55 protein-coding genes and 2 pseudogenes (2 of these 57 only partly in view) are annotated in these 55,355 nt (G+C 68.1%); 31 read left to right on the top strand and 26 right to left on the bottom strand.

The features are described 5' to 3' along the window. On the top strand, window positions 1-266 hold the 3' portion of the coding sequence (locus AC5Y5B_RS17900) for a molybdopterin-dependent oxidoreductase (protein WP_112634294.1). 1,477 nt of this gene lie to the left of the window's left edge; 266 of the gene's 1,743 nt are visible here — the last part of the coding sequence; its start codon lies off the left edge, out of view; the stop codon is at window positions 264-266. Window positions 267-368: 102 nt separating this feature from the next. Next, on the top strand, window positions 369-638 hold the full coding sequence (locus tag AC5Y5B_RS17895; RefSeq protein ID WP_112634295.1) for a LapA family protein: 270 nt from the start codon (window positions 369-371) through the stop codon (window positions 636-638). 33 nt (window positions 639-671) lie between these two features. Here the strand turns inward: AC5Y5B_RS17895 and AC5Y5B_RS17890 are convergent, their stop codons facing one another. Together AC5Y5B_RS17890 and AC5Y5B_RS17885 are read right to left on the bottom strand one after the other, a co-directional pair. Next, window positions 672-1,100, bottom strand: a complete 429-nt coding sequence (locus AC5Y5B_RS17890) for a type II toxin-antitoxin system Rv0910 family toxin (RefSeq protein ID WP_205869164.1) — start codon at window positions 1,098-1,100, stop codon at window positions 672-674. A 107-nt stretch (window positions 1,101-1,207) separates the two neighbouring features. After that, window positions 1,208-1,765: a hypothetical protein gene (locus AC5Y5B_RS17885; protein WP_112634297.1), complete on the bottom strand. Its 558-nt coding sequence runs from the start codon at window positions 1,763-1,765 to the stop codon at window positions 1,208-1,210. Between the two features lie 227 nt (window positions 1,766-1,992). On the opposite strand from AC5Y5B_RS17885, the gene AC5Y5B_RS17880 reads away from it, so the two are divergent. Continuing rightward, window positions 1,993-3,813, top strand: coding sequence for a DUF4407 domain-containing protein (locus tag AC5Y5B_RS17880; protein WP_500006045.1), 1,821 nt, complete (start codon window positions 1,993-1,995; stop codon window positions 3,811-3,813). A 38-nt stretch (window positions 3,814-3,851) separates the two neighbouring features. On the opposite strand, the pseudogene AC5Y5B_RS17875 reads toward AC5Y5B_RS17880, so the two are convergent. From AC5Y5B_RS17875 to AC5Y5B_RS17855, 5 genes and pseudogenes are all read right to left on the bottom strand, one after another. Continuing rightward, a pseudogene (locus AC5Y5B_RS17875) lies at window positions 3,852-4,675 on the bottom strand (SAM-dependent methyltransferase). Between the two features lie 7 nt (window positions 4,676-4,682). Continuing rightward, complete coding sequence (locus AC5Y5B_RS17870) at window positions 4,683-5,537, bottom strand: helix-turn-helix domain-containing protein (RefSeq protein ID WP_112634299.1); 855 nt, start codon at window positions 5,535-5,537, stop codon at window positions 4,683-4,685. Between the two features lie 57 nt (window positions 5,538-5,594). Continuing rightward, on the bottom strand, window positions 5,595-5,816 hold the full coding sequence (locus AC5Y5B_RS17865) for a hypothetical protein (RefSeq protein ID WP_133259269.1): 222 nt from the start codon (window positions 5,814-5,816) through the stop codon (window positions 5,595-5,597). Then, window positions 5,813-6,100, bottom strand: coding sequence for an ANTAR domain-containing protein (locus tag AC5Y5B_RS17860; RefSeq protein WP_112634300.1), 288 nt, complete (start codon window positions 6,098-6,100; stop codon window positions 5,813-5,815). Before AC5Y5B_RS17860 ends, AC5Y5B_RS17865 begins: the two co-directional genes overlap by 4 nt. 269 nt (window positions 6,101-6,369) lie before the next feature. Continuing rightward, window positions 6,370-7,626 (bottom strand): CaiB/BaiF CoA transferase family protein, encoded by a 1,257-nt coding sequence (locus tag AC5Y5B_RS17855; protein ID WP_240631812.1) that lies wholly within the window; start codon window positions 7,624-7,626, stop codon window positions 6,370-6,372. A gap of 258 nt (window positions 7,627-7,884) precedes the next feature. Between AC5Y5B_RS17855 and AC5Y5B_RS17850 the strand changes: the two genes are divergently transcribed. From AC5Y5B_RS17850 to AC5Y5B_RS17815, 8 genes are read left to right on the top strand one after another with little or no spacing between them, the layout of a single operon-like run. Beyond that, window positions 7,885-8,748: a mycofactocin-coupled SDR family oxidoreductase gene (locus tag AC5Y5B_RS17850; protein WP_112634302.1), complete on the top strand. Its 864-nt coding sequence runs from the start codon at window positions 7,885-7,887 to the stop codon at window positions 8,746-8,748. Between the two features lie 43 nt (window positions 8,749-8,791). Further along, window positions 8,792-9,772 carry a thiamine pyrophosphate-dependent dehydrogenase E1 component subunit alpha gene (locus AC5Y5B_RS17845; protein ID WP_112634303.1) on the top strand — a complete coding sequence of 327 codons (981 nt, stop codon included), beginning with the start codon at window positions 8,792-8,794 and terminating at the stop codon, window positions 9,770-9,772. 3 nt (window positions 9,773-9,775) lie between these two features. Then, window positions 9,776-10,774: an alpha-ketoacid dehydrogenase subunit beta gene (locus AC5Y5B_RS17840; RefSeq protein ID WP_112634304.1), complete on the top strand. Its 999-nt coding sequence runs from the start codon at window positions 9,776-9,778 to the stop codon at window positions 10,772-10,774. Further along, on the top strand, window positions 10,767-11,003 hold the full coding sequence (locus tag AC5Y5B_RS17835) for a lipoyl domain-containing protein (protein ID WP_064950017.1): 237 nt from the start codon (window positions 10,767-10,769) through the stop codon (window positions 11,001-11,003). Before AC5Y5B_RS17840 ends, AC5Y5B_RS17835 begins: the two co-directional genes overlap by 8 nt. Window positions 11,004-11,036: 33 nt before the next feature. After that, the gene (locus AC5Y5B_RS17830) at window positions 11,037-11,909 is read left to right on the top strand and encodes an enoyl-CoA hydratase-related protein (RefSeq protein WP_112634305.1); all 873 of its coding nucleotides are present in this window, start codon (window positions 11,037-11,039) and stop codon (window positions 11,907-11,909) included. Between the two features lie 9 nt (window positions 11,910-11,918). Continuing rightward, the gene (locus AC5Y5B_RS17825; RefSeq protein ID WP_112634306.1) at window positions 11,919-13,448 is read left to right on the top strand and encodes an acyl-CoA synthetase; all 1,530 of its coding nucleotides are present in this window, start codon (window positions 11,919-11,921) and stop codon (window positions 13,446-13,448) included. A gap of 33 nt (window positions 13,449-13,481) precedes the next feature. Next, the gene (locus tag AC5Y5B_RS17820; protein ID WP_112634307.1) at window positions 13,482-14,876 is read left to right on the top strand and encodes an aromatic ring-hydroxylating oxygenase subunit alpha; all 1,395 of its coding nucleotides are present in this window, start codon (window positions 13,482-13,484) and stop codon (window positions 14,874-14,876) included. Continuing rightward, window positions 14,873-16,582, top strand: coding sequence for an FAD-binding protein (locus AC5Y5B_RS17815; RefSeq protein ID WP_500006044.1), 1,710 nt, complete (start codon window positions 14,873-14,875; stop codon window positions 16,580-16,582). The genes AC5Y5B_RS17820 and AC5Y5B_RS17815 overlap by 4 nt, the downstream gene beginning before the upstream one ends. A gap of 61 nt (window positions 16,583-16,643) precedes the next feature. Here AC5Y5B_RS17815 and AC5Y5B_RS17810 read toward each other — a convergent pair whose 3' ends face one another. Continuing rightward, window positions 16,644-17,537: an enoyl-CoA hydratase-related protein gene (locus tag AC5Y5B_RS17810; RefSeq protein WP_240631813.1), complete on the bottom strand. Its 894-nt coding sequence runs from the start codon at window positions 17,535-17,537 to the stop codon at window positions 16,644-16,646. Between the two features lie 110 nt (window positions 17,538-17,647). Between AC5Y5B_RS17810 and AC5Y5B_RS17805 the strand changes: the two genes are divergently transcribed. The 4 genes from AC5Y5B_RS17805 (at window position 17,648) to AC5Y5B_RS17790 (ending at window position 21,248) form a co-directional block, all read left to right on the top strand. Then, the gene (locus tag AC5Y5B_RS17805) at window positions 17,648-18,487 is read left to right on the top strand and encodes a nitrile hydratase subunit beta (protein ID WP_112634309.1); all 840 of its coding nucleotides are present in this window, start codon (window positions 17,648-17,650) and stop codon (window positions 18,485-18,487) included. A 20-nt stretch (window positions 18,488-18,507) separates the two neighbouring features. After that, window positions 18,508-19,218: a thiocyanate hydrolase subunit gamma gene (gene scnC, locus AC5Y5B_RS17800; protein WP_112634310.1), complete on the top strand. Its 711-nt coding sequence runs from the start codon at window positions 18,508-18,510 to the stop codon at window positions 19,216-19,218. Between the two features lie 8 nt (window positions 19,219-19,226). Beyond that, entirely contained in the window at window positions 19,227-19,598 is a 372-nt protein-coding gene (locus AC5Y5B_RS17795; protein WP_112634311.1) for a thiocyanate hydrolase, read from the top strand. Between the two features lie 276 nt (window positions 19,599-19,874). Next, entirely contained in the window at window positions 19,875-21,248 is a 1,374-nt protein-coding gene (locus AC5Y5B_RS17790; RefSeq protein ID WP_289176552.1) for a DEAD/DEAH box helicase, read from the top strand. Between the two features lie 16 nt (window positions 21,249-21,264). On the opposite strand, the gene AC5Y5B_RS17785 is transcribed toward AC5Y5B_RS17790, so the two are convergent. Continuing rightward, window positions 21,265-21,810: a class I SAM-dependent methyltransferase gene (locus AC5Y5B_RS17785; protein ID WP_289176553.1), complete on the bottom strand. Its 546-nt coding sequence runs from the start codon at window positions 21,808-21,810 to the stop codon at window positions 21,265-21,267. Window positions 21,811-21,928: 118 nt separating this feature from the next. Here AC5Y5B_RS17785 and AC5Y5B_RS17780 point away from each other — a divergent pair, with 118 nt between their 5' ends. Beyond that, window positions 21,929-22,528 carry a TetR/AcrR family transcriptional regulator gene (locus AC5Y5B_RS17780; protein WP_112634459.1) on the top strand — a complete coding sequence of 200 codons (600 nt, stop codon included), beginning with the start codon at window positions 21,929-21,931 and terminating at the stop codon, window positions 22,526-22,528. Window positions 22,529-22,559: 31 nt separating this feature from the next. Here AC5Y5B_RS17780 and AC5Y5B_RS17775 read toward each other — a convergent pair whose 3' ends face one another. Beyond that, a complete protein-coding gene (locus AC5Y5B_RS17775) occupies window positions 22,560-24,326 on the bottom strand; it encodes an N-acyl-D-amino-acid deacylase family protein (RefSeq protein WP_500006043.1) in 1,767 nt (588 codons plus the stop codon). Between the two features lie 206 nt (window positions 24,327-24,532). Here AC5Y5B_RS17775 and AC5Y5B_RS17770 point away from each other — a divergent pair, with 206 nt between their 5' ends. Next, on the top strand, window positions 24,533-25,204 hold the full coding sequence (locus AC5Y5B_RS17770; protein WP_112634461.1) for a TetR/AcrR family transcriptional regulator: 672 nt from the start codon (window positions 24,533-24,535) through the stop codon (window positions 25,202-25,204). A gap of 219 nt (window positions 25,205-25,423) precedes the next feature. Next, window positions 25,424-26,059 (top strand): cutinase family protein, encoded by a 636-nt coding sequence (locus AC5Y5B_RS17765; RefSeq protein ID WP_205869183.1) that lies wholly within the window; start codon window positions 25,424-25,426, stop codon window positions 26,057-26,059. A 32-nt stretch (window positions 26,060-26,091) separates the two neighbouring features. Here AC5Y5B_RS17765 and AC5Y5B_RS17760 read toward each other — a convergent pair whose 3' ends face one another. Further along, complete coding sequence (locus tag AC5Y5B_RS17760) at window positions 26,092-27,012, bottom strand: SDR family NAD(P)-dependent oxidoreductase (RefSeq protein ID WP_500006042.1); 921 nt, start codon at window positions 27,010-27,012, stop codon at window positions 26,092-26,094. Between the two features lie 855 nt (window positions 27,013-27,867). On the opposite strand from AC5Y5B_RS17760, the gene AC5Y5B_RS17755 reads away from it, so the two are divergent. The 3 genes from AC5Y5B_RS17755 (at window position 27,868) to AC5Y5B_RS17745 (ending at window position 29,933) form a co-directional block, all read left to right on the top strand. Then, window positions 27,868-28,680, top strand: coding sequence for a SigB/SigF/SigG family RNA polymerase sigma factor (locus tag AC5Y5B_RS17755; protein ID WP_500006041.1), 813 nt, complete (start codon window positions 27,868-27,870; stop codon window positions 28,678-28,680). 115 nt (window positions 28,681-28,795) lie between these two features. Then, window positions 28,796-29,413 carry a hypothetical protein gene (locus tag AC5Y5B_RS17750; RefSeq protein ID WP_500006040.1) on the top strand — a complete coding sequence of 206 codons (618 nt, stop codon included), beginning with the start codon at window positions 28,796-28,798 and terminating at the stop codon, window positions 29,411-29,413. A gap of 28 nt (window positions 29,414-29,441) precedes the next feature. Continuing rightward, window positions 29,442-29,933 carry a hypothetical protein gene (locus tag AC5Y5B_RS17745; protein ID WP_500006039.1) on the top strand — a complete coding sequence of 164 codons (492 nt, stop codon included), beginning with the start codon at window positions 29,442-29,444 and terminating at the stop codon, window positions 29,931-29,933. Between the two features lie 41 nt (window positions 29,934-29,974). Here the strand turns inward: AC5Y5B_RS17745 and AC5Y5B_RS17740 are convergent, their stop codons facing one another. Next, window positions 29,975-30,451, bottom strand: coding sequence for a nitroreductase family deazaflavin-dependent oxidoreductase (locus AC5Y5B_RS17740; protein ID WP_500006038.1), 477 nt, complete (start codon window positions 30,449-30,451; stop codon window positions 29,975-29,977). Window positions 30,452-30,586: 135 nt separating this feature from the next. Between AC5Y5B_RS17740 and AC5Y5B_RS17735 the strand changes: the two genes are divergently transcribed. The 6 genes and pseudogenes from AC5Y5B_RS17735 (at window position 30,587) to AC5Y5B_RS17710 (ending at window position 36,728) form a co-directional block, all read left to right on the top strand. After that, window positions 30,587-31,309, top strand: coding sequence for a TetR/AcrR family transcriptional regulator (locus AC5Y5B_RS17735; protein ID WP_500006037.1), 723 nt, complete (start codon window positions 30,587-30,589; stop codon window positions 31,307-31,309). Further along, window positions 31,306-32,529 carry a cytochrome P450 gene (locus AC5Y5B_RS17730; RefSeq protein ID WP_112634468.1) on the top strand — a complete coding sequence of 408 codons (1,224 nt, stop codon included), beginning with the start codon at window positions 31,306-31,308 and terminating at the stop codon, window positions 32,527-32,529. Before AC5Y5B_RS17735 ends, AC5Y5B_RS17730 begins: the two co-directional genes overlap by 4 nt. Window positions 32,530-32,543: 14 nt before the next feature. Beyond that, window positions 32,544-32,948: pseudogene (locus tag AC5Y5B_RS17725) on the top strand (amidohydrolase family protein); the annotation flags it as partial. After that, a complete protein-coding gene (locus AC5Y5B_RS17720; RefSeq protein WP_500006036.1) occupies window positions 32,945-34,180 on the top strand; it encodes a M24 family metallopeptidase in 1,236 nt (411 codons plus the stop codon). The pseudogene AC5Y5B_RS17725 and the gene AC5Y5B_RS17720, both read left to right, overlap by 4 nt. Then, the gene (locus AC5Y5B_RS17715) at window positions 34,170-35,288 is read left to right on the top strand and encodes a M24 family metallopeptidase (RefSeq protein ID WP_500006035.1); all 1,119 of its coding nucleotides are present in this window, start codon (window positions 34,170-34,172) and stop codon (window positions 35,286-35,288) included. Before AC5Y5B_RS17720 ends, AC5Y5B_RS17715 begins: the two co-directional genes overlap by 11 nt. Before the next feature lie 78 nt (window positions 35,289-35,366). Further along, on the top strand, window positions 35,367-36,728 hold the full coding sequence (locus AC5Y5B_RS17710; protein WP_500006034.1) for an HNH endonuclease signature motif containing protein: 1,362 nt from the start codon (window positions 35,367-35,369) through the stop codon (window positions 36,726-36,728). On the opposite strand, the gene AC5Y5B_RS17705 is transcribed toward AC5Y5B_RS17710, so the two are convergent. The 7 genes from AC5Y5B_RS17705 to AC5Y5B_RS17675 all read right to left on the bottom strand — a co-directional run bounded on the left by AC5Y5B_RS17705 (window position 36,725) and on the right by AC5Y5B_RS17675 (window position 45,115). After that, the gene (locus AC5Y5B_RS17705) at window positions 36,725-38,002 is read right to left on the bottom strand and encodes a hypothetical protein (RefSeq protein ID WP_500006052.1); all 1,278 of its coding nucleotides are present in this window, start codon (window positions 38,000-38,002) and stop codon (window positions 36,725-36,727) included. The two genes, AC5Y5B_RS17710 and AC5Y5B_RS17705, sit on opposite strands and share 4 nt — an antisense overlap. Window positions 38,003-38,021: 19 nt before the next feature. Continuing rightward, window positions 38,022-38,783: an SDR family NAD(P)-dependent oxidoreductase gene (locus AC5Y5B_RS17700; protein ID WP_112634472.1), complete on the bottom strand. Its 762-nt coding sequence runs from the start codon at window positions 38,781-38,783 to the stop codon at window positions 38,022-38,024. Continuing rightward, the gene (locus AC5Y5B_RS17695; protein ID WP_500006033.1) at window positions 38,780-41,131 is read right to left on the bottom strand and encodes a CaiB/BaiF CoA transferase family protein; all 2,352 of its coding nucleotides are present in this window, start codon (window positions 41,129-41,131) and stop codon (window positions 38,780-38,782) included. The genes AC5Y5B_RS17700 and AC5Y5B_RS17695 overlap by 4 nt, the downstream gene beginning before the upstream one ends. A gap of 19 nt (window positions 41,132-41,150) precedes the next feature. Continuing rightward, complete coding sequence (locus AC5Y5B_RS17690) at window positions 41,151-42,119, bottom strand: enoyl-CoA hydratase/isomerase family protein (RefSeq protein ID WP_066866519.1); 969 nt, start codon at window positions 42,117-42,119, stop codon at window positions 41,151-41,153. Between the two features lie 30 nt (window positions 42,120-42,149). Continuing rightward, window positions 42,150-42,986, bottom strand: a complete 837-nt coding sequence (locus AC5Y5B_RS17685; RefSeq protein WP_500006032.1) for a mycofactocin-coupled SDR family oxidoreductase — start codon at window positions 42,984-42,986, stop codon at window positions 42,150-42,152. After that, window positions 42,986-44,188 (bottom strand): cytochrome P450, encoded by a 1,203-nt coding sequence (locus AC5Y5B_RS17680; protein ID WP_112634476.1) that lies wholly within the window; start codon window positions 44,186-44,188, stop codon window positions 42,986-42,988. The genes AC5Y5B_RS17685 and AC5Y5B_RS17680 overlap by 1 nt, the downstream gene beginning before the upstream one ends. A gap of 249 nt (window positions 44,189-44,437) precedes the next feature. After that, window positions 44,438-45,115: a TetR/AcrR family transcriptional regulator gene (locus tag AC5Y5B_RS17675; protein ID WP_112634477.1), complete on the bottom strand. Its 678-nt coding sequence runs from the start codon at window positions 45,113-45,115 to the stop codon at window positions 44,438-44,440. A gap of 217 nt (window positions 45,116-45,332) precedes the next feature. Here AC5Y5B_RS17675 and AC5Y5B_RS17670 point away from each other — a divergent pair, with 217 nt between their 5' ends. Both AC5Y5B_RS17670 and AC5Y5B_RS17665 read left to right on the top strand, forming a co-directional pair. Then, window positions 45,333-45,941: a SecDF P1 head subdomain-containing protein gene (locus AC5Y5B_RS17670; RefSeq protein ID WP_205869181.1), complete on the top strand. Its 609-nt coding sequence runs from the start codon at window positions 45,333-45,335 to the stop codon at window positions 45,939-45,941. Then, window positions 45,938-46,777 (top strand): sugar phosphate isomerase/epimerase family protein, encoded by an 840-nt coding sequence (locus tag AC5Y5B_RS17665; protein ID WP_112634478.1) that lies wholly within the window; start codon window positions 45,938-45,940, stop codon window positions 46,775-46,777. Before AC5Y5B_RS17670 ends, AC5Y5B_RS17665 begins: the two co-directional genes overlap by 4 nt. On the opposite strand, the gene AC5Y5B_RS17660 is transcribed toward AC5Y5B_RS17665, so the two are convergent. Continuing rightward, a complete protein-coding gene (locus tag AC5Y5B_RS17660; protein ID WP_112634479.1) occupies window positions 46,765-47,757 on the bottom strand; it encodes a Gfo/Idh/MocA family protein in 993 nt (330 codons plus the stop codon). The genes AC5Y5B_RS17665 and AC5Y5B_RS17660 overlap by 13 nt on opposite strands. Window positions 47,758-47,961: 204 nt before the next feature. On the opposite strand from AC5Y5B_RS17660, the gene AC5Y5B_RS17655 reads away from it, so the two are divergent. Next, window positions 47,962-48,561 (top strand): class I SAM-dependent methyltransferase, encoded by a 600-nt coding sequence (locus AC5Y5B_RS17655; RefSeq protein ID WP_240631823.1) that lies wholly within the window; start codon window positions 47,962-47,964, stop codon window positions 48,559-48,561. Between the two features lie 27 nt (window positions 48,562-48,588). On the opposite strand, the gene AC5Y5B_RS17650 is transcribed toward AC5Y5B_RS17655, so the two are convergent. Beyond that, a complete protein-coding gene (locus AC5Y5B_RS17650) occupies window positions 48,589-50,190 on the bottom strand; it encodes an arylsulfatase (RefSeq protein ID WP_500006051.1) in 1,602 nt (533 codons plus the stop codon). 124 nt (window positions 50,191-50,314) lie between these two features. Between AC5Y5B_RS17650 and AC5Y5B_RS17645 the strand changes: the two genes are divergently transcribed. Further along, window positions 50,315-51,334 (top strand): NAD(P)H-dependent flavin oxidoreductase, encoded by a 1,020-nt coding sequence (locus AC5Y5B_RS17645; protein WP_500006031.1) that lies wholly within the window; start codon window positions 50,315-50,317, stop codon window positions 51,332-51,334. 4 nt (window positions 51,335-51,338) lie between these two features. On the opposite strand, the gene AC5Y5B_RS17640 is transcribed toward AC5Y5B_RS17645, so the two are convergent. The 5 genes from AC5Y5B_RS17640 to AC5Y5B_RS17620 form a co-directional block, all read right to left on the bottom strand. After that, window positions 51,339-52,160, bottom strand: coding sequence for a class I SAM-dependent methyltransferase (locus AC5Y5B_RS17640; protein ID WP_500006030.1), 822 nt, complete (start codon window positions 52,158-52,160; stop codon window positions 51,339-51,341). Continuing rightward, window positions 52,157-52,624: a GbsR/MarR family transcriptional regulator gene (locus AC5Y5B_RS17635; RefSeq protein WP_500006029.1), complete on the bottom strand. Its 468-nt coding sequence runs from the start codon at window positions 52,622-52,624 to the stop codon at window positions 52,157-52,159. Before AC5Y5B_RS17635 ends, AC5Y5B_RS17640 begins: the two co-directional genes overlap by 4 nt. A gap of 28 nt (window positions 52,625-52,652) precedes the next feature. Then, window positions 52,653-53,657, bottom strand: coding sequence for an alpha/beta fold hydrolase (locus AC5Y5B_RS17630; RefSeq protein WP_500006028.1), 1,005 nt, complete (start codon window positions 53,655-53,657; stop codon window positions 52,653-52,655). Window positions 53,658-53,819: 162 nt separating this feature from the next. Next, entirely contained in the window at window positions 53,820-55,088 is a 1,269-nt protein-coding gene (locus tag AC5Y5B_RS17625; RefSeq protein WP_500006027.1) for an amidohydrolase family protein, read from the bottom strand. A gap of 46 nt (window positions 55,089-55,134) precedes the next feature. After that, on the bottom strand, window positions 55,135-55,355 hold the 3' portion of the coding sequence (locus tag AC5Y5B_RS17620) for a class II aldolase/adducin family protein (RefSeq protein ID WP_112633320.1). The gene runs 553 nt beyond the window's last position; only the last 221 of its 774 coding nucleotides appear in the window; its start codon lies off the right edge, out of view; the stop codon is at window positions 55,135-55,137.

Genomic DNA, 55,355 nt, shown 5'->3' with positions numbered 1-55,355 from the left:
GCGCCACGGGCGGCATCTATTACAACGCCCACCACATCGGCCAGATGGACCACCACATGACGATGCTGGCCTACAACATGAACGACCAGCAGCTCCCCTACATGCACGGGCGGCCGCTGCGGCTGCGCAACGAATTGCAGCACGGCTTCAAGCTGGTGAAGTGGATCAAAGGCATCGAGTTCGTCGCCGACTACCACGACATCGGTAGCGGCTACGGCGGCTATAGCGAAGACCACAAGTACTTCGGCCGCCACCAGACCCTCTAGGCGAAACCGCGCGTCACCTCCGCCAAAGTCGTTTGTCCCGACAGCCCGTTGGGTAGCTCCAAGGAATCGGGCCGAAACGGAAGTGACAGCAGAGGAGACGCCATGAGGCACCGCCCTGTCGACCATGATCGGACCGCTGACCCGCGGATGGGTGGGGCCGGGCAGACACCCGGGCTACTCGTGGTCGCCGCGGCCGCGTTGGCGTTCGTCGTGTGTGTGGCCAACTTCGCCCTGGGCCAGGTCGGCGCGGGGGTTGCCGCCGCGATCGTCGCCATGCTCGCCTTCGGGGCCGGGCTGTCCTGGCTTGCCATGGACCGCAGGCGAATTCGTGACGCCGAACGGCATTGGACGATCAGCCACCCGGCGCACTAGCGCCCGACCGGATGGGTCCGTAATTGCAGCGCGTTATTGCAGCGCCGCCAGGTTGTTGACGGACTTTTGCACGTCGGACCGCAGCACCCGGGCGACCAATCCCCCGACGGGCCCGCTGAGCAGACCGCCGCCGAGGTCGGCGGTGAGGTGAAACGTCGATCCGGGGTGATTGTCCGCGACGGTCATCGCCACGGTCAGGCGGATCCCGCCGCGCCCGCGGCCCTGCAGCTCAATCGCTTTCGGCTCGTCATAGCGGGTGACCTCCCAGTGGATGACGTTGCGGAAGCCCTTGACCTTGACGCACGACGAGATGCAGGTTCCCTTCTCGATGGTGTCGGGCACCGGCCCACGCCATCCGGCAAAGATCGTCATCCACTCGTCGAATCGGTCCAGGTCGGAGGCCAGCTTCCACGCCGCCTCCGGTTCCACCTGCGACGACACCGACACATCTACGCGAGCCAAAGTCTTCCTCCCCTGGCGATCGGGAACGCCGTCGCCCACGGGGGCGACAGACGCACAACCATGTCTGGGTACCCCGACGCCCTCACGCGTATTCGTGGGCGGGCCGGTCAGGGCCAGGCTGACTCCAGCTGCTGGGCCACATCGATGATTTGCGCCGCCTGCGACTGGGGCGTGTCGATCTCGGCGGCGACGTATTGCGCGATGAAGCGCCGGATCTCTCCGTCCACGCCCGCCAGGATGCGCAGCACCTCGCCGCGAATGGAGTTCGACGAGACGTTGACGGTGATGTCGGACGGTCGCGGTTTGGCCACGTCGACGATCAGCAACAGGGGTTCGGCCGCGCGCGCCGTCGCCCGCAGCTGGATGTCGCCGGAAACCACGAAACGCGGCTTGTCGAGCCACAAATCGATCAGCAGATCGATGGACAGCGGAATGTGGATGACGAAGGTGATGCTGTCGCCCAGCCGGCGCGTGACGCGGGGCTCGTGAATCTTGACGTTGGCACTGACCTTGGCGATCCCGCCGGGCCCCTGCGCAATCGGCTCCATGGCGAACTCACTGCCGGCGATGTCGGCGAACGCGGCGGCGACACGCTCGGGGGTGACGGCGACCTCGAAGAACCTGCGGCCAAACTCTTCGTAGGTGACATAATCGTGATTCGTCATAGGCTTATACCGTCTCATGTCACCTGCCGGAACGGTCGCTGATCTGCTCGCGTCGCCGCAATTCCGCGTCAGATGCCCCCTCGTTGGACCGGCGGGTGTGAGCGATGCGCGGCCGGGGATCTGCGTCGATTCCGCGGACTTGTGAAGCGCGCCACAGGCGGGGCGCTTCGATTCGATGTGTCGGGCGGTGGCCTGCGAGGCTTGATGGTGGAGGTGTGTGGAGCCCTATGCCCCAGGAAGTAATCGAGCAGCGCTCAGGCCTGGCCCGGGCGGCGGAGGCGCTCATCTGGTTGGGCGGCGGACACCGGCGCGAGCTGGGTGAGCGGCACGAGCGGTCCACCCACGCCGTCGCCGGCGCCGTTACGTTGTCGGGCGCGGCACTGGCGTGGCTGGTCGCGGCGCTCGCGCTCGCCGGCGCGACCCGTTGGCCGCTGCCGGCGGTGGTGGCGCTGACCCTGGTCTTCGGTGTGCTGGTCGGCGCCATCGGCCGCGGCACCATCCCGGGGCCCGACCGGAGCCGGCCCGGCGTCCTGGGACGCGTCGCCGTGGCGGCGGCGGTGGGCGTGGTCGTCGGTGAGCTCGCCGCGCTGGTCCTGCTGTCCAGCTCGATCAACCATCGGCTCGACGAACGGGCGTTGCGCCACGCCGAATCGTCCCCCGCCGTCGCGCGTGCATCGGCGGCCCTTCAGCAGACCAGGGATGCCCGCGCCGCGCTCGACAACTCCGTCGCCCAGGCCCGTGACCGCCAGGACAAGGCCCTGGTCATCGCCCGCTGCGAGTACCACCCCACCCCCGGCTGCCCGCAGACCCGGATCACCGGCGATCCCGGCACCGGGCCCGAAACACGCACGGCGAACGAACTTCTCGCCGATGCCCAGCGCGAATTGGACACCGCCCTGGCGGCGCGGGACGGTCGGGCGCCAGGCCTGGACGCCACGATCTCGCGACAGGAGCAAGCGCTGCGCGACGCGCGGGACGGTGTCGTGTCGGACGCCGACCGCGGCCTGGGCGCGCGCTGGGTGGCGATGAATGACCTCACCTCGGCCGACGCCGGCGCGATGACCCTGCGCCTGTTGACGATCGGGGCCTGCGTGCTGCTCTACACCGCACCCCTGATCCTTGGGTGCTGGCGCGGCGAGACGACGCACGACCGCCACGCCACCTCGCGGGCCGAGCGCGAACGCGCCGAACTCGACGCGGACACCGCGATCGCCATCAAACGGGCCGAGGTGCGTCGGGAGGCCGAAATCCTCTGGGCCGAACACCAACTGACGCAGGCGCGCCTTGCCATCGAGGCGCAGACCCAGATCGATCGCGAGCAGCAGCGCCGCCGGGTTTCCGACGCTCTGCAGAGTCCGGTGCATGCCGCGTCGCTGCGGGAGTTCGAGTCGGACGACGACGTGTACCTGCCGATCGCCGCCGAAGCCGAGGCGGCCAGCCGCGCCATCACCGCGGTGCCCGCACCGGAGCCGGCCGCGGGCCTGGTCGGCCCCCACACCGACATTCCGGAGCATCTGCCCGCTCCCCTGCCGACGGGCGGGGAGGTCGAGCAACACCAGGAACGGCATGCGTCGTCGATCCCCTCGATTCCGGACGCCACCAAGGCCGCTGCCCGCTGGATTCGCCCGCTGGTGCCGCCGTTCGTGGCCAAGGTCATCGACACCACCACCCAGCCGCTGCGCGCCGCGCGCCAGGTGTTCGAAGGCGTCCTCGAGGAGACCGAGGAGATCGCGTTCACGCTCAAGCGCACCCGCAAGGTGACGGTCAATTCCGAGGCCTCCGACACCCGGCTGTCCGGTCACCCCGCGGGTGAAACGCCTTCGGAACGAGCGGAATTCGTTGTCTCGTCGCGACACCACCCCGCCGGGCGCCCGCAGGGCCGGGTGTCCGGCCGCGAGTCGGGCCCGTCCCTGCCGGGGCGGGCCGACGCCGAGCGCCTGTCGGTCCGGTCCGCCGAAAGCGATCGCCGGCGTGCGCTGACGAAACGCGACGGTCCGCCGGAGTTGGGTCCGCCCGACGGCCCGCGCGAGCTGCCGCCGCCGAAATAGCCTGCCGCCGTACCTGGACGCGCTAGGACTTCGACGCGTCAGGACTTCGTCGCCTCGACGAAGTAGCCGCGCGGTATCCCGGGCACCTCCAGCGGGACGACCGGATGATCCCAGCGATTCCACCTGGCGCCGGGTTCGGCGACGTCGGTGACCTTCGCGGTCCAGCCGTGCCGCTCGATCAGGGCGGCCGGCGCGTCGGTGCCGAACGTCCACGCAGCGCCGCTCTGCCGCATGTACTCGAGGGTGGGCTGCATGAAGTCCGCCTCCAGCAGCGTCGCGCCGACCAGGTCATAGCAGGCCCGCGAACCCGGTGCCGACAGCGCATCGATGCGGGCGAACACGAGGTCGACGGCGGCGGCGTCGAGGTATTGCAGCAGCCCTTCGACGAGCCACGCCGTCGGGGCATCCGGCGAAAACCATGGGACAGCAGCGCTTTCGGCCAGTCATCGGCCAGATCGATGCCCACCGGGACGCGACGGCAGCGCGGACGCTCGCCCGCGAGCCGCTGATCCTTGATCGCCATCACCTGCGGCTGGTCGACTTCGTAGACGGTGGTGCCGGGGCGCCACGGCAGCCGGTACGCGCGCGCATCCATGCCCGCGGCGAGGATCACCACCTGCGCTACGTCGGCCGACTCCGCCCTGTGCAACGCCTCGTCCCAGAACCGCGTGCGGATCGCGATCTGCGGCGAGGACGCGCCCGTCGCCGCCGCCGCTCTGGCAAGCAGCGAGCGGCCTTCCGCGCCGGCCAGCCGGTCGGCGAACGGGTCGGTGAACAGCCGGTCCGGGCGCTCGGATTCCTCGGCACGCATCGCGGCGACCAGGAATCCGGTGTCCGCTACGGCTTGTCTGGTTTCTTCCATGTGGTCATCATCGGCGCGCCGGGCCGCGCGGTCTTGGATTTTTGTGCCCCTCCCACGGAACGTGGCTGGGCAACAGGATTCGCCGCCGCCGGTAGGACGTCGGCGTCATACCGCTGAACGCGCGAAACTCGCGCACCAGATGGGACTGGTCGAAATATCCCAGCTCGGCCGCGATGCGGGCGCCGCCGCTCGCGTCGTCGCCAAGCCGGCTCAGCGCTGCCTGGAACCGGCGAGCACGGGCGAATTCCTTTGGCGCCAACCCAACCTCGGCGCGAAACAGCGCGATGAGCCGCTTGGTGGACAATCCCGTCATGCGGCGGACTTCCGCCAAGCGCACCGAGGGATCGGCCTCGATGGCGGCCATCGCGGCACCCACGCTCGGGTCTGGCTGCCTCGACGCGCCCGCCCGCGCGAGCAGGAACCGCTCGAGCAGCGCGAACCTGTCCGAGATCGACGGCGCCTCGATCAAGCGCTCGTGCAGTTCGCGTCCCGCACCGCCCCAGATCTCGCCGATGCCGACGGGCCCGCCGGCCAGGTCGCTCAACGACCTGCCCAGAAACGAAAAAGCGCCGCCCGGCCGGAAATGGATGGCCATGACGGGCTCGTCGGCCGCGATGTCCGACACGTAGGACACGTTCTGCGGTCCCGTGACGAACGCCGGCGGGACGCTCAGTTCGGTTGTGCCGTCGGCGGCATAGAAATCCAGTCGCTGTCGGTCGCCGACGTCGAAGACGACCGTCACCGCCCCGCGTGGCAGCGCCCGGCTCCGATAGCTGCCCCCGCGGTGCAACCAATGCCCAAAGAATTCGACGTGGTCGGCCAGCGGCCCGCGCGGGCGGTGCAGCCTGGGCCCCGCACCCATCGGCGTCACCACGCGATCGATTGCGGACACGCCGGCAATTGTCCCACCGACGCCGTCTCAGCGGAGCAGGTTGATCCCGTAGTCGGGCTCCGGACCGGACCGGATCGACCCGCGGCCCATCCGCCACCGCCGCATACCCCGCGCCCGTGTCGGCCAGTGCAGCCGCAGCCCGGCGGCACCCCCCTCCGGACGGGTTTTCGGGTCGATGTTGTTGGAGTTGGAGGCGGCCGGGTTACCCCTCGAAAGCTCGGCCGCCCCAACGTCTTGGTGCGCGCTCAACCGGTCAGCGCGGCGGATGTGAACAGCGGACCCCACTCCCGGCGGGCCGCGGATTGCGCGTCGACGAAGCTCGGTGTCTCCTCCCCGTCGCCCGCCAGGTGGACCAGCGCCCAAGCCATGGCGAAGACCGGCACCTTGTGCCGGATTGCCGCGCCGTGCAATTCGTCCAGTGCGGCGTCGGAAGGACACCGGCGAAGACCGATGAGGATGCCCCGCGCGGTGTCGAGAATGCGGCCGGAGTTCGGGCCGCACGAAGTTTGGGCGGGGACCCAGTTCGTCGTCATGCTGTTGATACCTCCTGCTGCGCCCTGGCGAAACCGCTACTCGCATAGCGGCAGGAATCCGTGCGCGTCGTCGCGGCCGCAATCCCCAAAAGGCGCCCTGTGCAATGATTTGCGGATCCGTCGCGTTGTGCCAGTGCACCACTGACATTGATACGCGGCTGTGACCGTTTCGGGATCGGCTGCTCACCACGGAAATTCGCGACTTGTGGTATCGAAACAGGCTGTGAAACAGCGCAATTAGCGCGACGGCCACCCGACCGACCGGCTTCCTAGAGAATCGCCCCGGCCTCCTTCGCCCTGGCGATCTCGTCCCAGTCGACGTCGAGTTCCAGCAGGATCTCTTCGGTGTGTTGCCCGTGCTCCGGGGCGCGGGCGGGAGCGGGTGGCGTCTCGTCGAATTGCACTGGGGCGGCAACGATTCGGTACTTCTCGCCGTGGTCGTCGACGTTGGTGACCACGTAGCCGTTGGGTTCGACCTGCGGGTCGTTGAGGGTTTCCCGCGGGGTCGCCAGCGCACCCCACACGCCCGGTTCGTCTGCGAGCACCGCCTGCCAGTGCGCGAGGTCGTGGCGGGCAAAGGTATTCGCCAGCAGCTCGGTCGCCGCGGCCGCATTGGCGATCAAATTGCTGGACGGGACGAATCGCCCGTCGTCGGCCAGTTCCGCGAGCCCCATGCGACGGCAGAAGCCGGCCCAGAACTTGTCGGGCTGCAAAAACACCAGTTGGATCCACCTGCCGTCGCTGGTCTTGTACCGGTTGACGAGCGGGTTGATGGCCAGGCCGGGCGGCGCACCGGGGATCCCGTCGATATCGAAGAAGTCGGCCGCGCAAATGGACGGCGCTATCGACCACATCGCCTGCGCCAGCAGCGACGAGTCGACGATCGTCGGTTCGCCGGTGCGTTCCCGGTGAAACAGCGCGGCGCAGACGCCGCCGGCCAGCGTCGCCCCGCCCTGCAGGTCACCGAAGCCGGGCCCCTGCACCGCAGGGGTCTCACTGCCGAACGGTGTCAGCGTGTAGGCGACCCCGCCGCGGGCGAGATAGGTGGCCGCGTCGAAGCCGCCGCGGTCGCGGTCGGGACCGCGGACGCCCAGCCCGGTGCCGCGCGCGATGATGATCTTCGGGTTGAACGAGCGGATGTCCTCGACGGTCAGCCGGGCGCGTTCGAGCGCGCCGGGCAACCAATTGGTCAAGAACACATCGGCACTGGCCAACAGCCGGCCGAACAACTCGCGACCCGTGTCCGACTTGATGTCGATGGCGATGCTGCGCTTGCCGCGGTTGCCCAGCTCGAGGATGAAGTCGGCGTCGGGCCGGGCCGCTTCCCGGGTGAAGCCGCCGACCACCAGCGCCCGGCCCGGGTCACCGGAGGTGACGCCTTCCACCTTGATCACGTCGGCACCCCAGTCCGACAGGGCGGCCCCGGCCGAGGGCACATAGGTCCACGACGCCAGCTCGACGACCCGCACCCCGCGCAGGACCCCGCCGTGCACGTCAGGCATCGCCCACCCCCTCGTCGTGTTCATTCCTTGCTATTTTAGATATTCTAGCTAGTCTTGGGCGTAGTGATAGCCCATCTGCAGGTCAGCGCAGTTTTTCGGGGAAGAGATGCGATGCAGCCGACCGAAGGTCTCACTGCGACGCCCGCCGCGGTGACCGCGCGCCGCGCCGCGCCGCGGACGGGACAGCGGTCGGATTCTTGCCGCTCGAGCATCAGTCGTGACGGCGAATGGCGTTGGGTGCCAACGCGGATCGCGATGTAGACACCGACGAAGGAACGGGCGATGGGCAGGGTAACGGGCAAGGTGGCCGTGATCAGTGGCGCCGCGCGCGGGCAGGGCCGCTCTCACGCGCGGATGCTGGCCGCCGAAGGTGCGGACATCATCGCCGTGGATCTCTGCACCGACATCGACACCAATGAGTATCCGCTGGCGCGCCCCGAGGACCTGGACGAAACGGCACGGCTGGTGGAGAAGGAGGGGCGGCGCGCGCACACCGCGGTCGCCGACGTCCGCGACCGCGTGGCCCTGTCGGCGGCCATCGATGAGGGCGTCGCCGAGCTCGGGCGCCTCGACATCGTGGTGGCCAACGCCGGCATCTGCCCACTGACCGCGGGACTGCCGCCGAAGGCCTTCGCCGACGCGGTGGACGTGGACCTCATCGGCGTGCTCAACCTGGTGCACGCCAGCCTCAAACACCTGCAGGCCGGGGCGTCGATCGTCGTCATCGGCTCCAACGCGGCGTTCATGTCATCGATGAACACCACCGGTATCGACGGCGGTCCCGGCGGAGCGGGCTACGCGTTCGCGAAATTGGCCGCGGCGCACTATGTCAACGACTTCGCCCTGGCGCTGGCGCCGTTCTCCATCCGGATGAACGCGGTGCACCCGACGAACGTCAACACCGACATGCTGCACAGCGCGCCGATGTACCGGGCCTTCCGCCCCGACCTCAAGGAGCCGACCCGCGAGGACGCCGAACCGATCTTCCCGTTCGTCCAGGCGATGCCCATCCCCTACGTCGAACCCGAGGACATCAGCGAGGCGGTGCTGTTCCTCGCCTCCGACGCCGCCCGCTACATCACCGGACAGCAACTGCGCGTGGACGGCGGCGGCTTCCTCAAGGTCAAGCCGTGGTCGGGCGCGTGACCGAGGTGACCCCAATCGTCATGCACCGCAACGGGACTCCACGATGACCGAGGACCGCAAGATCCTACGACGCCTCTACGAACTGATGGTGCTCATGAAGGCGGCGGACGACCGGCTGTCCACGGGGATCGGCACCGGCGAGTTCATGTGCGTGTACTGGCCCTCCCGCGGCCAGGAGGCGATCGCCGCGGCGCTGGGTGTCGCGCTGCGGCCCGACGATCAATTGGTGACCACCTACCGCGGCCTGCACGATCTCATCGGCAAGGGGGTCCCCCTCGAGGAGATCTACGGCGAGATGATGGGCCGCGCCGTCGGCGCGAGCCGGGGCAAGGGCGGCACCATGCACATCGCCAAACCCGAGGTGGGCGTGATGCTTTCGACCGGCATCGTCGGCGCCGGGCCGCCGGTGGCCGTGGGCCTGGCGATGGCCGCCCAACGCAAGGGGCTCGACCGTGTCACGGTGGTCAGCTTCGGGGACGGCGCCACCAACACCGGCTCCTTCCACGAGGCCGCCAACATGGCCGCGCTCTGGGACCTGCCCATGGTCTTCGTCTGCCAGAACAACCAATACGCGGAGATGACCCCGACGGGCGACACCATGAAGCTCGAGCGGGTGGCCGATCGGGCCGCCGGATACGGGATGCCCGGGGTGCGCGTCGACGGCAACGATCCGCTGGCGGTGAAGGCGGCGCTCGACGAGGCGCTGCAGCGCGCCCGCGGCGGCGCCGGCCCCACCTTCATCGAATGCGTGACCTTCCGCTTCCGCGGCCACTATTTCGGCGACCGGATGCCCTACATGCCCAAGGATCAACTCGAGGCGGCGATGGCCGCCGATCCGGTGCCCCGGTTCCGCTCCTACCTCGCCGAGACGGGCAGCTGCGGCGGCGACGAGCTGGACCGGATGGACGCGCAGGCGGTGGCGGCGGTGCAGGGCGCGCTGCGCGCCGTCATGGCCGCGGATGCGGCATCGGTCGACGAGCTTGACCGCGACGTTTACGCGACGCCCATCGGGTTTCCGGTGTAGGACATGGGCGACACCGAGATGACGATGCGCGAGGCGCTCAACCTCGCGCTGGACCAGGCGCTCGCGGCCGACGAACGGGTGTTCTTGCTCGGTGAGGACATCGCCGATCCCGGCGCATCCGGTCCCACCGCCGGGCTCTCGACGAAATACGGGCACGACCGCGTCCTGGACACCCCGATCTCGGAGGCCGCCATCCTCGGCGCGGCCATCGGCGCCGCCATCGACGGGCTCCTGCCGGTCGCCGAGATCATGATCATGGACTTCATCGGGATCGCCGCCGACCAACTGATCAACAACGCCGCCAAACTGCGGTTCATGACCGCCGGCCGCACGTCGGCGCCGATCACCGTGCGCACCCAGGTGTACGCCGGGCTGGCCACCGGTGCGACGCATTCGCAAAGCCTCGAGGCCTGGTTCATGCACGTTCCCGGGATGAAGGTGATCGTGCCGTCCACCCCGCGCGACGGCAAAGGTCTGCTGACCACGGCGATCTTCGACCCCGACCCCTGCCTGTTCGTCGAAACCATCCGGTTGCAGAGCAAAAAGGGGCCGGTGCCCGTCGAGCCCGGCTTCTCGATCCCGCTGGGCCAGGCCGACATCAAGCGGCCCGGCACCGACGTGAGCCTGATCGGCTACGGACGCTGCGTGCACGACGCGCTCGCCGCGGCGGCCACCCTGGCCGACCAGGGCGTCGACGCCGAGGTCGTCGACCTGCGCACGCTGGTGCCGCTGGACCTCGACGCCATCGTCGACTCCGTCCGGCGCACTCACCGCGCCGTCATCGTGCACGATGCGGTCCAATTCGCGGGCCCCGGAGCCGAAATCGCCGCCCTCCTGTCGGCCGAGTTGTTCGGCGAACTCGCCGCGCCCATCGAGCGGGCCGCCGCGCGGTTCGTGCCTAATCCGGCCGCCCCCGCGCTCGAAGCGCAGGTGTATCCGTCGCCGGCACGCATCGTCGCGGCGGCCCAGCGCACGCTGCAGAGGGCGAAGGTGCATGGCTGACTTCATCATTCGCATTCCGCGGGTCTCGGTGGCCGTGTCCGAGGCCGAACTCACCGGCCTGCTGGTCGGCGCCGGTGAGCACGTCGAGGCGGGCACGCCGATCTACGTCATCGCGACCGAAAAGGTGGAACAGGAAATCGAGGCGGGGGCATCCGGCACTGTGCGCTGGACGGGTCAGGTCGGGACCACCTACGACATCGGCGCCGAAATCGGCGTCATCACGCCCTAACGAGGAAAAGCTAACGAGGAAAGGTAGCGCCGCATGGATCTCAACGAGACCCGCGAGAGAATCATCTACGAAAAAGAGGGCCCGATCGCCCGCATCACGCTGAACTGGCCGGAAAAGGCCAACGCGCAGGATCAGAAGCTGGCGGAAGAGGTCGACGCCGCGCTGGCCGACGCCGACCGCGACTACGACATCAAGGTGCTGGTGCTCAAAGCCAACGGCAAGGGCTTTTGTTCGGGACATGCGATCGGCAACAACGCGGTGGACTACCCGTCGTTCGTGGAGAACGCCATGGTGACCGGGCACCCGTGGAAGGCGCAGTCGGATCTGTTCGTCAAGCCCACGCTGAACCTGTGGGAGTTTTCCAAGCCCACGATCGCGCAGGTGCACGGCTACTGCGTGGGCGGCGGCACGCACATGGGCCTGACCACCGACATCGTCATCGCCTCCGAGGATGCCTACTTCTCCTACCCGCCCCTGCAGGGGTTCGGGATGCCGTCGGGTGAATGCTCCATCGAGCCTTGGGTTTTCATGAACTGGCGCCGGGCCGCCTACTACCTGTTCACCGCCGAGGTCATCGACGCCAAGAAGGCCCTCGACGTCGGCCTGGTCAACGAGGTCGTCCCGCGCGACCAGCTCGACGGCAGGGTCGACGCCATCGCCCGCCATATCGCCCAGGCGCCGCTGACGACGCTGATGCTCACCAAGGCCAACCTCAAACGCGCCTGGGAGCTGATGGGCATGCGGGTGCACTGGCAGAGCTCCAACGACCTCGTCGCGCTCGCCTCGATCAGCAAGGACGTGCAGCAGCTGATCCAGACGGTCTTCAAGGACAAGGTGCTGCCCTCCGAGCATGCCCGCCGCCAGGCCGCGGCGGCCGCCCAGACCGACGGCGCCGCAACAACTTAGGGATTGCCGGTGAACATCGCCGAGCACGCGATCGCCGCCGCAGGGTCGCCGGCCCTGATCACCGACGGCGGCACGATCTCGTTCGGCGAACTGCACACCCGCAGCCGGCGGGTGGCCGCCGCGTTGCACGGGGCGGGGCTGCGCCGCGGCGACGGGATTGCGCTGGTGCTGCCGAACCGCCCGGAGTTCCTCGAAATCACCTGGGGCGCCCAACTTTCCGGCCTCTACTACACCGCCGTGAACACCCACTTCCTTGCCGAGGAGGTCAGCTACGTCATCGACGACTCGGACGCCAAGGCGGTGTTCGTCGATGCCGCGATGCCCCAACTGGCCGCGCACATCCGAAACGCCAACGCCGTGGTGGTCGCGCATTTCTCGGTCGGCGGCCCGCTGCCCGGCTGGCGATCCTACGAGGACGCGCTGGCGGCGGCCGGGGAGCCCCCACCCCTTTCGGACGGATCGGAGATGCTGTATTCGTCCGGGACCACCGGGCGGCCCAAGGCGGTGCGGCGGCCGCTTCCCGTCGACGGCAACGGATCCTGGGCGCAGTCGGTGCTCGAACTGGCGCTCATTCACAAATACGCTATGAACTCCTCGAGCGTGTACCTGTCCCCCGCACCGCTGTATCACGCGGCCGGGGTGAACTACACCATGGCGGTTAACCGGGTGGGCGCAGCGTCGGTCCTCATGCCCAGATTCGACGCCGAGGCGATGTTGCGCCTGATCGAGGCCCACCGGGTGACCCACGCGCAGTTCGTGCCGACGATGTTCGTGCGCATGCTCAAGTTGCCCGCGCCGGTTCGGGAGCGCTACGACGTCTCCAGCTTGCGGTGCGTCATTCACGCGGCCGCACCGTGCCCGGTCGACGTGAAACACCGGATGATGGACTGGTTTGGCCCCATCATCCACGAATACTACGGTGGCACCGAAGGTTTCGCGGGCACCACGATCGGCCCCAGCGAGTGGCTCGACCATCCCGGGTCGGTGGGTGTTCCGATGGCCCCGGTGCACGTGGTCGGCGAGGACGGGCGCGAGCTTCCCGTCGGCGAATCCGGCGAACTCTATTTCGAGGGTGGACCGGACTTCGAATACTTCAAGGACCCCGCCAAAACCGCATCGGTGTCCAACGAGCGCGGCTGGCGATCGCTCGGCGACATGGGCTATGTCGACGCCGACGGCTATTTGTACCTCACCGACCGCTCTTCGTTCATGATCGTCTCCGGCGGGGTCAACATCTACCCGCAAGAGGCGGAGAATCTGCTTGTCATGCATCCGAAGCTGGTGGACGCGGCGGTGTTCGGGGTTCCCAACGATGAGTTCGGCGAAGAGGTCAAGGCCGTCGTGCAGCCGGCCGATGGCGTGGCGCCCGGACCCGAGCTGGAGGCCGAACTCATCGAATATTGCCGGGCGCACCTGGCCGGGTACAAGTGCCCGCGCACCGTCGAATTCGGCTCCCTGCCGCGCGACCCGAACGGAAAGCTCTACAAGAGACGCCTGCGCGACCGCTACTGGCAAGGACGGGTGTCGCGGATCGTGTGATGTGACCCGAGGGATGACGAGATGGCTGTAGGAATGGGCAACGAGACTTCCAACCCGCGAACCCCGCACCGGGCGGCGGCGAACTGGACGCCGCTACCGGTGCCGTGGGCGGTGCAGACCGCCGACCGGATCCCCAAGCAGCGCTATTACGATCCGGAGTTCTACGCGCTCGAGGCGCGGCTGTTCTGGCCGCGGGTATGGCAGATGGCCTGCAGGCTGGAGGAGATCCCCAAACCGGGCGACTACGTGGAATACGAGATCCTCGACGACTCGATCATCGTGGTGCGCGTCGACCATGACACCGTGCGTTCCTACCACAACGCCTGTCGCCATCGCGGCGTAAAGCTGGTGGAGGGCAACGGGAATCGGCGCACCTTCGTCTGCCCCTTCCACGGCTGGTGCTGGGGCATCGACGGCCGCAACACCTTCGTGCTGCGCCCCGAGGCGTTCGCCGAGGACAACATGCGTCCCGAGGACCTGGAGCTGGTCTCGGTGCGCTGCGAGCTGTGGGGCGGATGCGTGTGGATCAACCTCGACAACGACGCACCGGCACTGCGCGACTGGATGGAACCGTTCGCCTCGACCTACGACGCATGGCAGGTGGAGGCGCTGCGGGTGGAGTGGTGGCAATCGTGCCGGCTGCCGGTGAACTGGAAACTCGCGACCGCGGCGTTCATGGAGAGCTACCACGTGCCGCAGACCCATCCGCAGCTGCTGCCGTCCGCGCAGACCGGGGAGCCCTCCGCCGCAGTACATCCCGTCGTCGCGAGCAACCTGTATTTCATGCGCACACTCGGCGCCGGCATGGCCGGCATGACGCATGAGAACGACATTCGCATCGCCGAAGGCCTGCAGCACATCGAGTTGCCCGCCGACCCGAGCGCGGCGATGGCGGCGTGGCGCGACGCGCTCAACGACGCCGTCGTCGACTGGCATCGCGCCCGCGGCAGCACCATGCCCGATCTCAACGACCTCGTCCGCCGCGGGATCACCGACGCGATCGGATTCGCCTTCCCGCACCACTTCATCCTGCCCACCTACAGCAGCGCCTCCTCGTACCGCATCCGTCCGCTGGGGCCCGAGGAGACGCTGTTCGAAATCTGGTCGCTGACCCGGTTTCCCGCCGACGCATCGGCCGGCAAACCCGCGCCTCCCGAACCCATGGCGCCCGACGACCCGCGCTGGCCGCCCATCCCGGCCCAGGATTTCTCCAATCTGCCCCGGCAGCAGAAGGGCTTGCATTCCACAGGCTTTGACTTCATGCGGTTGTCCGATCAGATCGAAGGCCTGATCTCGAATTTCGAACGCGTCATCGACGGTTTCCTGGCCGGGCTGCCGTACACCACCCTGCTGCCCGCCATCCAGCGGACCAACACCACCATCGACGTGCCGATCGTCGACCTCGGCTTCGGCTCGGAGGCGCGATGACCACCCGGTGGGACCATTCGGTGGACCTGGTCATCGCGGGCAGCGGTGGGGGCGGCATGGTCGCCGGGCTGACCGCCCTGGACTGCGGGCTCGAACCGCTGATCATCGAAAAGCAGCCGCTGGTGGGCGGTTCGACGGGGTTGTCGGGCGGCATCGTGTGGCTGCCGAACAACCCGCTGATGCGCGCCGACGGGATCGCGGACTCCCACGAGGACGGCCTGGCCTACCTGGCCGACGTGGTCGGCGACATCGGCGCACCGTCCTCCCCCGAACGACGCGAGGTGTTCCTCACCGCCGGCTTCGACATGATCAACTTCCTCATCCGCAAGGGTGTCACACTGGTCCGCTGCGCGGGCTGGAGCGACTACTACCCGAATCACAAGGGCGGCAACGCCTCCGGCCGCGCCGTCGAGGGCATCCCGTTCGACGCCGCGCGGCTCGGCGTGTGGAGCGACAAGGTGCAGCCGCCGCTGGCCAAGAACTACGGGTATGTGGTGCTGACCAACGAGTTACGGTCGGTCCAATATTTCAACCGCGCACCGCGCGCCTTCGCAGTCGCGTCGCGGGTGTTCCTGCGCACCGCGATAGCCCGGGCCCGGCGGCGCCGGCTCCTCACCAACGGCGCCTCGCTGATCGCCCAGATGCTCAAGGCGCTGATCGATCTCAGCGACGGCGATCCCCCGCTGTGGACACAAGCCGCGATGACGGATCTGGTCGTCGACGACGGCCGGGTGGTCGGGGTGCGTGCGGTCCGCGACGGAAAGCCGGTGACCGTCGAGGCCCGCAAGGGTGTCCTGTTGGCCGCCGGCGGTTTCGGCCACAACGCAGAGATGCGCCGCCGCTACAGCGGCAACCAGCCGAACGAAGGAAAGTGGTCGATCGCCAACGCCGGCGACACCGGCGAGGTGCTCGAGGCGGCGATGCGGCTGGGCGCCAAGACCGACCTGCTGGACGAGGCCTGGTGGCTGCCTTCGGTTTTCATCGCCAATGGCGGCTCCGTCGCCGCCTCGCTCGGTTCCGGACGCCAGCGCCCCGGCGCCATCTACGTCGACTCGGCCGGCAGGCGGTTCTGCAACGAGTCCAACTCCTACGTCGAGGTCGGCAAGGCGATGTACGCCAACAAGGCGGTGCCGTGCTGGATGATCTTCGACGAGGGATACGTGCGCAGATACGTCACCAGCGCCAATCCCCTGAAAACCCTGAAGCGGAACCAGCCGCTGCCCCCGGACCTGATCGAGTCCGGCGCCGTCAAACGAGCCGCGACCATTCCCGACCTCGCCCGCCAGATCGATCTTCCCCCCGACGAATTGGCGCGCACGATCGAGCGATTCAACCAATTCTCGGCCAAGGGCCTGGACCCCGACTTCGGCCGCGGCCAGTCCGCCTACAACGACTGCCTCGGCGACCCCGGCTACCGGCCGAACGCCGCCATCGGCCCGCTCGACACCGCCCCCTACTACGCGACCAGGGTGCTGCCCGCCGACGTCGGCACGTGCGGCGGCGTCATCACCAACGAACACGCCCAGGTGCTCGACGAACAGGATCGGGTGATCGAGGGTCTGTACGCCACCGGCAACACGACCGCGACGGTGATGGGCCGCACCTATCCGGGCGCCGGCGCGAGCATCGCCAGCTCGATGGTGTTCGGCTACGTCGCCGCCCGCCATGCCGCCGGACGCAAGATCCCCGGTGAGATGAGCCGCTAGGCGGGCATTGCCGCCGAGCGTGACGTTAGCTTCACGTTCGGCGCCCAGCGTGAAACCAACGTCACGCCGGCGGGGGATCCTTCTTGTCAGTGTCGACCTTGTCAGCGTCGACCTTGTTAGTGTCGAGCTTGTCGCTGTCGACGAATTCGCGTGGCTTCATCCCGGAGCGCATCAGCTCGGCCCGCCGTGCCTGCACATCGGAGGCGGCGCCAACCATGTTCGTCAGGATGTGGCTGACCTGAAGATGGACCCGCATGCCCATCAATTCCCATGCTCGCTTCACGTTGTTCTTGACCGCCATGAGTGTGGTCAACGGGATCTGGGCGATCTTTCGCGCCATCTCCTCCACGGTCTCCTCGAGGTCCTCGCGCGGGACCACCCGGTTGAGCAGACCCCAGTCGAGGGCCTGCTGCGCGGTCAGGGTCGGCGCCAGCAACAACCAGTCCATGGTGCGATGCCAATTCATCAGCAGCCACGGCTCGATCATGGTGTGCCCGCCTGGTTCGCCCAGGCTCTGGGCAAGTGGCATCTGAAAATACGCGTCCTCGGAGGCGACGCAGAAGTCGGTCAGCAAGCCGAGATAGATCCCACCGCCCATGCAATAGCCGTGGATCTGCGAGATGGTCGGCTTGGGAAATTCCCACAGGTACAGCGTCGGCCACAAAAACAGATCGGCGGTGCCTTTGTAGAGGTCCTCGAACGTGTCCCCGAAATCCGGATACGGGTTTTCGTCCGGGCCCCAGCGCGCCACATGGCCGCCGCAGAATCCCTTGCCGTTCGCCTTGAGGATAACGACCTTGACGTCCTTGTCGCGGTCGGCTTCGTGCAGGCAACTGTCGACCTCGCCGACCAGGACAGCGTCCTTGGTGTTGGCCTTGTCCACCCGGTTCAGAATGATCCGCGCTATCGGCGGTTCACGCTCATAAATGACCGCTTCCAGGACACGCCGCTCCATTCCGGTGACGTTACCGGAGACCGGCGTACCGGAGTTCGCTTTGCGGTTGCGCAATTCCGGCCAGAAGAGTGAAGTATGAGCAAGCGCTGGACTAGTCGAATGGAGCTGGGATGACGACTCCGTCGGACCGAGCCGCACAGCTCGACCTGATAGCCCGTCTGCAGTCCTCCTACCCGGAACTCCCCGACGCCCCCACGCCGGATCTCATTGACCACGAACGCTTCAACGCCTATGTCAAGACGCCGCACGACGTCGGCGGTGAGCCGGACGCTCCCATCGAATTCGAGAACAAGCAGTACGAACTCTGGGAGCACAACACCTACGTCATGTGTGAAGTGCTCGGCTGGCGCGGAATCTGGTTGTCCGAGGAGCGACGCCGGATGGGCAACGTCGACCTCGGTCGCACCATCTACCTCGGCCTGCCCTACTACGGGCGGTGGCTGCTGGCGGTCGCGCGCGTCCTCGCCGAAAAACACCACATCGGCCTGAGCGAATTGGCCGAACGCATGGCCGAGGTCAGGGCACGCTACGCCGGCGGCCTGAGCGGAAAACCCTTGGCGGCCAAGCCCAAGTCCGAAGGCGACCCCGCCGCCGTCAAACGCAACCGGCACCATCGTCACGCCGTGGGCAAGGGCGACCCGCAGGTGTATGCCGGACAGGCCGGCGCGCCGAAGTTCAAGGTCGGCGACAAGGTCGTGGTGCGCGACCTGCCCGTGTTGCTCTACACCCGCACCCAGGAGTACGTGCGCGGGGCGACGGGCGAGATCGCGGTCGTCTCGTACGAAAGCCCGGCCGCCGAGGACGAGACGTGGGACGGCCCAGACCAACAACCCGAATGGTTCTACATCGTTCGGTTCAACCTCGCCGAGCTGTGGCATGGCTACACCGGGCCCGGCAACGACACGTTGCAAACCGAAATCCCGCAACGGTGGCTCGAACCGGCCGAATAGCTTGGCGAAAGGACCCCCGCATGACCGCCCACGAGCACGAGCACGATCACGACCGCACCGCCGCGCCCATGGTCGATGAGATCACCGACTTCGAGGTCCTCGAGATCGCTCTTCGCGAATTGTGCATCGAGAAAGGCATTTTCACCGCCGAGGAGCACCGTCGCTTCACCGAGTTCGCCGAACAGATCGGACCCACTCCCGCGGCGCGCCTGGTGGCGCGGGCCTGGCTCGATCCCGACTTCAAGGAGTTGGTGCGCACCGACGCGCTGGCCGCCAGCAAGGAGGTTGGGGTCGACTGGCTGGAGCCGACCGGGTTCGGAACGCCGAGTGACTTCACCGCCCTGCATGTGCTCGAGGACACCCCGACGCTGCATCACGTGATCGTCTGCACGCTGTGCTCGTGCTACCCGCGCCCGATCTTGGGCAATTCACCGGAGTGGTACCGCACCCCCAACTACCGGCGCCGCATCGTGCGCTGGCCGCGGCAGGTGCTCGCGGAATTCGGGCTGATCCTTCCGGAGGACGTCGAGATCCGGGTGGAGGATTCCAACCAGAAGCATCGGTTCATGGTGATGCCCGTCCGGCCGGCCGGAACCCAGGATTGGACCGAAGACCAACTCGTCGAAATTGTCACGCGCGATTGCCTGATCGGGGTCGCGCTGCCTAAGCCGGGGGTGACGACCAACGCCGTCACGCAGACGCGCCCGGCCGTGCACCCGGCGGACCAGTGAGGCGACAGATGAGCGCCGCGCCCGGACCACACCCCATCGAGGACTCCAGCGTCGCACCGCTGGCCAAAATCGTTGCACGCAACCAGGTCTGGAGTCGCATGGCGGCGAAATACGGGGTGGCGAACTCGGCGCCGCCGTGGCAGACGAGCCTGGACGGCATCTGCGATGCCCTTGACCAAAGTGGTTGCGGCACACGGATGCTCAGTTTCATCGAGCGCCGCGACGACGAGGACGCGCTGTCGGCAACCGTCTACGCCGGCCTGCCGTATCCGGAGAATCGGCTGGTCGCCCTGGCGCATTCGCTGGTGTCGCGGGGCGTCATCACCGAGGACGAACTGGCGGCGCGGCTGGCGGCCGTTCGTGCGCGGCTCGAGGAGTGAGCCACGCCATTTAGCCGTTCGGCACCGCATGCGCTAGGCTGACAGCAACGTTGGCTGCATGACACTGCATGCCAACACCGTCGTGGAACGCTTCCTCATCCCCCCGGTGCCAGCGCAAAGATCGCGCTTGTCACCCAGATGACCCGTGCATCCCGCACGAGCTTGTCTCGCGGCGATCGATTTTGCCATCCGGCAATCTCGCCACCTCGTGCCGATGCCGCGCGGCGTTCTCTCGCCTCCGGCACGGCACCACCGATGCCTGAAAGGCACCGAAAAGTGACCACTAGCAAGACTTTCGCCGACCTTGGCGTGCGCACCCACCTGGTCGAAGCGCTCGCCCAGCGCGGCATCACCCATCCATTTCCGATCCAGGTCGAAACCCTGCCCGACATCCTGGCCGGCCGAGACGTTCTCGGTCGCGGCAAGACCGGCAGCGGCAAGACCCTGGCCTTTTCGATCCCGCTCGTCAGCCGCCTGCCTAAGGCCAACCGGCGCCCCTCGCGGCCCACGGGCCTAGTGCTGGCCCCCACCCGGGAGTTGGCGACGCAGATCACAGCGACGCTCGAACCACTGGCCGGTGCCAGCGGCCTGCGGATCACGACGGTTTTCGGCGGCGTTTCGCAAAGCCGCCAGGTGGCCGCGCTGAAGTCCGGCGTCGACATCGTGGTGGCCTGCCCGGGCCGGCTCGAGGATTTGATGAAGCAGCGCTTGATCAGCCTGGACGCCGTCGAGATCACCGTCATCGACGAGGCCGATCACATGGCCGATCTCGGCTTCCTGCCCGGCGTCACCCGAATCCTGGCCGCTACACCGAAAGATGGCCAGCGGCTGCTGTTTTCGGCCACCCTGGACAACGGCGTCGACAAGCTCGTGCAGCGATTCCTCCGCAACGAGGTGCTGCACTCGGTCGACGAGGCCAACTCGCCGGTATCGGAAATGACGCACCACGTCTTCCACGTCGCCAATGCCGAGTCCAAAAAAGAGGTGGTGCACCGGCTCGCCTCCGGCAGCGGCCGGCGGATTCTGTTCATGCGTACCAAGCACCAGGCGCGCAAGCTCGCCAGGCAGCTCACCGAGGCCGGTGTTCCGTCGGTCGATCTGCACGGAAACCTGTCTCAGCCCGCTCGCGAGCGCAACCTGGCGATGTTCGCCTCGGGCGGCGCCCGGGTGCTGGTGGCGACCGATATCGCCGCGCGCGGCGTGCACGTGGACGAGGTCGAGCTCGTCGTGCACATCGACCCACCCAGCGAGCACAAGTCCTATCTGCACCGGTCAGGGCGGACGGCGCGGGCGGGCAGCGCCGGTGACGTCGTCACCGTGGTGCTGCCCGAGCAGCGCCGTGACACCCAGCTGCTGATGCGCAAGGCCGGCATCACGGTCGCGCCCGTCCAGGTGACCGCCGCATCCGATGCGGTGCAGGCGCTCGTGGGCGAGGTCGCGCCCTATCAGGCCCCCGCGCCCGCCCGGGTGCCTGCGCGCACGCCCGCGCAGCATCGGCCCAACTCCGCCGGTCCGGGGCGTCGCCGGACCAGCCGGTCGCCGAAGAGCAATCCCACGCCCACCGAATCCGCGATGTCGCACCGCAGCGGTTCGCCCGCGCGACGGCCGGATCGTCGCCGCGCCACCCGCGCGCAGGGCGGCGCGGGCTAGCCCCGCGTCGGGGCGTTCAGCGCCGGGCCAGCAGCCACGCCAGACCGTCGCCCTCGTCGGCTCCGATCAGCTCCAGGCCGGCGAAGGCGGCGAGCAGTTCGCCGGCCGCGGCGCGGAACGGACCCGGGCTCGCCCCGACCTCGCTCAGCGCGGCGATCGCCAGCAGCCCGCCGGACGCCAGCCGTTCGATGATCGCCCGGTCGAGGCGAGCGTCCCGGAACCTGCAGCACAGGACGACATCGACCGGCGGCCCCGTCGGCAGACCGCCGTCGAAATCGACGACGTCGAATCGACAGCGGTCACCGACGCCGGCCCGCCGGGCCAGGTCGCGCGCGTGGCCGATGGCCACCGGCGAGACGTCGAACCCCATCACCTCTAGGCCGCGTGCCGCCAGCCAGACCGAGCCGGTCCCCTGTCCGCAGGCCAGATCGAGGGCCCGGCCCGCCTCGGGAAACACCTCCGCGTGGCCCGCGAAAACGCCGGGCGGCGCAATGGAACTCAACGACGGCGGCCCCTTGGCCGCGTATCGTTCGTCCCAGCGACGCCGGTCCGCTTCGCCCATAGCCGCCACTCTAGGGCCGCAATGCTTCTGGACACCTGTCCGTTATTACGATGCCGCGATCACGCCGACCGCGCTGGATGGATGTTGTTGGCGGCAGGGGCGTTCCTACACTGGACGAGTGTCTAGAGATGCGTCGTCCCCGGCGGTTGCCGGGAAATCGGCCGGCGCGGCCCGCCGGTCCGACCGCCGCCCCGGGCAGACCATCCGCAAGGTGCTCGATGCCGGGCTCGCGGAGTTGCGGGAATCGTCGTACGCGAACCTGACGATGCGCGCGGTGGCGACACGCGCCGGGGTGTCGCCGGCCAGCGCCTACACCTACTTCCCGTCGAAAAGCGCGCTGGTCGCGGCGGTGTATCTGCGTTTCCTGCGGGAGTTGCCGCTGCATACCGACGTCAACGACACGACGAAGACTCGGGTGAGCGCAACCCTGCGGGACATGGCGGTCGTCGTCGCCGACGAGCCGGAGCTGACCGCCGCCTGTGGCGCGGCTCTGATGGCCGACGATCCCGCGGTCACGCCGATTCGTGAACAGATCGGCGAAGAAGTGGCCAAGCGGATCGGGGCCGCGCTCGGTCCGGGCTGGCCCCGGGCCGTGAAATCCACGCTGCAGATGACCTTTTCGGGCGCGCTGATGACCGCCCGGTTCGTCAGTTTCGCCGAGATCTCCGGCCAGCTCGACGAGGCCGTCAACCTCATCCTGGGAGCCTCCGTGGCCTGAAAACCGGTGCGCCCCAGGGCAATAAGCCTGGCTAGCCGGCGTAGGCCGGCTTGCGCACCGAGCCGCCCGCGCGGAGGAACTCACCGAATCGCTTCTCGCCCAGCTCTGGCGACGCCTTGCCCGCACCGAAGGCGAGGTTTCCCGACACCAGGACCGCCGTGACGGTGTCGTCGTTGCGGTTCACCATCCGCGACAGCCCGCCGTAGGACTCGACCGGATGCTCCGCGTAGGCGTCGAGAGACTCGTCGAGCTTTTCCGGATCGATGACGACGATGTCGGCGCGGTCGCCTTCGCGCAGCGTGCCGGCGTCGAGCTCGTACCAGGCGCCCAGCTCGCCGGTGAGCCGGTGCACGGCGTGCTCGACCGACATGAACGGCGTGCCCTGCTTCTCGGCGTCGCGCACGTGGCGCAGCAGCCGCAGCCCCGAGTTGTAGAAGGCCATGTTGCGCAGGTGCGCGCCCGCATCCGAGAACCCCATCTGCACGCCCGGGCTTTGGGCGAGCTTCTTGAGCAGTTCCGGCCGGTGGTTGGAGATCGTGGTGCGCCAGCGCAGCTTCTCGCCGTGCTCGAGCACCAGGTCGAGGAACGCGTCGACCGGGTGCAGGCCGCCGCGGTCCAGGCCCACCTGCCCGAAGGATTTACCGACGACCGATTCGTCGGGGCAGGCCACGATGTCGGCGTCGAAGAAGTCGCGGTGCCACACCCGGGGCCCGTACTTCTGGTCGTAGTCCTTGCGGAACTGCCGCCGGTATTCTTCGTCGCGCATCAGCTCGTTGCGGGCGATCTCGTCGGCCAGGTGCAGGGCCGCGGCGCCGGAGCCGAACTCCTCGAAGATCACCAGCGAGATCCCGTCGGCGTAGACCTCGAACGGCACGGGAAGATGCTGCCAGCGGAAATCCGCGCCCAGCGCATTGACCGTCCGCGCCAGCCAGTCCATCAGGTAGATGACCGGCGGCAGGGACTTGACGTCGGCGGCCGACAGCAGGCTGGTCTTCAATCGGGGGCGCCCCACCCCCAGCGAGGTGGCCAGCTGGGACACGATCGACAACGGGTTCTTGATGTCGGGGCCCGACTGCAGGATTTTGTCGCGCCGCCGCAGGATGGCGTTCAGGCGCCGCAGTTCGCGCGGCTTGGCGTAGGTCGACGGCAGGGTGCGCGACCTGCAGACCTCGCCGTCGAGTTTGTCGAACAGCAGCTGCTGGGAGGACAACCCGACGAAGCCCTCGTCGAGGGCCTCTTCCAGCATCGACTCCATTCGCGCGAGTCCGGCCGCCGACGGGCGGGTGTCCTTGCGGGTCGCCCGGTCCAGGCCCATCGTCGCGGCGCGCAGGTCGGAGTGCCCGATGAACGCCGCGATGTTGGGACCCAGGTTCAGCTGCTCGAGCGCGGCCACGTATTCCTTGGGGCTGTTCCATGAGCGGGCGGCGTTGAGCTGTTCGATGACATAGCGCCGCGGAATCGCCTCGACGCGGCCGAAGATGTCGCCCGCGTCGACGTTGTCCAGGTACACGGTGGACAGCGAGCAGGACCCCAGCATCACGGTCGTCACGCCGTGTCGCAGCGATTCGGAAAGCGCTGGCTCGCACAGCGCTTCGATGTCGTAGTGGGTGTGGATGTCGATGATGCCGGGAATCACCCACTGACCGGTGGCGTCGATGACCCGGGCGCCGGTGGTGTCCAGTGGCCCCTCGGCGACGGTGACGACCCGGCCGTCGCGCACGCCGATGTCCCGGTAGGCCGACGGCCCGCCCAGCCCGTCGAACCAGCGTCCGTTGGCGATCACGGTGTCGTACTGCATCGGTCGGCCTTTCTGTTGCTCCGGGCGCGTGGGGAAGCCGTCGGGCCGCTGCCTCGGAGATCCGCAGTGATCATACATAACGTGCGTTTTGTCCTGCCGCGTTATCCGGCGCCCGATTGCGCGGTTAGCCAGCAACGACGGCGCCGCGGCAGACGTTATGATCCAGCTGTGGGGTTCATCGGCTACGGGTTTGCCGTCCGTTAATCATGCGCAGTCACGGTTGGGCGGGAAACACGCCGGCGTCGGATGCGGAGGCGATCGAGCGCATCCTGGACGCCGCCGACAAGATCATCGACGAACGCGGCTCGGCGATGCGGATCGCCGACGTGGCGCGGGCGCTGGGGGTGACCCGCCAGACCGTCTATCGGTACTTCCCCGGCACGCAGGCCCTGTTGGTGGCGTCGGCGATGCGGTCGGCCGACGGCTTCCTCGATCGGATGGCGGCCCATCTCGAAGGTGTCACCGATCCGGTCGTCGCCATCACCGAGGGAATGGCTTTCGCCGTCGAAGAGCTGGCCTCGGACAACCAAGTCGAGTTCGTGCTCAACCAGCGCCACCGCGGCGGCCAGAAGGTTTCGATCATCTCCGATACCGCGCTGGCCTTCGGGCGTTCGATGCTGCACCGCTACGATATCGACTGGGAGCGTTACGGTTTCGATGAAGCGGGTCTGGACGAGCTGAACGAATTCTCGCTGCGGGTGCTCCATTCGTTCCTGACCGACCCGGGACGGCCACCGCGCGGCGGCGCCGATCTGCGCCGCTACCTCACCCGCTGGATCGGGCCGGCGATCGCCTACCCGCAGCTGGTGCGCGCCATGGACGGGCTCGGCACGCCCGAGCCGCCCCACACGCGCCGCCGGTCGTCGAAAGCATCCTGACCCCGGGCGGGAGCCCACCCGACCTGACCATACACATCTGCTTTGATGTCTGGCCACCCCGTGGCCTCGCCATCCGGGCCGCCCGTCGCGGGCGGTGACGCGATCCGGAGGCCTTCGTCACATCCGGGGCCGGGACGTCCCGCCCAACGCGCGCGCCGCGCCGTCCTGTGGCAGGATTGCGATGTGAAGGCGCATCCGCTCGCTGTGTTGATTTGTGCTGTGCTGTCGCCGATTTCGGCTCCGCTGATCGGCCCGGTCGCGCCGGCGTCCGCCGAACCATGCCCCGACGTCGAGGTCGTCTTCGCGCGGGGCACCACCGAGCCTCCTGGCGTCGGCCGCATCGGCCAAAACTTCGTCGACACCCTGCGCTCGCACGTCGGCGGAAAGTCGGTGGGTGTCTATCCGGTCAACTACCCGGCCACCACCGACTTTCCCACCGCCGCCGACGGCATCAGCGACGCCGGCAATCACGTCGAGCAGATGGCCGCGAATTGCCCACGCACCAAGATGGTGCTGGGCGGCTACTCGCAGGGCGCGGCGGTGATGGGCTTCGTCACCGAAAGCGCCGTGCCCGACGGCGTGCACCTGGTGCAGGCGCTGCAGCCGATGCCGGCCGAAGTGGCCAACCACGTGGCCGCCGTGGCGCTGTTCGGCAAGCCGTCGAGCCAGTTCATGAGCATCATCAACGAACCGCCGGTGACCATCGGACCGCTCTACTCGGCGAAGACCCTCGAGTTGTGCGTGCCCGGCGATCCGGTGTGTTCCGGTGCCGGCAACCCCGCCGCGCACCGCCAGTACGTCGAGGCGGGCATGGTCGACCAGGCGGCCGATTTCGCGGCCAATCGCCTCTCCTGACCGCGTTTCCGCCCCGACCGCCTCAGGCGCCGCTAGTTCGCCGGCTTTCCGGCCGGCGCTCCGGCGGGCGAACCGCCGACCATCTGGTGCACCTCCTGCACCGACCACGGCCCGGCCTGATGGTGGTCGCGGTAGCCCAGCAGCCGCGGCGTCTGGCGGTCGAAGCTTCCCACGAAACCGCCTGCGGCAACGAGTATTTGGCCCGTCACATCCCGCGAGAGGTCACTGGCGAGATAGGCGTAGACCGGCGCCACGAACTCGGGCGGCGCGCTGTCGAGCGACGCCCGCATGGTCATCTCGTCGAGCAACCCGCGGCGGTGCAGGTCTTCGATGTGCTGCTCGTAGTCGGCACCGGTCGACAGCCGGGTCCTGGCCCCGGGGCACACCACGTTGGCCCGCACGCCGTAGGGCCTCAGCTCGGCGGCGATCGCCATCGTCAGGCCGTTGACGGCACCCTTGCCCGCCGGATAGCCGGTGCCGCCGTAGTCGCCCAGGAACGCGACGGAACTGGTGTTGACGATGGCGCCGTGCCCCTGCGCGGCCAGCACCGGAGCGGCCACGCGGCAGGTGTGAAACGCCGTGCCGAGGTGCCCGCTGATCAGACGGTCGAACTCGTCCGGGGAGATCGTCAGGATCGATGAACCGGGCGGCTCGGCGATCCCGGCGCAGTTGATCAGGGTGTCCAACCGCCCGTACGCGCTCAGGCATTCCTCGACGAGGCGTCGGGCGACGCGCTCGTCGTCCGCGGCGCCCACCACCGCGCGCGCCCGCCCGCCGGCCGCGGTGATCGCCGCGACGGTTTCCTGCACGGCGTGTTCGTCGCGCCCGTTGACGACGACGCCCGCGCCGAGGCCGCCCAGCAGCTCGGCGACCGCACGTCCGATACCGCGGCTGCCGCCCGAAACCACCACGCCATGATCCGACAGCGGGCCTTCCGGACCGTTGCGGCTCATCGCGGGCTCCGGCGGGGGCTGTGTCGCGCGCTGCGTAAAGCGTTGCCCAGGAAGTGCTCTCGCGGGCAGTTGATCGGCACGCGCTCGGCGGTGGTGACGAACATTAGGCGAACAGTACCCAGCCGACTCACGAATGAGAGCGCACACCGCCATTTTCCGTCGCGCGCGGCGCCAGCAACCCCGCACCACCTCACGGTGGGGCACGCCGGCGGGGCCGCTCCGCTGCGAAAACGCACCGCGGGCGGCATCGGGTGCGGCCCGCGCCGCCCCGCCCGGCAATCGCCGCGAATGCTCCGCCGGGTGTCACCGGCGAATAAATCAGTTCCAGCGAAAGTGGGCACGAATCGACCCCGATCTGTTTGCCGACGTCGTCGGACTCTTCACCCGCGGTCGGCGCACCCTCGATAACACCGCAGCTCGGGGTGCCGCGTCGGCCTTCAGGAAGGCGTGGCGCCCCGTGCCCGCGGCTTGCCGGACGGCCACTGGTACACCGTGGAAACTGTTCATAAACCAATCGAATTCGTTGCCCCAACCGATCGCCGGATGATGCGAGGGGGCGTATAGTCTCTAATGAAGTCCGTTGTGGACGCGTCGCCGTTTAGCTCAAAGCGGTTGCCAGTTCAGCCGCATGGCTACTGAGCTTGGTATGGCTCCGGCGAAATCAGCCCCAGTCACGTTTGGCTCTCGTTGTGCGTTGGGCAATCGACCATCCCGCGGATCGAGATGCAGTCGGGGGCCGCACGTGCGCATAGCCGCAAGCCTTCGCTGCAGACGACTCTAGGAGTCAGCAATGCAAACTTGTTCTCGCGCAACCGTTTACCCGATTCTTCGAGTGAACGTTGGGTGCGCCAGCCGATGACCAATGTAATTTCTGCAACCCGTCCGGCCCCGACCCCGCGGACTACGAAATCCGATGATTCGTACGACGACGTCGTCGAAATGTTCCTGGCGCTGCAGCAGCTGCCCGTCGAATCGCACCAATACGCCCACCAGCGCGAACGCATTGTGTCCCGATGCCTGCCGCTGGCCGACCACGTGGCCAGCCATTTCGCCCGCAGGGGCGAGGGTCTCGAGGACCTGATTCAGGTCGCGCGGTTGGGTTTGATGAACGCGGTCAATCGCTTCGACCCCGCGAAGGGTCCGAGCTTCATCGGCTTCGCGGTGCCCACGATGATGGGCGAGGTCCGGCGGTACTTCCGCGACTACAGCTGGGGGATGCGCGTCCCGCGGCGGTTGCGCGAGTTGCACGTGCAGATCAGCAGGACGACCGCGGACCTGTCCCAACAACTCGGGCGCGCGCCCACCGCGGGAGAGCTGTCGCAGGCGCTCGAGGTCCCGCGCGAGGAGATCGTCGAATGCCTCGTTGCGGGCGACGCCTATCGGCTCGATTCTCTGGACGCGCCGCTGGGCGCCGACAGCTCGGGAACGCCGCGCTCGGTGGCCGACTCGGTCGGCGACATCGATCCGCAGATCGAACACATCACCAACCGGGAAGCGCTGCGGGTGTTGGTTGCCACCCTGCCCGAGCGCGAACGCGACGTGTTGCGCATGCGGTTCTTCGACTCCATGACGCAGAGCCAGATCGCCGAGCGCATCGGCGTGTCCCAGATGCAGGTGTCGCGCATCCTGGCAAACACGCTGAGCTGCCTGCGCGATCGGCTCGAGTAACGCGGGCGACTCCCCCAGGACGCTGCGCGGCATCTCCTGCCGCGCAGCACTGTACTGTGCGATTCGAGGGACGACCCGACGTAGTCGCCAGGAAACCTGGAAGGAGCTCGATGCGATGAGGATGTCACGAACGGTGCTCGCCGGTGTCGCGGCGACGACCGCACTGGCGGTATCGGTCGCCGGCTGCGGCAACAACAAACCGCAGCCGTCGCCGTCGAAGTCGGGATCGGCTACCTCGGCAACCTCCGCCCCCAGCAGCCCCAGCTCGGCGCCGGCGCAGCCCAACGAGTACACCAAGCTGCTGATCCAGGCCAGTGACATCAACGCCCCGGTCCCCTTCACCGGCGCTCCCCCGACCGGCAACCCCAACGGCCAGCCGGGCGTGGCGACCACCTTCAAGGACGACGACGGCAGCCACGCCATCAAGGTCACCGTCGGCGTCTACGACGACGCCGACGCCGCCACGAACGCGCTGAACGCCGCCAAGGGCCAGCAAGGCGGTGCGATCAAAGATCCCACCACGCAACCGTCCAACATCGGCAGCGGCGGAACGATGCTGATGGGCAACACCCCCGACCGCAGCAAGGGTGTGGTGATCCTGCTTTTCACCGAGGGCAGGGCGCTCGCCACACTGGAATTCGACGGGCCGACGGACACGCTGGCCCCGCCGGACTTCGTCAACGACGTCGGCCAGAAGCAGGACGCGGCCATCAAGAAGGGGCTCGGCGGCTAGGCGGTGCGCCACCACCCCGAGGGACGCCATGAACGTCATCAACGGCATGCCGGCTCACGCCCTGCTGCTGCATTTCGTCCTGGCACTCGTGCCGCTGACCGCCCTGCTGGTGATCGTTTGCGGGTTATGGCCGGCCGCCCGCCGCGGGCACCTGCTGTGGCTCACGCTGATCCTGGCCGTGGTCACCATGGTCTTGACGCCCATCACCATCAACGCCGGCGGATGGCTCTACGACTTGAGGGCGAATCCCAGCCCGATCCTGCGCGAACACGCCGAGCGGGGCAGCATGATGGCCTACTTCTCCGCGGCGCTGCTGGCGGCCGCGGTCGCGCTCGTCGTCTTGCGAATGACCGAACGGCAACCGGGCGCCGGCCGCACCGCCATCCGGATACTGGTCGCGATAGTCGTGCTGGCGGTGGGGATCTCGTCGATGGTCCAGATCTATCGGGTAGGCGACGCCGGTGCTCAATCCGTCTGGGGCACCGAGATCGCCCGCCTGACCAAGAATCACCCGGGCTGACGGTCGCCCTCGAGGCAACGCGCGCCGGGGCGCTGTGGGATTCACCCGGCCGGCGTGAGCAGAAACAGCCGAAATCGGCGCCGGCCGGCGCGTTCCTGGGCGACGCGATAGTTCGGCCAGTACGCCAGCGCCTTGCCCCAGGCTTCATCACGCTGCGCGCCGTCGAGCAGGCGGACCGTCGCCACGCAACGGTGTCCGCGCCGGCGCATTGTGACACGTTGCGCCGCTTTGAGATTCGCAGACCAGGACGGGTGGTGCGCGCGTCCCCAGTTCGATCCGATCACCAACAGGGCGCCGTCAAGCGGCACGTATTGCACGGTGGCGCTGCGGGCGAGACCGGTTTTGCGTCCCGAGATGGTGATCCGCACGTTGGGTAGGCCGGCCAAGTCCAAAACACCGAGCCGCCCGCTGGTCAGGAAGCGAAGGGCGGCTTCGAGCCACTCCACGACCTGGTGTGCGTTCAGGATCAGCAAGCGGTAGACCGTCGGGTTGCGGGCCCACCGTTGCAGCGGATTCATGCGACGACTGTATGCCCCGGGTTCCGGATCGAGGCATCACCGCGATGAAATGCCGCTGACGAACCGGAGTTTCGCTGATCGCTCGAGGCCGCCCGGCCCCGAATAAATAAATGGCTTGATTTAACACGGCGCGGCGTGTTCACTGAGGCGATGACTGCTGAGCGGGTCGCCCGCTCCGACAGGTCGACAGGCACCCGAGAGGCGATCCTGTCGGCCGCCGAGGTGCTACTCGCCGAACGCGGGATGTACGCCGTGTCGAACCGGCAGATCAGCGAAGCGGCCGGGCAGGGCAACAACGCCGCGGCGTGCTACCACTTCGGCACCCGGGTCGACCTGCTGCGCGCGATCGAGAGCAAGCACCGCGAGCCGATCGAGGAACTGCGCGCCCAGATGCTGGGCGCCATCGGCGATTCGACCGAGCTGCGCGACTGGGTCGGCGCGTTGGTGCGACCGCTGACCGATCATCTTGCCGCCCTGGGCACCCCGACCTGGTACGCCCGCTTCGCCGCGCAAGCCATGGCCGACCCCACCTACCGGCATGTGGTCACCAAAGACGCCCTGGCGTCGCCGTTGCTGGTGCGCACGCTCGACGGCATCGACCGCTGCCTGCCGGAGCTGCCCAAACGCGTACGCGCCGAACGGATGGTGATGGTGCGCAACCTGCTCATGCACACCTGCGCCGAACACGAGGGTGCACTCGCCGAACACCGGCCGCGGGCGCGTTCGGCATGGCCGGTGGCCGGCGAAGGCCTGATCGACGCGATCGTCGGCCTGTGGCGCGCGCCGGTCCACGTGGGCACGGCCGGCGGCCCGCCAGCAGAGACCACCGCGCAGGCCCCCCACCGAGGAGCACGATGACCGCAGGATCCACCGCCACCGACATCCCGGAGTTTCCGATGACCCGGGCACCCGGCTGCCCGTTCGCCCCGCCTCCGAAAATATTGGCGCTCAACGCCGACAAGCAGCTGAGCAGGGTGCGGATCTGGGACGGCAGCACCCCCTGGCTCATCCACGGTTACGAGGCGATACGCGCGCTGTTCACCGATTCCCGCACCAGCGTCGACGACCGGTTGCCCGGCTATCCGCACTGGAACGAAGGGATGCTGGCCACGGTGCACAAGCGCCCACGCTCGGTGTTCACCTCCGACGCCGAGGAACACACCCGGTTTCGCCGGATGCTGTCTAAACCGTTCACCTTCAAGCGGGTTGAGGCGCTGCGGCCGGCGGTCCAAAAGATCACCGAGGACCACATCGACGCGCTGCTGGCGGGCCCCAAGCCCGGCGACATCGTCAGCACCTTGTCGTTGCCGGTCCCCTCCTTGGTCATCAGCGAGCTGCTGGGCGTGCCGTACGAGGACGCGGAGTTCTTCCAGACCCAGGCCAAGCGGGGCATGGGCCGCTACGCGACCGAGGAGGACACCGCCCAGGGCGCCGCCTCGTTGGCGAAGTATCTGGCCAACCTGGTTCGGACCAAGATGCAAAGCCCCTCAGAGGATTTGGTGTCCGACCTCGCCGAGCGCGTCAATGCGGAAGAGATCAGCGTGCGCGAGGCCGCGCAGTTGGCCACCGGTGTGCTGATCGCCGGGCATGAGACCACCGCCAACATGATCAGCCTGAGCATCGCGGCGTTGCTCGAACATCCCGACCAGCGGGCGCTCCTGTGCGACGCCGACGATCCGAAGGTCATCGCGACTGCGGTCGAAGAGCTAATGCGCTATCTGAGCATCATCCAGACCGGACAGCGCCGAATCGCCGTCGAGGACATCGAGATTGGCGGCGAGACCATCCGCGCCGGTGACGGCATCATCCTCGACGTCGCGCCCGCGAACTGGGATGACCGCCAATTCCCCAACCCCGACCGGCTGGACCTGCTGCGGGACGACGGACCGCACGTCGGGTTCGGGTACGGACGCCACCAGTGTGTGGGTCAGCAGCTGGCCCGCATGGAATTGCAGATCGTGCTGCCCACGCTGCTGCGCCGCGTCCCGACCCTGCGGCTCGCCGTCTCGCTGGATGAGCTTCCGTTCAAGCACGACGCGCTGGCCTACGGTCTCTACGAGCTGCCCGTGACATGGTGAAACCCGATCTCTACCAGATGTTCTCCAAGTACATCTTCGGCGGGATTCTGGACCGGCATCCGCGGCTGCGGATCGGCTGGTTCGAGGGCGGAATAGCCTGGGTGCCGACGGCCCTGCAGGACGCCGAGCACGTGCTGGCCTCCTACCGGCACATGCTGGCACACCAACCCGAGCGGGAGGTCCGCCATTACTGGGATAGGCACATGTGCGCCTCGTTCATGGTCGATCCGCTGGGGCTGCGCCAGATCGACGAGATCGGGATCGACAAGGTGATGTGGTCATCCGACTATCCGCACAACGAAAGCACTTTCGGCTATTCGGAGCGGTCGCTGTCAGCGGTGGTCGACGCCGTCGGCGCCGAGGACGCCGTTCGGGTGGTCGGCGGCAACATCAGGAAATTCCTGGGGATCTCGGCATGACGAACTCGGCGACCGCCCGCGCCTCGGTGCTCGACGTACCCGAGGAGCCGGACTGGGCCCGCATGCGCACCGAGACCGGAGCGCGGCTGCGATCCGCGATGTCCGAACACGGCGTCGACGCCCTGATCCTGCTGATGAACGGCTACGTCGGATACGCGACCGGGGCCAGCTGGCCGTTGCTGGACGCCGGGCTGTCCCACGTCGAGCGCCCTATCGCCGTCGTGCTCGCCGACGACGTGCATCCGCACCTGTTCATGCCGTTCCGCAGCGGGGCGTCCGCGGAGTACCCCGTGCCCGATGACCACCTGCACGGCCCGGCCTATCTCGAGTTCGATTCTGGTGTCGAGGAATTCGCGCGCAGACTGGCCGGCCTCATCCCGCCCGGCGCCCGCGTCGCCGTCGACGAACTCACCGGTGCCATGCGCCGGTCGGCGTCCACGCTGTTCCCGGGTGGCCCCCCGACGGACGCGGCGATCGTGCTCGGCGCCGCGCAACTGGTCAAGACCCGCGACGAGCTGTCCTGTCTGCGCAGGGCGGCACGCATCACCGAACGGGCGATCGTCGACGTGCAGAAGGCGCTGAAGCCGGGCGTACGACAGATCGACCTGTCGGCCGCCTTCGTTCGTCGCGCGTTCGAACTGGGTGCCACCACCAACATGCTCGAGGCCATCTGGCAGGTGATGCCGAGTTCGCGCGAAGCCGGCGTGTGGACGACGCATGGCGATCTCGCGCTGCCGCTGCTCCCGACCGACCGGGAGCTGTCCGCCGGCGACGTGCTGTGGACCGACATCAGCATCACCTACCACGGATACTGTTCCGACTTCGGCCGAACCTGGATCGTCGGTGAGCAACCCACACCGCAGCAGCAAGATCAGTTCCGGCAGTGGCGCACGGTCCTGGACGCGGTGCTCGCCGTCACCAAAGCCGGTGTGACTGCGGGCGATTTGGCTCGCGCTGCGATCGCGGCGAACGGTGGCCGCAAACCGTGGCTGCCGCATTTCTATCTGGGGCACGGCATCGGCACGTATCCGGCCGAGGCGCCGATGATCGGAACGGATCTCGGCGAGGAGTTCGACGACAACTTCGTCTTTCCGCCTGGCATGGTGCTGGTTCTGGAACCGGTGATGTGGGAGGACGGCACGGGAGGCTACCGCAGTGAGGAGATCGTGGTGATCACCGAGGACGGCTACGCGCCGATCACCGACTACCCCTATACCCCCTATGGCGACTGAGGTTCTGCCCGACGCGCGCGAATTGCGGTCGGGCCGACGGCAACGGGCGCTGGCACAGATGGAGGAGCACGGCCTCGACATCCTGGTGCTGGGCCGGCAGGCCAACATCCGCTATGTCACCGGCGCCCCGCAGCTGTGGATAGCCGGCACCCGCCCGTTCGGCCCGATGTGCGTGCTGGTGCGCGACACGGGCGACATCTACCTCAACAGCACCGACGACGAGGGGGTGCCGGAGGAGATCGGCCACGACCACCTCTACGGGCTGGCTTGGAACCCCATGACGCTCATCGACGTCCTGAGGAAGATCGACGGCGCCGAAGCGGCGCGGCGGGTCGGAACCGATGCGATCACACCGACTTTCGCGGCGTTGTTGCCCGAGGCGTTTCCCAACGCCGAGCTGGTCGACGCCGAGCCCGCGATGCGGGCGGCGCGGCGCATCAAGACGCCGGACGAAATCGCGGCGATGGATCAGGCCTTGCGCGTCGCCGAACGCGGATTGGCCACCGCCCTGGGCGAATTGGCGCCGGGCGTTTCCGAGCGGACGCTGGCCGGGGTGATGATGGAGGCGATGGCCGCCGGCGGGGTGAGCACGCCGGCCACCCAGGATGCCGCGTGGGTCACGTCACCCGACCACCCGTGGCGCCGCGCAGCCGCGCGCGAGGTCCGGCCGGGCGACCTCGTCGCCTTCGCCGCGGGCGCGCTGGCCAATGGCTACGTCGCCGAGGTCGGCCGCACCTGGCCAGCCGGCGACGCCGTCACCGGCGAGGCACGCACGCTCTTCGAGCGCTCGAAGCGGTTGTACGACACGATGCTTGGCGCCTGTCGCGCGGGCGCGCCCACCAGCGGTCTGCTCGCCGCGTACGAGGCGGCCGACGAGCCGATCCCACCGATGCCGGTCGCGCACGGGCTGGGCCTGGGATTCGACCCCCCGGTGGTGTCCGAAACCCTCGTGGCCGCGGGCGAACACCACGTGCTCGAGGCCGGGATGGTGTTGGCGATCACGGGGTACGTGTGGCAACGCGGCGTGGGCGCGGTGTTCCGCCGGGATACCGTGCACATCACCGAGGGTGGGGTCGACGTGCTGACCAGAAGTCCGGCCTGGGGATGACCAAATCACTTGTGCCACTGTGGTTTCAGTGGTCACGCGTCGGCGTTTTTTGTCGGTGGGCCCCGGTAGCTTCGGGGTGTGAGCATAGACCGGGAGGCCCTGTGCGCGGCGTTTGACGTCATCGACGCCGCCGTTGACGAGCTGGTCGAATACGACTGTGATGCGTTGGCCACCCGCGAGCAGTTGGCGGTGCTGGCCCGCTGCGAGAAGGTGCGCCGCCGGCTGCCGGCCATCGAGCACCCGCTGATCAATTCCCTTGCCCGCCAAGCCCCGTCCGAGGAGCTCGGCGGCACCCTGTCGCATGCCATCGCGGAGACAACGCTGATCAGCCGCTCGGAAGCGTCCCGCCGTATCAAGGAGGCGCGGGATCTCGGTGCGCGGCACGGCCTCACCGGCGAACCCGTGGCTCCGGCCCTGGCCGCCACCGCGGCTGGCCAACGCGACGGCACGCTGGGATCCGGCCAGGTGGCGGTGATCCGTAAGTTCTACCACCAATTGCCCGGCTGGATAGATGCACCGACCCGCGAGCAAGCCGAGGCCAAGCTCGCCGTCGAGGGAACCCGGTATCGGCCCGAGCAACTGGGCAAGCTGGCGGACATCCTGGCCGACTGCCTGAACCCCGACGGCAACTACAGCGACGAGGACCGGGCTCGGCAGCGCGGCCTGACGCTGGGCAATCAGCAGGCCGACGGCATGTCGCAGGTGCGCGGCTGGCTGACACCCGAAGCGCGCGCTACCTTCGAAGCGGTCTTGGCGAAACTCGCCGCACCGGGCATGTGCAATCCCCTGGACGACACCCCGTGCGTCGACGCAGCGCCCACCCAGGAAGCCATCGAGCACGACGCGCGATCAGCGAGTCAACGCAACCACGACGGACTCAACGCGGGGTTGCGCGCGTTGCTGGCCTCCGGAGAGTTGGGTCAGCACAATGGCTTGCCGGCTTCCATCGTCGTCACGACCACCCTCCAAGAGCTGGAAACCGCCACCGGGCGGGGATTGACCGGCGGGGGCACCATTCTGCCGATGAGCGACGTGATCCGCCTGGCCCGCCACGCCCACCACTATCTGGCGATCTTCGACAAGGGCAAGGCGCTGGCCCTGTATCACACGAAACGCCTCGCCTCCCCGGGACAGCGAATAGTGTTGTACGCCAAGGATCGCGGCTGCTCCAACCCGGGCTGCACCGTGCCCGGCTACTACTGCGAAGTCCACCACGTCACCGACTACAGCAAGTGCCACACCACCGACGTCAACCAGCTGACATTCGCCTGCGGGCCCCACCACCGCCTGCTGAAACCCGGGGGCTGGACCACCCGCAGAAACGCCAAGGGCGATACGGAATGGCTGCCGCCGCCGCATCTGGACCGCGGCCGCCCGCGCGTCAACAGGTTTCACCATCCCGAAAAGCTGCTGCAGGACGGCGACGACGAAGTACCCTAGGCGACGCGCCCTTCCTCGTCCAGTGCCTCGTCGAGCAGGTCGCCGAGCGGGTTTCGCTGCCATAGCAGCAGCAGGTTCGACAGCATCTGCAGGGGCGCGCGCACGCCATCGTCGCCCCTGATCCGCGGATCCGTCCGGTCACTCGGTGTGTGGTCGAATCGCTTGCGTATCAACGCCGGAACGTCCAGCAGCCACGCGACCCCCATCACCGCCGCGTACAACAGCGTGTGCCGGCGCAGCCGGTCCGGCTCCAGGCGTGGACCGCCGCAGCGCTCGAACTCCGCGATGAACAGTGCCAACAGGTCGTCGAGGTGGGCATCCCACATCTCGTTCTCGGCGCCGGACATGGCCCCCCACAGAGCCATGCCCAGGTTCATCTGGCCGACGCATCCCCAGTCCATCAATCCACAGCGCAACGTGCCGCCGGCCTCACGCCAGAACCACGCGTTGTCGATGTTGGCGTTCCAGTGGCACAAAGCGACGTAATCGGAGTCGGCGGCCAGATGGTCGGCAACCGCATCCTCGTGGCGGGCCAGCCGGGGCACCTCCTCGGCCAAGCGCGCCAGGAAATCTGGCGTACCGACGCCGTCGGGCACCAGCCCGGGATAGGCACCGATGAATTCGGCCAGCCGCGCGAGCCGCCGTTCGAGTCTGCCCGCCGGCAGCGGCGCCCGCTCTCCCACCGTCGCGGCCCGCACGTCCAGCGGAAAGGGCGCGGTCAGGTCGGCCGGCAGCCGACCGGACCGGTGCGTGCCGGCGAGCCGCGCCAGCGCGGTCAGCAGCGCGCGATAATGTTCCAGCGGCTCGGGCATTTCATAGTCGAGGCACTTGTGATACTGAGGTTCGATCCCGTTGGTACCGAATCCAATTCGCTCGGTGATCAATATCCCGGTGCCGGTTGGACCGTGGTAATCGGCGAACTGCGGGCTGGGCACCGCGATGGGGAATCCGGGGGCTCGTGCCAAAGAGGCGAACCGAACCTCGGCCTCCATCTGTGTCTTTCCGCGGTCGCGCACCGGGTTGTCGAGATCACGCGAGAACTTGACGAACAGCTCGGTGTGCAGATCCGGTGCGGGCCGGTCATATTCGACCGACAGGACCACCTTGCGCCCGGTGCTGCCGCCGCTGAGCTCCCGGAAGTCGCCGATCCGGGCGACGCCGTTGCGCACGAGCACCCCGGAGGCACGAAAGGCGTCGGTCAGAAACGCCGCTCCGCCACGGCGCAACGACGCGGGGTCGGCCGGGAACGGCAATCCGTGATGATCACCGATCACCCAGCCCGACGTCACGCCGCTACCAGGTCTGCTCGGCCGAGCGCACCAGCATGTGATTGACCGCCACCCGGCGGTCACGAGTCACCATGAACAACACCGCATCCGCAATGTCCTCCGGCCGCAACATGACCATGCCGGCCGTCTGCCGTTCGAACGCCTCCCGCGACGCATCGGCCAGGTGGCTGAAGATCTCGGTGTCAACGGTTCCCGGCCCCACCACCCCGACCCGGACCCGCTTGCCCAGCACCTCCTGGCGAAGGCCCTCACTGAAGGCGTTCACCCCGAATTTGGTCAACGAGTACACCGCGGTGTTCGGCCGGGCCACCCAGCCGGCGGTGGAACTGATGGTGACCAGATCGGCCACGCCGCGCGGTGAATCGGCGGCCGCCCCGATCAGGTGGGGAAGCGCCGCGCGGGTCGCGTAGAGGACGCCCTGCACGTTGACCGACACCATCTGGTCCCAGTCGCGCAGCGACGCCTCGGTCGCCGGCGCCGAGGCCATCAGGCCGGCATTGTTCACCAGAATGTCGAGGCGCCCGAACTCCGCGACGGTGCGCCGCACGGCCGACGCCACCTGTTCGGCGTCGGTGACGTCGGCGGTCAAGACCAGCGCTGTGCCACCGGCGGATTCGATCCGGCCTCGCAGCTCGTCCAGCCGGTCGGCCCGGCGCGCGAGCACGGCGACCGCGGCGCCGTGGGCGGCCAGCGCCTGGGCCGTCGCCGCGCCGATGCCACTGCTGGCGCCGGTGACCAGGGCCGCAGTGCGCGCCAGTGTCGTCATCTTCCGCCCATCGGTTGGGTGCCGAGTATCTCGTGTAGAACGTAGTCGGTGTCCTCGCCCAGGTCGGGCGCGCCGCGCTCGATCCGCGCGGGGTTGCGCGCCATTCGCCAGGACGGCCCGAGCACCGGTCGCTGGCCCTCGCGGTGATCCGTGACGAACCGGTACAGCTCTCGGCCCCACAGCCGTTGATCGCCAATCACATCCACGGCGGTGGCGCTCTTGGCGGCCGGCACTCCGGCCGCCCGCAGGCACCGCGCGAGCCGCTCGGCGTCCCGGTCTCGGGTGAGCCTGGCGAGGTCCGCGTCCAGCGCATCGGCGTGCCGGTGGCGCGAATCGCCGGTGGCGTAGCGGGGATCGTCACCCAGTGTCGCGGCGTCGAGTGCCTCGCATAGCCGGAGCCATTCGGCATCGGTCGCGACGGCCACCGTGATCCACCCGCCGGCTGCGCACGGGTAGCACCCGTGTGGGCACATGTCCGGGTGGCGGTTGCCGGTGGGACCCAATCGCCGGCCGGTCAGCGCCTGTTCCAGCAGGCAGTCACCGATCATCGAGGAGAGGGTTTCCACCGCCGACACGTCGACGAATTGCCCTGCGCCGCACAGCTCCCGATGCAGCAACGCGACGACGGCGGCATAGGCCGCGGCGGCCCCCACCGTCGAGTCGCCGTAGCGCATGCTGGTCCCCAGCGGCGGACCCTCGGGATAGCCGACCAGCGAGGCCGGTCCGGCCAGCGCCGCGAAGCAAGGCGCATAACCGGTTTGGTGGCCCAGCGGCCCGTCGTTGCCCCACATCTTGATCGACACGGAAATGATGTCGGGCTTGATCTCGGTGAGCTGTGGATACCCGAGGCCCCGGCGTTCCATGGTGCCGGGGCGCAGGTTGTTGATGACGATGTCGCTGCGGGCGATGAGCTCGCGCAGCCGCGCCATCCCGTCGGCCGACTTGATATCGAGGTCCACGCTGAGGATCTCGGGATTGATGCTCAAGAAATAGGGAGCATGGTTGACGTCGGTGCCGCCGTAAGCGCGCATCTCCTCGGGGTTGTCGGCCGTCTCGACCTTGATGACTTCGGCGCCCAGCATCGCCAGCAGTTTGCCGGCGTACGGGCCGGCCCAGACCTTGGTGAGCTCGACGACCCGCACGCCGTGCAGCGGTCCGCCCCGCGGGCGCTTGGGCGGTTTGAGTTGTGCTTGCTTGACCGCCGGCCGGGCCCGCGGGGTGTCGAGGCTTGCCATCACCGACCGAGTGTGCTCGCCGAGCGTCGGTGCCGCACTGGCGATTCGGGCGGGCGATGCGCTGAACGCGTACGGTACCGTGGGATACGCAGCCTCGCCCAGCACGGGGTGGCGGACCCGCTGGAAGAAACCGCGATGGCGGTACTGCGGCGACTGGTGCAGGTCCGCGGCGCCGTTGACGGGCACCAGCGGCACGCCGAGCCGCTGCGCCCGTTCCGAGGCCTCCTCTTTGGGTAGGCCGGCGACCCACGCGGCGAACCCGCGCTGAAACCTCGTGACCTTCTCGGTGGTGACGGAGAACTCCAACCAGTCGTCCTCGAAGCCGCCGAGCCATTCCGGCTGTCCCATCAGGGTTTTCACCCCGGCCCAGTGGGCTACGCTGGTCATGTACAAGTAGACGTAACCATCGGAGCAGGCGAAGAACGAGGCCGGCCCCGCCTGGTCGTAGTCCCCGCGCTCGCCGGCGGCCGGCACCTCGCCGGTGACCAGGCGGCCCAGGATGCAATCGGCGCGGGAGACCAGCACGGCCTGTTGCGAGACGTCGATCGACTCGCCCTCACCGGTATGCAGGCGTCCCCACAACGACGACGCGATACACAGCGCCGCCTCCAGCCCCGCCTCGTAGTCGGCCAGGAAGCGGCCGGGTCCCTGCAGCGGCGGCTTGCCCGGGTCCGGATGGCTGGGTGTGTGGTAACCCCAGCCGCTGGCGTGAAAGACGTTGATGCCTCGGGCATTGTCGAACTCGGCGGCCACGCCGTCGCCGTACGGCGTGATGGAACAGAACACCACGGACGGGTGGCGCGCGGACCAGTCCGCGGTCCCGCCTTCGATGACGGCGTCGGCCGTGTCGATGAGGCGGTGCAGCCGCTCGACATCGGCCGCCGACCCGACATCGAGGACGACGGAGCGCTTGTTGGTGTTGAGGTAGGCGAACAGGGCGCTGCCGTCGCACCCGTCGGCGAGGACGGGCGCCATGGCGCGGGTTGCGCTGCCGCGCTTCGGCGCCTCGATCTTGACGACCTCGGCGCCGAAGTCGGCCAGCAGCTTTCCGCAGTACTCCCCCGCGACGGATTCGGCTAACTCGACGACCCGGACACCCGTCAGCGCGGACATGCACGCCCCGCCAAAACGGTCAGGGCTTCGCGCGGCCCGAGCGGCTCAGGCGCCACTCCGGCGGGAAGTTCAAGTCGTTGTCCTTGACCACATTGTTGAGGCCCTTCTCGAAGGTGCCCCCCGTGAGGTCGACCTCTTCCGCGTCGTTTTTGATCATCGGCAACATGCCCTCGACCATGCCGGTCAGCAGGCTGCCGAAGTACTCGCCCTTGTGCTGCTTGTAGAGCTCGAGGAAGGTCTTCTGCACGGCGACGGTGTCGGTCGGGCGCGATTTCGAGCATGCCAGCGCGTACTTTTCGGTTTCCGCCTCCAGCTGGTCGCGCGGCACCACGCTGTTGACGAATCCGCAGTCATACATTTCCTTGGCGCTGAACGGCCGTCCGGTGAACAGCATTTCGGAGAACTTGCGCAGGCCCATCGTCTCGGCCCACCACCACAACCGCGGTCCCCAACCCACGTAACGGAAGGCCGGATGCCCGAACAGGGCGTCGTCGCTAGAGATCACCAGGTCGGCGTCGCCGGCCTGATAGAAGTGCCATCCGTAGCAGTAGCCCTTGGCCTCGATGATGCTGATCTTGCGAAGCTCCTGCAGCGGACGGTTTCCGGCGCGGGCCTTGGCGTAGAAGTCGGTGACGGTGGACAGGTAGCGGTAGGAGCCGCCCGGTGGGTACTTGACGTCGTCATCGTTGATCGCCAGCTCGTGGTGCAGCGGCAGGCCGGGGTTCTCCAGCATCGGACGCTGCTCGGGCAGGTCGCCGCCGCTACCGAAATCCTGGCCCTCGCCGCGAATCACGACCACCTTGACGTCGTCGTCCACGTTGCACTTGTGGATCAGGTCCGCGTAGTTCTGCCGCATGCCCAGCGTGGTCGAGTTGAGCTCTTCCGGCCGGTTGAACGTGATGTAGGCGATCCGGTTCTTCTTGTCCTTCTCGAACTTGATGTACTGCTCGGCTTCCTTCTTCAGCTTTTCGTAGTCGTATTCGGGCATGGGCTTTCTTCTTTCACTGGGGGCTGGCGCTTATTTGAGCAAGCTGCCCGCGTCGACGGGAAGCGAAACGCCGGTGACGTAACGAGATTCGTCAGAGGCGAGGAACAGGACAGCATTGCTGATGTCGGTGGCTTCCACCCAAGGCACCGGCAGTGTGTGCATCGTCTGCGAGATCGGGGCGAAGTCGTCAGGTCCGGGATTTTCCAGGTCGGGACGAAAGAGCCGATAGGTGTTGTCGTTCATCACCATCGTGGTGCTGACCTGGGTGGGCAGCACGGAATTGACCCGGATCATGTGCGGGCCCAGCTCGACGGCGAAGGCCCGCATCAGGCCGATCACGCCGTGCTTGGCGGCGATGTAATGACCGGTGTTCGGGTACGCCTTGCGACCGCCCACCGAACTGGTGAGCACGATGGACCCGCCGCGGCCACCCGAAAGGACGTGCGGTACGCCCGCTTTCACCGTGTGCCACACGCCGCTGAGGTTGATGTCGATCATGTCCTGCCACACGTCCTCGCGGATCTTGTGCAGCTTTCTGCCGTCGGTTCCGACGCCGGCGTTGGCGACGATGATGTCGAGGCGACCGAGCTGTTCCACCCCGCTGTCCACCGCGGCCTTCAGCGCGTCGTAGTCGCGGACGTCCACCTGGGCGGTGACGATGCGCCGGTCGAGGTTTTTGACCAGATCCGCGGTCTCGGCGAGGTCTTCGGGTGTCGCGTGCGGATAAGCCAGGTGCTCGATCGGCCCACAGACGTCGATCGCGATGATGTCGGCGCCCTCCTGCGCCAGACGCACGGCGTGGCTGCGGCCCTGTCCGCGGGCGGCGCCGCTGACGAAAGCCACCTTGCCCTCGACCCGGCCGGCCATCACGACACCAGCGCCGGCATACACTCCCAGCCCCGCACCGTGGAGGTCGGGCTGAGGGTGGCACTGTTCAGGTCGACCTCCCACTCGGGGAATCGCTTCAGAATCTCCTCCAGCGCGATGCGGCCCTCGAGGCGCGCGAGCGCCGAGCCAAGGCAGAAGTGCGTGCCCATGCTGAAGGTGAGGTGCGGGCGCACCGTGCGGTGGATGTTGAATTCGCCCGCGTCGGGGCCGAATTGGGCCTCGTCGCGGCAGGCCGACCCGATGAGCATCATCATCACGCTGCCTTCGGGCACCGTCTGGTCGTGCACGACGACGTCGCGGGTCACGTATCGCGAGACGTGCGGCGCGGGCGGCTCGTAGCGCAGCAACTCCTCGATGGCCTGCGGGATGAGTGTGGGGTTGGCAACCAGGTCGCGACGCTGGTCGGGGTGCTCGGCGAGAACCTTGCCGGACCAACCGATCAGGCGGGTGGTCGTTTCGTTGCCGGCCCCGGCCACCACGTTGAGATAGACCAGGATTTCTTCGCGGGACAGCCGGCGGGTGGTGCCGGTCTCGTCGACGAATTCGACGTTGAGGAGTTCGGTCATGATGTCGTCGGACGGATGCTCGGCGCGCCAATCGATGTAGGCCTCGAACTGCTCGCCCACGGACAGGCCGTGCTGGGCGGCGTCCATCGGCTTGCCCGCCTCGGTGCGCAGCTGGGCGTTGCCCCGGTCGCGGATGTACTCCTGGTCGTCTTCGGGGATGCCGAGCAGCATGCTGATCACCTTCATCGGCATCTGCGCGCCCAGGTCGGTGACGAAGTCGAAGCGTCCCGAACCCACCAGCGGGTCCAGCAGCTGCGCGCAGAAGTCGCGGATCATCGGCTCCAGCGCGGCGATCCGGCGTGGGGTGAACATCCGCGACAGCAGTTTGCGGTGCACGTCGTGAATCGGCGGGTCTTCGAAGATCAACATGCCCGGCGGGATTTCGAGGTTCGCCTTGATCAGCTCCAGGATGGCGCCCCGCGCGGAGCTGTATGTCTCGTGGTCGACCAGCGCCTTGCTGACATCGGCGTAACGGCTCACGGCGTAAAAGTCGTATTCGGCGTTGTAATAGAGCGGCGCCTCTTCGCGCAATCGCGCGAACATCGGATACGGGTCGGCGATCAACCCGACATCGTATGGATCGAACCGAACACTGCTTTCGGTGCTCGCCGTCACGAAAATCCTCCTACCGCTGCACTTTTCGATACCCGCATTACCTGCACCAGGGCTAGCGCTGCCAGCGTTGCAGCGCTGGATTCGGTCCGGGCAATTTATACACTCCGCTTAATTGCGTCGTTGTCACTTCTGCACAAGCGCGGGGGAAAACGACGCATGAACGTGGGCTCACTCTATTGTCGTAGAGAACCATACAGCGGAGGCCCTGGCAAGAGCCAGAGCCCGGCACGCCGTGTCCCGCCGGCGTCCTCATCCGGATCCGGCCGCCCCCCGGCGCAACACCTGCAGGCCGCCCGTCTGGGTGAGCCGCCCCTTGGCCGAACTCTTCAAGATCCCAGTGGCGATCGCCGACAGGATTCCGTCGAGCTGTTCGGCGCTGTCGATGATTCGGTCGCCGTGGGCGAACCGCTGCAGCAGGCCATTGATGAACGTCAGCGTGACGTTGCTCAGATCCTCGACGACCGCCGGATCCAGGTCGGCGCCGTGCGGCATGAGCTGCACGAGGATTTCCCGGTGCAGCTTGGTGAACTCGTCGGTGGCCTGCTGCAGGATCGCGGCCAGCGCGGGGTCGCGGGTGGCCTGCATGGTGAGCTCGTAACGGGCCCTGGTCCGGTACAACTGCGGATCGCTGCCGGCCTGGATGACGACCTGCGACAACCGCGACGGCGCGCGACTTCCGGCCTCGGAGCTGTCCGCGATCGCCTGCAGCTCGGCGAGGTCGAGCTCGGCGGAGCGCTCGGCCACCGCGCGCAGCAATGCCGATCGGGTGCGGAAGTAAAACGAGGTCGTGCCGTCCGGCACGCCGGCCTTGCGGTCGACCTTCAGATGGCTCAATCCCTTGGCCCCGTCGTCAGCCAATAACTGAATTGCCGCGTCGCACAGGTCGCGGCGGCGCTCGGCGGGATTAGGCTTTCGTCGTCTATCCATGAGTCTTGAACCGCGACCCTACTCTATATTCGTAGTGTCGGTAAAGGGCTCGTTCTCGCCGCGTCAGCGTGTCGGATACCCACAGCTCATCGCCGCCGACTGCACCGACTCGCACCTCCGAATTCGCCGGTGCACGCCCATCCATTCCAAAGAAATTGCGGTGCAAGACTTCCCATCCAAACGGAAAACCGATGACCGCCGAGTAGAGTCAGTTCGGATGAGTCACCGTCGTTTCCGCGTACGCAACGCCGCCGCCTGGCTCGGGTCGCTCGGCCTGCTCACCGCCGTGATCAGTGGCTGCCAGCACGCGCACCCGCCCGCGCCCGCGGGTTCATCGACCACGGCGCCGCCGAGCACCACCGCGCCCCCGCCCCCGCCGCCCCCGCCGGTGGTGAAGATCGCCCCGTTGCCGGTTCGGCCGGTGACGAAGTCGCAGCCCACCACTCCCGCGGTGAAGTGCCCGGCCGCCGATCCGAACGCGTCGATAACGCCGACCGACACGCTGACCACCTGTGACATCGGGCGAACCACCGTCTATACGCTGGGTCCCGAGACCATGCGACTGGGCCTCGTGCACGTCGACCCGCCGAAGTCATTGACCGCGGACTACTACGAACTGACCCTCGTGCTGGATCCGCCGTCGACGGCCGCCTGGGCCGCATTCACCGGCGAGCATCTGCAAGACCACATGGCCTTCATCCGCGACAACATGGTGCTCGAGGCCCCCATCATCGAGCAACCGGCCACCACGGGGCGGATCGTGCTCACCACCCAAACGGCCCAGAGCGCCGCGCAACTGGCGCAACTGGTGGGTCGCCCCGCATGACATCATCGGGGCGGCCGGACCGCCTCGGCATCGGCATGCTCAGCGTATTCGGGCTGCCACCAATCGAATTGGTGGATCTGGCCGCGAAACTGGGGTGCCGCCACATCTCGGTCGCCGTGCGGGGGATGCCGCTGGTGCCGCTGGGTTATCCCCCGTTCTCGTTGAAAGACGACGCCGGGCTACGACGCGACCTGCTCGCCGCGCTGGGCGACCGGGGCGTGGGCATCTCGCTGGGCGACGGATTCGTGGTGCTGCCCGGCGCCGACGTGAGCGCCTTGCGGGGCGACCTCGACGTGTTGGCCGAGCTCTGCGTCCCCCGGATCAACGTGGTCAGCCTGGACCCCGACCTCCCCCGGACCCTGGACCAGTTCGCCGCGCTGACCGAGCTCGCCGCACAGCGCGATATCGACACGGTCGTCGAACCGGTGCCCGGCCTGACCATCGGCGACCTGAGCGCGGCGCTAACCGCCGAGGAGTACGTCGGACGACGCGAATTCCGCCTGTTGATCGACACCATGCACCTGGTGCGGTCGGGCTCCGGCGCCGCCGAAGTGGCCGCCATCGATGCCGATCGCATCGGCTACGCCCAACTCAACGACACGACGCTGCGGCCGCGCATCGACAACTACCTGGAGGAGGCCATGTTCGAGCGCATGGTTCCCGGTGAGGGGGAGCTCCCGCTGCGCGAGCTCCTGCGCGCGCTGCCCGCCGATACGGTGCTCGAAATCGAAGTGCCCCAACGATCGTTGGCGCTGGCCGGGGTGAGCCCGATAGACCGCCTACGCCCGTGCGTCGAGGCCGCGCGGCGGTTGTTGTCGGACGTTCAGGCCGGGTAACGCAGCGGCAGGCCCGCGGCGCAATAGATCGCATCGATGACGGTCATGTTGTCGACCGCGTCCTGCGGGCTTGTTTTGACCGGTTCGCCGCGCAGCACCGCCGCGGCGAACGCGTCCAGCTGATAGGCGTAGGAAGCGCGTCGCCCGAAGCGTTCCGTCCGTCTCCCCCGGCGCGACCGCACCGAGAGCCGATGGAAAGACTGCGGCATCACGGGATTCAGGATGCGCAGCTCGCCGTGTTCGCCGATCACCCGGGCGCTGATCTGCAGCAGTCGCGGCGACCACATCGAGCAGCGCACGCGGCCGGTATGGCCGGCCGGGAACCGCAGGTCGGCCGTCATGGCCCGATCGACGCGTGGGTCGCGCAGTTTGGCTTGCGCCGCAATGACTTCCGGGGAAGTCCCACCGAACGTCCGGACCATGTGCACCGCGTAGCAGCCGGCGTCCATCGTCGCCCCGCCGGCAAGCGCGTAGTCGTAACGGATGTCGGAGAATTTCGGCAGCGGAAAGCACAGCGCGGCCTCCACGTGCCGCAGCGTGCCCAGCTCACCGGAGGCGATGATCTCCTCGGCGCGCAGCGTCAGCGGGTGGTAGCGATAGTGAAAAGCCTCCATCACCACCCGCCCCGAATCGGCTGTCAGGGCGGCGATTTCGCGTGCCTCGGCCGCATTGGCGGTGAACGGCTTCTCGCACAGCACGTGCTTGCCGGCGGCCAGCGCGGCCCGCGTCCAGCGCCCGTGCAGGCCGTTCGGCAGCGGGTTGTAGATGGCGTCGACGTCCGGGTCGGCGATCAGCGCCCCGTAATCACCGTGCACGGAGGCGATTCCGTGCTTGGCGGCGAAGGCCTGCGCCCGCGGGACGTCGCGGGCCGCCACCGCGGTGACGACGACCTCGGGGTTGTCCTTGGCAGGACCGATCAACGCCATCGGCGCGATCCTGGCCGCGCCCAGGATGCCGATCCGCACCGCCGGCCCGGCCATCAGAAGGGCACCGCCGCGGCAGGCCGGCGTCTCATGGGTTCACCGGTGAATGGTCTTTGGGCACGCCGCTGAGCTTATCGCCAGCGGGCGGGATTCAGCCGTGGTTGCCATGCCTGGGTTTCGGGTTAGAGTCAGCGGATGGGGCAGGTAACGGAGCGCTGGCGTGCCGCTCGGGTGGCATCGGCGTTGTACAACACGGCCGCAATGCATGACGGCGTCGCCGCGGTGGGCGCAAAAGCGCTGTGGGGATTGGCATTACCTGATTTGCTAGCGCAGGTTCAGCGGGTCGGTGAGGTTCCCGCCGGCGCGCATGTGCTCGACATCCCGTGCGGTGGTGGCTTCGCCTTTCGTGGCCTGCGCCCCGGGCAGGATTGCCGCTACGTGGCGGCCGACATTTCCCCGGACATGCTGGCGCGGGCGCGCGGTCGGGCAGACCAGTTGGGCCTGGCCGACCTGATGGAGTTCACCGAGGCCGATATCACCGATTTGCCCTTCCAGGACAACACCTTCGACCTGGCGGTGACGTTCAACGGGCTGCATTGTCTGCCCGACCCGCGCGCGGCGGTGGTCGAGCTCGCGCGTGTGCTGAAGCCCGGTGGGATCCTTCGCGGGAGCACGTGCGTACGCGGTCGCGGTTGGCGCCAGGACCGTTTTGTGACCGCGTTGCAGGCGGCGGGCTTCTTCGGGGAGCCGCCCCGGGCCGGTGACGTGCAGCGCTGGCTCAGCGATGCGGGACTCGACGTCGTCGTGGCACGGCACAGCGGTTCGGTCGAGCTGTTTGAGGCCGCCCGACCCGGCGCCTGACCTGGGGTGACCGTGGTGGTCGGAGGGTCATAGCTGCAGGTCGTACACCGAGATGGGGTCGAGGATCACGCCGGTCTCCTCGACGTAGCGGTCCCACAGCGCCAGCAGCTCGGCCAGCTTGTCGGGGTGCGACGCGGCCAGGTCGTCGATCTCGCCGAGGTCGGAGGACAGATCGTAGAGCTGCCAGGCGCCCGGCCCGTATGGCGGCGGCAGGTACAGCGCCTTCCAGTCGCCCTGGCGGATGGCGCGGCGGCCGAACAACTCCCAGCCGGTGCCGGTGCCGGTGTCGTGCACGGTCTCGGCGGCGCCCGTCAGGTAATCGACCAGTGAGCGGCCGCGCATCGGTGCCACCTCGCGGCCCCGGTAGGACGTGCCAGGATGTGCGGTGCCGGCCAGCTCCAGCAGCGTCGGCGCGATGTCCATGACGGTGCTGAACGCGGTGCCGATCTGCTGCTGGCGGGCGAAGCCGGGCCAGGTGACGAAGCCGGTCACCCGGATCCCGCCCTGGGTGGTGAATGCCTTGTGCAGCCGCGACGGCGCGGTGGCCGCCTGCGCCCAGCGGGGGCCGTACCAGATGAACGAGGTGGGCCGGCCCAGGTTGTCCAGGCTGTTGTCGCAATGCTTTTCGATCTGCGCGGCGATCTGCGGGCCGCGCAGCGGCATCGCCTCCACGATCGCACCCTCGGCGCCGTTGTCGGACAGGAAGATGACGACGGTGTTGTCGAGTTCGCCGCTGGCCGACAGGTAGTCGATGACCCGGCCGACGTTGTAGTCCATCCGGTCGACCATCCCCGCGTAGACCTCCATGCTGCGCGCCGAGCGCGCGCGTTGCTCGTCGGTCATGTGGGCCCATTCCGGCGCGCCGTCGGCCACCACCGGGTGTGCGACGACGTCGGGTGGGCAGAGGCCGAGCCGCTTGAGCGCGGCCAGCCGCTCCTCGCGCAGCGCGTCCGGGCCGGCGTCGTAGCGGCCCCGGTATTTCGCGAGGGATTCGTCGGGCGCCTGCAGCGGCCAGTGCGGCGCCTGGAAGGGCAGATAGGCGAAGAACGGCCGGTCGTCGTCGGGCGCGCGCTCGTCCAGATAGCGCAGCAGGGTATCGGTGTAGGAGTCCGACGAATAGAAGTCGTCGCCGACGGTGACGAACCGGTCGTCCTCGGTGTAAAGCGTTGGTACGGGCGAGAATCCGCGCGCACCGGCGCCGCCGTAGTGGCTGGCGCCGGCCGGCAGCAGGGCGAACGAGCGCTCAAAGCCGCGCGCCCACGGCGACGTCTCGATGGTGGCACCGAGGTGCCATTTGCCGGACATCAGGGTCAGATACCCGGCGTCGCGCAACAGTTCGGGCAGCGCGACCACCCGGTCGTTCAGGTAGCCCTCGTACCCGGGCGCGCCGCGGAATTCCGGCGATGCGACCTCGAGCATCGTGCCGATGCCGGCGATGTGGTGGTCGGTCCCGGTCAACAGCATCGCCCGGGTCGGTGAGCAGGCCGGGGCCGAATGAAAATCGGTGAACCGGAGCCCGGCGTGGGCCAGGCGATCGAGGTTGGGCGTCTCGATCTCGCCGCCAAACGCGCCGAGGTCGGAGAAGCCGAGGTCGTCTGCCACGATCACAAGGAAGTTGGGGCGCGTCACGCTCATGCATCCTGCCAGGTGGGTCGCGATGGCGGAATGATGCGCACCCGTACGGCGTCGATATTGTCGAGGCAGGCACCGTCGGCCTTGCCGCCGCACTCCGAACCAGCGAAAGGGCACGAAGATGTTGGCGCAGTTTGGAATGTCCATCCCGCTGGTGGCGGCTCCGATGTCGGGCGGCCCGACCACCCCGGCCATGGTGTCGGCCGCCACGCGCGCGGGCGCCCTTGGCTTGCTCGCGGCGGGATACAAGACCGTCGAGGCCATCGAGGCCGAGATCAAAGCCGTTCGCGCCGAGGGAATCCCGTTCGGCGTCAACGTCTTCGCGCCCAACCCGGTCCCGGTCGATCCGCAACGCTACCGCGACTACGCCGCGATGGTCCAGGCCGACGCCGACCAGTTCGGGCTGACACTGCCACCCGAACCCATCGAGGACAACGACAAGTTCGACGAGAAGATCGCGCTGCTGCTCGACGACCCCGTGCCGATGGTGTCGTTCACCTTCGGCATTCCGTCGCGCGACGTGATCGCCTCGCTGCGCGGGGCCGGCAGCGTGGTGGTCCAGACGGTCACCACGGCCGACGAGGCGGCGCAGGCGCACGACGCCGGCGTCGACATGCTCGCCGTGCAGGCCGCCGACGCCGGCGGGCACTCCGGGACCCTCTCGCCGCAGCGGCCGCTGACGCCGGTGCCGATCGTCGACCTCGTTCGGCAGGTCATCGCGCGGGTGCCCCTGCCCGTGTTGGCCACCGGCGGGCTGGCCACCCCCGCCGCGGTGGCCGCGGTGATTCGCGCCGGCGCGACCGCGGCCGCGGTGGGCACCGTGCTCTTGCGCGCCACCGAAAGCGGCGCCTCGGCCACGCATCAGGCGGCCCTGGTCGATCCCGCATACACCGAGACGGTGCTGACCCGGGCCTTCACCGGCCGGCCCGCCCGGGGCTTGCGCAACGCGTTCATCGACGCCCACGAAGCCGAGGCGCCGCCGGGCTACCCCGCCATCCATTACCTGACCAGCCCGCTGCGCAAGGCGGCCGCGGCCGCGGGCAGGCCGGACTACGTTCACCTGTGGGCGGGCACCGGATACCGGCACGCCACCGCGGAGCCCGCCGCCGACATCCTGCGCCGGCTGGCTTCCGACCTGTGACTAGTCAGTATTTGAAACGGTTGAGTACGTCGTAGTGGCGACCGGCCGTCATCCAGGTCAACCGGTAGATCAACCGCACCGCGGCCGACGGGATCCGGTTGTAGTCGGCCAGCACGGGTTTCTGCTCGAGGAACCGCAGCCGCGGATCCCAGGTCGCGATCTCGCGCGCGTCGCGGATGCCCCACTTGATGATGCCTCGGGTGAAGATCCTCGACATCAGGGGCGCCAGGGCCGACAGGGTGTCGAAATGCATTTCGCCGCCGGCGAATCGGTCGATGAGGCGCTGCAGTAGCCGGCGAACGTCGTCTTCGGGCAGGTACATCAGCAGGCCTTCGGCAACGATGAGCGTCGCGCGTCCGGTCGGGACTTGATCGAGCCACTGCAGTTCGGTCACCGACGAGCCGATCATCCGGTAGTTGTCGGTGTCGTTGTAGAGCCGGCTGCGCAGCCCGATCACGCTTGGCTGATCGACGTCGAACCAGGCCACCGACGGCGGCATACCGAGCCGGAACGCGCGCCCGTCCAGGCCGCAACCCAGGTGCAGGACAACCGCATCGGGATGGCGGGCGAGGAAATCGGCACACCAGTCGTCGAGGTGTTTTGCGCGCAACGCGACGAGGTACTGATTGGCCGCCGGCCACGACATCCGATGGATTCGCTTGAAGTCGTAGTCGATGCGCTCCACCGCTTCCGCGGCAGCCCTGTCCCCCAGAATCGGCCGCTCCGTACGGCTCTCATGCGCGCGCAGGTACAGCGTGACGAGGTTGGTCCACTCCACCGAACCCCAAGGGACGGAGTTGAAGTCGACTGTTTCCGTCGCGGTCATGGCTTCTTCCCTTTCCGATACTCGGTCCACATTTTCATGAGTTGATCGCCGTAAGCCTGGGCGCAGAATTCGCAGAAATCGCGGAAATCCTCGACGCGCTGCCGCTGTTCGGCGCGGTCCTCGCCCAGCATCGACAGTGCGTACTCGGCGGGTTCGATGCCCAGCCGCATCAGCGACAGCTGCGTTTCCAGCACGCTGGTGAACCCGCCCGGCCTGACGCGGTAGAGGTGCTGACGGCTCGGGCTGGGCAACCGCTCCACCATGCCGCCGTCCAGCAGTTGCCGGGCGACGGTGCTGATCGAGGCCTTGCTCACCGACAACGCCTCGGCGAGTTGCGTCAGCGACTGTTGCGGCGGATCGCAGATCAACAGCCACCCATAGACCCGGCCCATGGTCCGGGTGGCGCCGAGGAGCTCGAAGAACAGCCCGAGGCGGTCGACGAACTCGGCCTCGTCCGGCGCCATCGCGACTCCCCACTACGTTCAGTACATACTAAACGTAGCTTATCGCCGCGCCCTGGGCGGCCACGGTCCGCATGCCCAGCACGCTGTCGATCGCGTCGCTGACACAGCGCGGCCGCTCCTCGAGCAGCATGTGTCCGGCGGTGGCCTGGTGCACGTGCGTCGCACCCGGGATCGCCGCCGCCATGTCGCGTGCGTGCGAGGCCGGGGTGGTCCGGTCGGCCCCGCCACTGACGACGACGGTGTTGGCCGCGATGGTCGCCAGCGCGTGGTACTCGTCGTAGCGCTTCAGGCTGGGCAGGAATCCGGCCGCCGTGGTCAGGGGCGTGGTGCGGATGGCCGACGCCGTCAGCGCGACCGCACCCCGCCAATCCGGACCCGAATACTTCGTGAGCCCGCCGCACAGGGGACGGACCCACCCGTCGACCGCGCGGTCCATGGCGCGGCGGGGAATGTGATGGACGAGTTCGAACAGCAGCTCGGTGGCGCGGGTGTTGAGCAGCCGGCCCAGGCCGCGCTCGGCCAGCCGGCCCGCGGCGGTGGCGACCAGGACCAGCCCCTGCGGCTCGACCGGGCGATCGGCGGCGGGGCGGGCGAGGTAGGCCAGCGCGGCCATGCCGCCCATGGAGTGACCCGCCACGGTGAGGGGCCCGGTGACGCGCAGCGCGGTGAGGACCTCGGCGAGGTCATCGGCCAGCCGGTCGATGCGGTAGGTGCTCATGTCGGCGCCGGTGGATTCGCCGTGACCGCGGTGGTCATAGGTGATGATCCGCACGCTGGTGCCCCACCGGCGCAGCAGATGCTTGATCTGCGCGGCCCAACTCGACTGGGTCAGGCACAGGCCGTGCAGTAGCACGACGGTGTGCTCGCGCGGCCCGGCGGAGCCATAGTCGCGAATCGCAAGGCGCACACCGTCAGTCGTCGTGACCGTGCGTTGGACGTAGCCGTCGCGTTTGGCCTCCAACCGCTGCGGTGGGGTCACATTGGCCGAGCGGTACGCGTTCGATCCCGTAATCTGTTCTGGCTCAAGGAACACGGCGAACTCCTGACCGGTGGCGATGCCGAGGGGGGTCCCGACACCTTGTTGCGATCGAAGTTACGGACCGATACGGGCGATGACTCGCTTGTGCGCAATAGCCACGCAACGGGCGATTTTCGGGTTTTGCGCGTTGTGCTCAGGCTGCACGCGCGGGGCCGGTCAGAACACTTCGGGATCCTGTTGCACCGCGGCCGGCACCGGGTGCTGGTAGAGCCGAGAGGCGTTCTCCCAGCTGAATTTTCGGATGGCCTCGGGTGGCAGATCACCGATCTGTTCGTGGATGGTCCGCTGGGTGTGCGGCCACGTGGAGTCGCAATGCGGGTAGTCGGCCTCGAGCATGATGTTGTCGACGCCGATCCGGTCACGCTGCACGAAGGAGGACTTGTCCTCGACCGCGCAGAACCAGAAGTTGCGGGTCAGCACCTCCGCGGGGGTCAGGGTCTCGCCGAGCGCCTGCCAGGTGCCGTACATGGCGTGATAACTGAGCATGTGGTCGAGGCGGTCGAGCAACCCCGCCACCCAACCGATCCCGCCTTCGGACAGGCAGATCTTGAGGTCGGGGAACCGGCTGGGCAATCCGGAATACAACCAGTCGACCGCCGCGGAGATGGCGTAGGCGAAGAACAGCACGCCCTGCACGTCCGGCGGCGCGTCCGCGGTGGTGGACGGCGACGACCCCGACGACCCGATGTGCAGATTGACCACGGTGCCGGTCTCGGCGCAGGCCGCCATCAGCGGATCCCAATGGTCGGTGTGGATGCTGGGCAGCCCCAGCATCGCCGGGTTCTCGCTGAACGTCACGGCATGAAAGCCGCGCTCGGCGTTTTCGCGGATCATCGTCGCGCCGAGCTCGGGATCGAGCAGCCACGGCAGTTGGCAGGGAATGATCCGGTCGGGATACGACCCCGCCCAGACGTCGAAATGCCAGTCGTTCCAGGCCCGCACCGAGGCCAGCGCCAGGTCGCGGTCGCCGGTCACCTGCTGCAGCCGCTGCCCGGCGAAGCCCGGCAGAAACGACGGGAAGTTCAGCGAGGCGTAGATGCCGTTGAGGTCCATGTCCTTGATGCGGGCATGGATATCCCATGCGCCCCTGCGCATCTCGTCGAACCGGACCGGCTCGAAACCGTACTCCGCCACCGGCCGCCCGACCACCGCGTTGAAGCCGACGTTGGGCAGTTCCTTGCCGTCGTAGACCCACGTCTGTCCCCCGCTGTCGGTCTCGACGACTTTCGGCGCCCGGTCGGCGAACTTGCGGGGCAGCCGGCCGGTGAAGGTGTCCGGGGGTTCGACGATGTGGTCGTCCACCGAGATCACCGTGTAGCGCCGGGGCGCCCGCGGCGGGTCGGGCAGGAAGGTGACCGACCGCTGCGCGCCGGTCTTCGCCGTGGTGAAGTTCAGGTCGGCGGCCAGGTCGTCGATCGATTTCACTCGTCAATCCCCTTGCGGTGCGGCGTCGTGGGTGCATGCCCGACGTTCACGTCAGCACGTCCGGGTCGGCCTTGATCGTCATGCGCGCCGCCCCCGCCCAGTACACGTCGGCCGCCCGTTCGATCAGCGAGCGTTGCATGCCGGCCATGTCCGACCAGTTCATCGCCACCGGATCCTTGCCGGTGAGCAGGACGTCGTAGGCCAGCTTGCAGACCCGTTCGACCGATGCCGCGCGGTAGACGGCCTCGGGCAGATTGCGGCCGGTCG

Source organism: Mycobacterium sp. NGS33 (assembly GCF_059812885.1).
This window is presented reverse-complemented; position numbering and strand designations above follow the sequence as displayed.

Bases quoted from the DNA above. Each gene is read 5' to 3' on its own strand.
- AC5Y5B_RS17895 (WP_112634295.1), top strand. From the start codon at position 369: ATGAGGCACCGCCCTGTCGACCATGATCGGACCGCTGACCCGCGGATG.
- AC5Y5B_RS17885 (WP_112634297.1), bottom strand. From the start codon at position 1,765: ATGACGAATCACGATTATGTCACCTACGAAGAGTTTGGCCGCAGGTTC.
- AC5Y5B_RS17880 (WP_500006045.1), top strand. From the start codon at position 1,993: ATGCCCCAGGAAGTAATCGAGCAGCGCTCAGGCCTGGCCCGGGCGGCG.
- AC5Y5B_RS17870 (WP_112634299.1), bottom strand. From the start codon at position 5,537: ATGGGTGCGGGGCCCAGGCTGCACCGCCCGCGCGGGCCGCTGGCCGAC.
- AC5Y5B_RS17860 (WP_112634300.1), bottom strand. From the start codon at position 6,100: ATGACGACGAACTGGGTCCCCGCCCAAACTTCGTGCGGCCCGAACTCC.
- AC5Y5B_RS17855 (WP_240631812.1), bottom strand. From the start codon at position 7,626: ATGAACACGACGAGGGGGTGGGCGATGCCTGACGTGCACGGCGGGGTC.
- AC5Y5B_RS17850 (WP_112634302.1), top strand. From the start codon at position 7,885: ATGGGCAGGGTAACGGGCAAGGTGGCCGTGATCAGTGGCGCCGCGCGC.
- AC5Y5B_RS17845 (WP_112634303.1), top strand. From the start codon at position 8,792: ATGACCGAGGACCGCAAGATCCTACGACGCCTCTACGAACTGATGGTG.
- AC5Y5B_RS17840 (WP_112634304.1), top strand. From the start codon at position 9,776: ATGGGCGACACCGAGATGACGATGCGCGAGGCGCTCAACCTCGCGCTG.
- AC5Y5B_RS17835 (WP_064950017.1), top strand. From the start codon at position 10,767: ATGGCTGACTTCATCATTCGCATTCCGCGGGTCTCGGTGGCCGTGTCC.
- AC5Y5B_RS17830 (WP_112634305.1), top strand. From the start codon at position 11,037: ATGGATCTCAACGAGACCCGCGAGAGAATCATCTACGAAAAAGAGGGC.
- AC5Y5B_RS17820 (WP_112634307.1), top strand. From the start codon at position 13,482: ATGGGCAACGAGACTTCCAACCCGCGAACCCCGCACCGGGCGGCGGCG.
- AC5Y5B_RS17815 (WP_500006044.1), top strand. From the start codon at position 14,873: ATGACCACCCGGTGGGACCATTCGGTGGACCTGGTCATCGCGGGCAGC.
- AC5Y5B_RS17810 (WP_240631813.1), bottom strand. From the start codon at position 17,537: ATGGAGCGGCGTGTCCTGGAAGCGGTCATTTATGAGCGTGAACCGCCG.
- AC5Y5B_RS17805 (WP_112634309.1), top strand. From the start codon at position 17,648: ATGACGACTCCGTCGGACCGAGCCGCACAGCTCGACCTGATAGCCCGT.
- scnC (WP_112634310.1), top strand. From the start codon at position 18,508: ATGACCGCCCACGAGCACGAGCACGATCACGACCGCACCGCCGCGCCC.
- AC5Y5B_RS17795 (WP_112634311.1), top strand. From the start codon at position 19,227: ATGAGCGCCGCGCCCGGACCACACCCCATCGAGGACTCCAGCGTCGCA.
- AC5Y5B_RS17785 (WP_289176553.1), bottom strand. From the start codon at position 21,810: ATGGGCGAAGCGGACCGGCGTCGCTGGGACGAACGATACGCGGCCAAG.
- AC5Y5B_RS17775 (WP_500006043.1), bottom strand. From the start codon at position 24,326: ATGCAGTACGACACCGTGATCGCCAACGGACGCTGGTTCGACGGGCTG.
- AC5Y5B_RS17770 (WP_112634461.1), top strand. From the start codon at position 24,533: ATGCGCAGTCACGGTTGGGCGGGAAACACGCCGGCGTCGGATGCGGAG.
- AC5Y5B_RS17760 (WP_500006042.1), bottom strand. From the start codon at position 27,012: ATGAGCCGCAACGGTCCGGAAGGCCCGCTGTCGGATCATGGCGTGGTG.
- AC5Y5B_RS17755 (WP_500006041.1), top strand. From the start codon at position 27,868: ATGACCAATGTAATTTCTGCAACCCGTCCGGCCCCGACCCCGCGGACT.
- AC5Y5B_RS17750 (WP_500006040.1), top strand. From the start codon at position 28,796: ATGAGGATGTCACGAACGGTGCTCGCCGGTGTCGCGGCGACGACCGCA.
- AC5Y5B_RS17745 (WP_500006039.1), top strand. From the start codon at position 29,442: ATGAACGTCATCAACGGCATGCCGGCTCACGCCCTGCTGCTGCATTTC.
- AC5Y5B_RS17740 (WP_500006038.1), bottom strand. From the start codon at position 30,451: ATGAATCCGCTGCAACGGTGGGCCCGCAACCCGACGGTCTACCGCTTG.
- AC5Y5B_RS17730 (WP_112634468.1), top strand. From the start codon at position 31,306: ATGACCGCAGGATCCACCGCCACCGACATCCCGGAGTTTCCGATGACC.
- AC5Y5B_RS17720 (WP_500006036.1), top strand. From the start codon at position 32,945: ATGACGAACTCGGCGACCGCCCGCGCCTCGGTGCTCGACGTACCCGAG.
- AC5Y5B_RS17715 (WP_500006035.1), top strand. From the start codon at position 34,170: ATGGCGACTGAGGTTCTGCCCGACGCGCGCGAATTGCGGTCGGGCCGA.
- AC5Y5B_RS17700 (WP_112634472.1), bottom strand. From the start codon at position 38,783: ATGACGACACTGGCGCGCACTGCGGCCCTGGTCACCGGCGCCAGCAGT.
- AC5Y5B_RS17695 (WP_500006033.1), bottom strand. From the start codon at position 41,131: ATGTCCGCGCTGACGGGTGTCCGGGTCGTCGAGTTAGCCGAATCCGTC.
- AC5Y5B_RS17690 (WP_066866519.1), bottom strand. From the start codon at position 42,119: ATGCCCGAATACGACTACGAAAAGCTGAAGAAGGAAGCCGAGCAGTAC.
- AC5Y5B_RS17685 (WP_500006032.1), bottom strand. From the start codon at position 42,986: ATGGCCGGCCGGGTCGAGGGCAAGGTGGCTTTCGTCAGCGGCGCCGCC.
- AC5Y5B_RS17675 (WP_112634477.1), bottom strand. From the start codon at position 45,115: ATGGATAGACGACGAAAGCCTAATCCCGCCGAGCGCCGCCGCGACCTG.
- AC5Y5B_RS17670 (WP_205869181.1), top strand. From the start codon at position 45,333: ATGAGTCACCGTCGTTTCCGCGTACGCAACGCCGCCGCCTGGCTCGGG.
- AC5Y5B_RS17665 (WP_112634478.1), top strand. From the start codon at position 45,938: ATGACATCATCGGGGCGGCCGGACCGCCTCGGCATCGGCATGCTCAGC.
- AC5Y5B_RS17660 (WP_112634479.1), bottom strand. From the start codon at position 47,757: ATGGCCGGGCCGGCGGTGCGGATCGGCATCCTGGGCGCGGCCAGGATC.
- AC5Y5B_RS17655 (WP_240631823.1), top strand. From the start codon at position 47,962: ATGCATGACGGCGTCGCCGCGGTGGGCGCAAAAGCGCTGTGGGGATTG.
- AC5Y5B_RS17645 (WP_500006031.1), top strand. From the start codon at position 50,315: ATGTTGGCGCAGTTTGGAATGTCCATCCCGCTGGTGGCGGCTCCGATG.
- AC5Y5B_RS17640 (WP_500006030.1), bottom strand. From the start codon at position 52,160: ATGACCGCGACGGAAACAGTCGACTTCAACTCCGTCCCTTGGGGTTCG.
- AC5Y5B_RS17635 (WP_500006029.1), bottom strand. From the start codon at position 52,624: ATGGCGCCGGACGAGGCCGAGTTCGTCGACCGCCTCGGGCTGTTCTTC.